This is a genomic window from Bradyrhizobium sp. IC4060 (genome assembly GCF_020193715.1).
GTDB classification, from domain to species: domain Bacteria; phylum Pseudomonadota; class Alphaproteobacteria; order Rhizobiales; family Xanthobacteraceae; genus Bradyrhizobium; species Bradyrhizobium yuanmingense.
Genome location: NZ_JADYVJ010000018.1, coordinates 1 through 57,671 on the forward strand (window position 1 = coordinate 1; position 57,671 = coordinate 57,671).

General features: G+C 57.9%; 35 protein-coding genes and 1 pseudogene. 16 read left to right on the forward strand and 20 right to left on the reverse strand.

What is annotated here, in order from left to right; all coding sequences use genetic code 11:
- A partial coding sequence (locus I6F16_RS33720; protein WP_276573569.1) for a TCP-1/cpn60 chaperonin family protein occupies positions 1-485 on the forward strand: 485 nt, incomplete at its 5' end.
- 723 nt (positions 486-1,208) lie between these two features.
- Positions 1,209-2,789, forward strand: coding sequence for an acyl-CoA dehydrogenase family protein (locus tag I6F16_RS33725; protein ID WP_225174312.1), 1,581 nt, complete (start codon positions 1,209-1,211; stop codon positions 2,787-2,789).
- A 1,416-nt stretch (positions 2,790-4,205) separates the two neighbouring features.
- Here the strand turns inward: I6F16_RS33725 and I6F16_RS33730 are convergent.
- Entirely contained in the window at positions 4,206-5,039 is an 834-nt protein-coding gene (locus I6F16_RS33730) for a YopT-type cysteine protease domain-containing protein (RefSeq protein WP_225126426.1), read from the reverse strand.
- Between the two features lie 2,987 nt (positions 5,040-8,026).
- Positions 8,027-8,242, reverse strand: coding sequence for a hypothetical protein (locus I6F16_RS33735; protein ID WP_036015415.1), 216 nt, complete (start codon positions 8,240-8,242; stop codon positions 8,027-8,029).
- A 1,925-nt stretch (positions 8,243-10,167) separates the two neighbouring features.
- On the opposite strand from I6F16_RS33735, the gene trpD reads away from it, so the two are divergent.
- The 5 genes from trpD to I6F16_RS33760 all read left to right on the forward strand — a co-directional run bounded on the left by trpD (position 10,168) and on the right by I6F16_RS33760 (position 14,457).
- Complete coding sequence (trpD, locus tag I6F16_RS33740; RefSeq protein WP_036015426.1) at positions 10,168-11,181, forward strand: anthranilate phosphoribosyltransferase; 1,014 nt, start codon at positions 10,168-10,170, stop codon at positions 11,179-11,181.
- Positions 11,182-11,678: 497 nt separating this feature from the next.
- Positions 11,679-12,029 carry a hypothetical protein gene (locus I6F16_RS33745; protein WP_036015430.1) on the forward strand — a complete coding sequence of 117 codons (351 nt, stop codon included), beginning with the start codon at positions 11,679-11,681 and terminating at the stop codon, positions 12,027-12,029.
- Between the two features lie 95 nt (positions 12,030-12,124).
- Complete coding sequence (locus tag I6F16_RS33750; RefSeq protein WP_193375108.1) at positions 12,125-12,523, forward strand: hypothetical protein; 399 nt, start codon at positions 12,125-12,127, stop codon at positions 12,521-12,523.
- Between the two features lie 137 nt (positions 12,524-12,660).
- Entirely contained in the window at positions 12,661-13,953 is a 1,293-nt protein-coding gene (locus I6F16_RS33755) for a peptide ligase PGM1-related protein (RefSeq protein WP_225174313.1), read from the forward strand.
- Positions 13,954-14,259: 306 nt separating this feature from the next.
- Positions 14,260-14,457: a hypothetical protein gene (locus I6F16_RS33760; RefSeq protein ID WP_225174314.1), complete on the forward strand. Its 198-nt coding sequence runs from the start codon at positions 14,260-14,262 to the stop codon at positions 14,455-14,457.
- Between the two features lie 634 nt (positions 14,458-15,091).
- On the opposite strand, the gene I6F16_RS33765 is transcribed toward I6F16_RS33760, so the two are convergent.
- The 14 genes from I6F16_RS33765 to I6F16_RS33830 all read right to left on the reverse strand — a co-directional run bounded on the left by I6F16_RS33765 (position 15,092) and on the right by I6F16_RS33830 (position 31,827).
- Complete coding sequence (locus tag I6F16_RS33765) at positions 15,092-15,769, reverse strand: 2OG-Fe(II) oxygenase (protein WP_036015434.1); 678 nt, start codon at positions 15,767-15,769, stop codon at positions 15,092-15,094.
- On the reverse strand, positions 15,754-16,977 hold the full coding sequence (locus I6F16_RS33770) for a GFA family protein (protein WP_036015435.1): 1,224 nt from the start codon (positions 16,975-16,977) through the stop codon (positions 15,754-15,756). The genes I6F16_RS33765 and I6F16_RS33770 overlap by 16 nt, the downstream gene beginning before the upstream one ends.
- Before the next feature lie 1,183 nt (positions 16,978-18,160).
- Positions 18,161-19,024, reverse strand: coding sequence for an electron transfer flavoprotein subunit beta/FixA family protein (locus I6F16_RS33775; RefSeq protein WP_036015436.1), 864 nt, complete (start codon positions 19,022-19,024; stop codon positions 18,161-18,163).
- Positions 19,025-19,532: 508 nt separating this feature from the next.
- Positions 19,533-21,350 (reverse strand): nif-specific transcriptional activator NifA, encoded by a 1,818-nt coding sequence (nifA, locus tag I6F16_RS33780; protein ID WP_036045247.1) that lies wholly within the window; start codon positions 21,348-21,350, stop codon positions 19,533-19,535.
- A 181-nt stretch (positions 21,351-21,531) separates the two neighbouring features.
- On the reverse strand, positions 21,532-22,368 hold the full coding sequence (locus I6F16_RS33785) for an SDR family oxidoreductase (protein ID WP_225174315.1): 837 nt from the start codon (positions 22,366-22,368) through the stop codon (positions 21,532-21,534).
- 723 nt (positions 22,369-23,091) lie between these two features.
- Positions 23,092-24,204, reverse strand: a complete 1,113-nt coding sequence (locus I6F16_RS33790; RefSeq protein WP_081493936.1) for a nodulation protein NodZ — start codon at positions 24,202-24,204, stop codon at positions 23,092-23,094.
- Between the two features lie 123 nt (positions 24,205-24,327).
- Positions 24,328-24,774, reverse strand: coding sequence for a carbamoyltransferase N-terminal domain-containing protein (locus tag I6F16_RS33795; RefSeq protein WP_276324974.1), 447 nt, complete (start codon positions 24,772-24,774; stop codon positions 24,328-24,330).
- Between the two features lie 301 nt (positions 24,775-25,075).
- The gene (locus I6F16_RS33800; RefSeq protein WP_225174316.1) at positions 25,076-25,864 is read right to left on the reverse strand and encodes an ABC transporter permease; all 789 of its coding nucleotides are present in this window, start codon (positions 25,862-25,864) and stop codon (positions 25,076-25,078) included.
- A gap of 3 nt (positions 25,865-25,867) precedes the next feature.
- A complete protein-coding gene (nodI, locus tag I6F16_RS33805) occupies positions 25,868-26,788 on the reverse strand; it encodes a nodulation factor ABC transporter ATP-binding protein NodI (protein ID WP_225126386.1) in 921 nt (306 codons plus the stop codon).
- Position 26,789: 1 nt separating this feature from the next.
- Positions 26,790-28,499: a nodulation protein NodU gene (gene nodU, locus I6F16_RS33810; RefSeq protein ID WP_225174317.1), complete on the reverse strand. Its 1,710-nt coding sequence runs from the start codon at positions 28,497-28,499 to the stop codon at positions 26,790-26,792.
- 13 nt (positions 28,500-28,512) lie between these two features.
- Complete coding sequence (gene nodS / locus I6F16_RS33815; protein WP_225174318.1) at positions 28,513-29,142, reverse strand: nodulation methyltransferase NodS; 630 nt, start codon at positions 29,140-29,142, stop codon at positions 28,513-28,515.
- Between the two features lie 11 nt (positions 29,143-29,153).
- Entirely contained in the window at positions 29,154-30,521 is a 1,368-nt protein-coding gene (nodC, locus tag I6F16_RS33820; RefSeq protein WP_225174319.1) for a chitooligosaccharide synthase NodC, read from the reverse strand.
- A 17-nt stretch (positions 30,522-30,538) separates the two neighbouring features.
- A complete protein-coding gene (gene nodB / locus I6F16_RS33825) occupies positions 30,539-31,198 on the reverse strand; it encodes a chitooligosaccharide deacetylase NodB (RefSeq protein ID WP_036015442.1) in 660 nt (219 codons plus the stop codon).
- Positions 31,195-31,827 (reverse strand): NodA family N-acyltransferase, encoded by a 633-nt coding sequence (locus tag I6F16_RS33830; RefSeq protein ID WP_036015444.1) that lies wholly within the window; start codon positions 31,825-31,827, stop codon positions 31,195-31,197. Before I6F16_RS33830 ends, nodB begins: the two co-directional genes overlap by 4 nt.
- Before the next feature lie 832 nt (positions 31,828-32,659).
- Between I6F16_RS33830 and nodD1 the strand changes: the two genes are divergently transcribed.
- From nodD1 to hemN, 8 genes are all read left to right on the forward strand, one after another.
- Positions 32,660-33,604, forward strand: a complete 945-nt coding sequence (nodD1, locus tag I6F16_RS33835; protein ID WP_036015446.1) for a transcriptional regulator NodD1 — start codon at positions 32,660-32,662, stop codon at positions 33,602-33,604.
- Positions 33,605-34,259: 655 nt separating this feature from the next.
- Entirely contained in the window at positions 34,260-35,252 is a 993-nt protein-coding gene (nodD2, locus tag I6F16_RS33840) for a transcriptional regulator NodD2 (RefSeq protein ID WP_225174320.1), read from the forward strand.
- 920 nt (positions 35,253-36,172) lie between these two features.
- Positions 36,173-36,886, forward strand: a complete 714-nt coding sequence (locus I6F16_RS33845) for a MerR family transcriptional regulator (protein WP_193375001.1) — start codon at positions 36,173-36,175, stop codon at positions 36,884-36,886.
- Between the two features lie 290 nt (positions 36,887-37,176).
- Positions 37,177-38,316, forward strand: coding sequence for a branched-chain amino acid ABC transporter substrate-binding protein (locus tag I6F16_RS33850; RefSeq protein ID WP_225156247.1), 1,140 nt, complete (start codon positions 37,177-37,179; stop codon positions 38,314-38,316).
- A gap of 1,403 nt (positions 38,317-39,719) precedes the next feature.
- The gene (locus tag I6F16_RS33855; RefSeq protein ID WP_081493935.1) at positions 39,720-40,082 is read left to right on the forward strand and encodes a NolY; all 363 of its coding nucleotides are present in this window, start codon (positions 39,720-39,722) and stop codon (positions 40,080-40,082) included.
- Between the two features lie 988 nt (positions 40,083-41,070).
- Positions 41,071-41,316: a hypothetical protein gene (locus I6F16_RS33860; RefSeq protein ID WP_036015451.1), complete on the forward strand. Its 246-nt coding sequence runs from the start codon at positions 41,071-41,073 to the stop codon at positions 41,314-41,316.
- A 484-nt stretch (positions 41,317-41,800) separates the two neighbouring features.
- Positions 41,801-42,526: an outer membrane beta-barrel protein gene (locus I6F16_RS33865; RefSeq protein ID WP_225174321.1), complete on the forward strand. Its 726-nt coding sequence runs from the start codon at positions 41,801-41,803 to the stop codon at positions 42,524-42,526.
- Between the two features lie 1,764 nt (positions 42,527-44,290).
- Positions 44,291-45,628, forward strand: coding sequence for an oxygen-independent coproporphyrinogen III oxidase (gene hemN / locus I6F16_RS33870; RefSeq protein WP_036045238.1), 1,338 nt, complete (start codon positions 44,291-44,293; stop codon positions 45,626-45,628).
- Between the two features lie 360 nt (positions 45,629-45,988).
- Here the strand turns inward: hemN and rocF are convergent, their stop codons facing one another.
- Entirely contained in the window at positions 45,989-46,966 is a 978-nt protein-coding gene (gene rocF / locus I6F16_RS33875; protein ID WP_225174322.1) for an arginase, read from the reverse strand.
- Between the two features lie 308 nt (positions 46,967-47,274).
- Positions 47,275-48,299, reverse strand: a pseudogene (locus I6F16_RS37855) (glycosyltransferase family 4 protein).
- A 999-nt stretch (positions 48,300-49,298) separates the two neighbouring features.
- On the opposite strand from I6F16_RS37855, the gene I6F16_RS33895 reads away from it, so the two are divergent.
- Positions 49,299-50,879, forward strand: coding sequence for a carbohydrate porin (locus tag I6F16_RS33895; protein WP_225174325.1), 1,581 nt, complete (start codon positions 49,299-49,301; stop codon positions 50,877-50,879).
- 966 nt (positions 50,880-51,845) lie between these two features.
- On the opposite strand, the gene I6F16_RS33900 is transcribed toward I6F16_RS33895, so the two are convergent.
- On the reverse strand, positions 51,846-54,095 hold the full coding sequence (locus I6F16_RS33900; protein ID WP_225174326.1) for a hypothetical protein: 2,250 nt from the start codon (positions 54,093-54,095) through the stop codon (positions 51,846-51,848).
- 1,289 nt (positions 54,096-55,384) lie between these two features.
- A complete protein-coding gene (locus I6F16_RS33905) occupies positions 55,385-57,103 on the reverse strand; it encodes an NEL-type E3 ubiquitin ligase domain-containing protein (RefSeq protein ID WP_225174327.1) in 1,719 nt (572 codons plus the stop codon).
- Between the last annotated feature and the right edge of the window lie 568 nt (positions 57,104-57,671).

The following is a 57,671-nucleotide window of genomic DNA, read 5'->3' on the forward strand; positions in this document are numbered from 1 at the left end:
AGGTCGAGGTGAAGGAGCGCAAGGATCGCGTTGATGACGCGATGCATGCGACCCGCGCGGCCGTGGAAGAAGGCATCGTTCCGGGCGGCGGCGTCGCCCTGCTCCGTGCCTCCGAGCAGCTCAAGGGCCTGCGCACACAGAACGACGACCAGAAGACCGGCGTCGAGATCGTGCGAAAAGCACTGTCTTGGCCGGCCCGCCAGATCGCGATCAATGCCGGCGAAGACGGTTCGATCGTAGTCGGCAAGGTGCTCGATAACGAGCAGTACTCTTTTGGCTTCGATGCGCAGACAGGCGAGTACAGCAACCTCCTCTCCAAAGGCATCATTGACCCGGCCAAGGTCGTGCGCATCGCGGTCCAGAACGCCTCCTCGGTGGCCGGGCTGCTGATCACAACGGAAGCGATGGTTGCCGAGCTGCCCAAGAAGGGCGGCCCTGGCCCCGCGATGCCTCCGGGCGGCGGCATGGGCGGCATGGACTTCTGATCCACCTTCTCAAGTTCTCGATGACATGCGAAACCCTGGCAATAATGTCAGGGTTTTTTGCATGGAGCGGCCGGTAGCCCGTTGCCAGCCCCCGAAGGTCCGGCCCATCGGCCTATCTAACGTGCGCAGCGGCAGGACCCCGATTCAAATTTCATGTGCTTCGCGACGACAGTACCGCGTCCGGTACGACGATGGAGCCGGCTATTTTGACGCACGAAGCTGCCTCTGCTCATCCAAATGTTCGAACCCTTGGCGTGCGGTAGACCCGGCGCCGCCTGCCCGCTTTCGACCTCCTTGCCCACTTTCTTTTCCTGTCGCGTAACTGGAAGCGACGAAATGCCTTTCGTGACGTTTCGCACTTACATCTTGTGGCCTAAGGGCTTGTTCGAACCCGGAGAACATTCTCAAAAATCACAAGGTATTTTGCGGAAAGTGCGCCGATTATTCTGCGCCTCATTTGGTCATCGCGGACGGCGCTCCCCTCAACTCCCCTGCTGCGGAGCTCGGGGCATGACATGCTTTAGAATGATCGCACACTAAAGTCGCAAGGCTTGCTTTGCGTCCAATCTATAGGGTATCCGATGGGAATGGTGGGGTGCTTTGCAAAAGAACTCGCCGGCGGGGCGGCCGCAAGACACTCCGGCCCTCGGCAATGTGCCTATACTGCGCCTGCATCCACACTATACCAATGTCTGGCCAAGGTAGCCTCTCGGATGAATTGGCATGAAACGCGGTCAGGATCATTGTGGTCTTATGGCCATGTACACCCAAGTTTACGCTCAATTCGGGGAGACGCAGGAACGCTTAGCTGAAGGGCATGCAACTGCACGATACTCCAGTTTCATCGCTGAGCTCAGTCAGCTGAATTTCGCAGACGCGGATGACCGCCGAGCCTTCCCTCCGACCCTACACAGCATCTTGGCAAGGCATGGACTGTTCGGGCTCACCGCACCAGGAGAGCACGGCGGATTAGCTCTCTCTTTGCAAGAGGCCATCGATCTCATCTCCGCCACGGCATCGTTCGATGTCTCCGCTGCGTCGACCCTCGTTATCCATAACTTCCTAGCTTTGCCCTGCATCGAAGCGGCATCGCACATACCTGCACAAGCCCATATCATTCGGGGTGCAACAAGCGGCGATCTCTGCGCTTTCGCTTTGACGGAGCCTGGAGCTGGTTCTGCCCCGAGACATATAGAGGCTGCGGCTTTCATGCACGAAGATAAAGTGCGTATCTCTGGCCGCAAAATCTGGATCGGCCTTGCTGACTGGGCTCGCTGGATCGTTTGCTTTGCGCGCGCGTCAGGACCCGATGCGAAAGGTCGGCTGGTTGGTGTACTCGTTGACAGACAGGCTCCAGGCCTAAAGGTCACGCACGAGCATCGTACACTCGGCCTACGTGGCATCATTCAGAATACCCTGGAGTTCCAGGACGTCGAGATGCCCCGTTCTTACGTGCTCTCTCGCGATCAAGACGGCTGGGGTGCGGCGGCATCTAGTATGAACCGCGGCCGCATCGGTGTGGCTGCTATGGGTCTTGGAGCCCTTGAGCGCGCTATCCAGGTAGCCGCCTCTTATGCAAGCCATCGTCGGCTTGGTAAACTACGCATGATCGAGAACAGTTACATCGAGCAGCTATTTGGACAGATGGTGCTGCGGCGGGAAGTAGTGAAGGCGATGCTAGCAGCATCCTGCCGACTTGTTTCAGCGCGCGGTGCGCCGAACGTCCACCTTGCGTCGGCGACGAAGGTTTTGTCCTCAGAGTGGTGCGGCCTTGTCGCCGATCAATGCGTCCAGCTGTTAGGCGGCCGCGGCTACGATGAGGGAACGCCTTTGGCCAAAATCTACCGAGACGCTCGCATCCTCCGCATCTTCGAAGGTCCGACTGAGGCGCTCCTATCGCATCTCGGCCGTTGCCTCCTCTCTAAAGCCACACGCGACGAAATAGCCGATCTGTTTCGGTCGATTGGGGCGGCATCAGTCCATGCTGCTGCAATTGACGAGCTCTCCGGGCTGAATGAGACTGACGGTGCCGTGCTGATCTATGCGGGTTGGCTCACCACATTGGGACTGGCAAAAGCTGTCATGTCTGCTGATTGCTTCTCAGCGTCAGATTGCGCCGCAGCGGCGGCTGACCTGGTCAGTTCTGAACTGACATCTCTCCGCACTCGCGTGCCGGCACGACAATCTGTCGAAACTCGCAGTCGGGCTAATAGGACACTCGCCACCTTTCTTCACGATGCGGCTTGCTCCATTCGCTCACCTGTTCTCACAGACGACTACCTTAAATTGGTGCAGTATGTCTGACATCTCCCGCATGTCCGACGTCCTTCCACGCGGTGGTTCCGCGCGCAGCGCGCAACTTCCGTAAGCGGAAGGGTCCGTGAAAACTGTCACGTCTACATGCGGCACGCGCTGCTATGAGGGCCTAACCTTCTCATTCCTGGCGGCACGCCGCGGCAGCGAAGGCTTTCGCGTTAAAGAGCACCCGATACCGCTCCCCGATCGGGGCTGGCGCTCGAGAAGGCTGAGCCGCCTCGATTCGCCACGCGCTGCAAACATCGATAGGCGTGGTGTGGTTTAAGCGTCCTGCTGCCACCTTCTCGCTGGCACATGGCATATGCGAGTTTTCACGACCTCTTAAAGGAGGAGCTTGCGTCTGTACTCAGCGATACTTTTAAGTCAAACTTCCGCTAGGCGGGTGGCGGGGTCAAGACGGGAGGGCTTCCCCCGCACAGGCCGCTTTCGCTTGATGCATGGCGTCGGGTTCGTCAGGTTTCGGAAAGCTCGCCCGTCTACATCGATGTTGAAGTTAGCAGCACGTGGTAGGGACAGCGCTTGCCCCGAGTATGCGTGGGGATTTTGGCGCCGAGTCACGTTTCTGCTAACTTCAACCAGTGGTGCGGGCGTGGCAGAGAGAACATCTGATACATCCAGTCCGACCAGCGCCGAGTCGCGCCCGCGCTGCTTCCGACGTGAGACTGGGATCAGATCCACACTACCGGGCGGCGGTCTTCCAGATCAAGCTCAATGCCCGCATGCGCTCGCTCCGTCGAGGAGAAGGATCTCACCTCGCATTATTCGGCAAGTAAGTTCTCAAACGTAGTCCAGCTCGGCGGAACAATTCGACCGTGAGGCTTGGAACGACGCAGTGCATAGTGTTGTCACTGAGTTAGATCGTGGCTCAGATTTTCACCAAAGCCGGACGCTACGGGAAGTGCAGCGACGCAACAAGGCGCGGGAGCTCGTGGCGAGTGAGGACTCCGTTTGGGCGCCGGTGCGACTGCATGCGGTTGTCGTCGGCTGCAGCTATTTGGTTGGCGAATCAGTACAGAAGAGCTGGCGAGGATTCCGAAGCAGTCGAACTACAGCTTGTGCCAGCTCTGTGGATGCCTGGTCACCGACCTTGGCCCTGAGCGCGATTGGCCGGGCATCGGAACCCACACGAGGAAGTTAGCCTAACGGGCCCTCGATCCTGCTCGAGTGCAAGGGCTTTGAGGCGGCGAAGACGCTGGCTCACGAACTTGGGTGATCGGACGACCTATATCGCCTGAACATTCTCCCCTCTCTGCACTACTTCCAGAGAGCTTCCGTCGAGAGCACCGATCCAACATCCGAAGAACCGCGTCGAGTGCACCATCTAGGCGACGTGGCTGTCCCGCACCGGCCGATGAGGTTCCGTGCGGGGGCATCGGGTAAGGTCCGTTGCAACCTAGGAAGTCCTCACGTCACCCTTTGTGTGACGACAGTCGATATGTACATTTTGTTCGGGGGGCTCCTGTAGCGCTCCGCAAGACTCTTGAATAACTCTCCGACCTCATCTGACGGAACAGAAAATTCCCCATAGTTAGGATCAAAGAGGGTCGTCGTTCCATTCGACGTCACTGTCGCAATCATGTGGGCGCCACCTGCGGCGAAACGCAAGCTTACCAAATACATGGACGCATCCTCGGTGAGCTCCTTCACGATCTGGTCAATGCACGAAGATGTATCAAACCTATATCGCGTCTCTTCAGCAGACGGCTCTAAGCCAGCGTCGCGTAACGTTGTGCTTTTTGCCTGGAGGTTGTGAGACCCTTCCGCGCCATCGTTTTTCAATTGAGCCTTCAGCTCTTCGTACTGTTCCTGCCGACTTGCCGCTGAGCGGTGCTTTTCAGTGTCCGGGAGCAGAGCCCTCATTCGAGATGACGGGCTGCTTGGGAGGTTAAGGAGCCACTCCGCTACCAATCCAACACAGATTCCGTTGACATTGGCTTCGGGCAGTTCAGCAGTCCTGTAATCGAATAGAGCGCGGACAGGGCTATCGGCAGAGGATAACTCCGAGCTGGAGGACAGAGAGGAGCTGTGGCGCGAGTTGCTTGGACTATAAACGATTGACTCTGAGGTATGTGGCTTGCTGAAGCAGAGCCCCATTCTGTCGATCAATTCGCCGGACGGCAGGCTCTCTCGTCGCGCGACTTCAGTGAGTGTTTGCGCAAATTCGCTACTGTCTTCGGGCTTGATCGATCCGTCGGCTTGATCAGCGCGTGTGTATTGGCCATCGAGTCGATTATACATGCTGGTTCACCTGCTTCTTCGGCGCACGCGTCCTCAGGGAGAGCGCGCTGCTTACATCTTGCTGCGGATGATATCGCAGCAAACTGACGAAGAGCTGACCACCAACAAGCCTGGGGAAGCTACCGCTGCGACGGCCAATTGGTTGCACGACAGTGCCACTCACGAGCGGGGCTGCAGGTGTGAGGCAGTGGCCGAACGGCTAGTTACTCTTGCACACTTACGGAGGGCGAGCTTGGAATTGCAGATGCAGTCAGGATGATGGCTACCGCTGGACAGCGCGACCGTCGGTTTGGTGGTCGATCTCACCTTTATCGTGTTGCGCCGCTCGGTCGGCACAACTTCGCCTCCAAGAGTGCGCAATTCGCGTCCCCGTGATCGGCCATCGGCCAGTGAGATGCTGTTGTTGCCGCTGACGTACCTTCAGCACAGATCCGAAAACCCGGTTTGAACACGAGTTACGGTTTTGTTCACTCTACAACAAGTGGCGCAGACATTTCTCTCCCCGGTCAGTGTGCCGTTAGCCGCTCGTGTTTGACGGCGGCATTTCAGGTTCAGCCCGCCTGAACACTGCAACAGTCGAGCGAGCCCGACATACACCCGCATGTGACACGTCATTTCGGGAAGCCGAACCGGTGCCTGTGCACCCGCTCGACCACACCTTGCTCGCATTTTGTTAGCTCAGCCCGTCATGCTGTCGCGTTCATTCGCGCGAACAACGTTGCCGCATCTGAGGGACTTAATCCAACGACGCCTACGAAGCTCGGGGACGGCATCGGAATGTCTCGATAAGTGGGTCTCCACAAGTGAAGGCAATATCGGCTGTTATTCACGTACTTTGAATGTGGCGGATGCAGTTGCATGACGCACTCTTCTTCATCCCAGAACAGGTCTTTCACAAAGCACATCTCGTCCCAGTTCGGACAACGCCGCGGGGTCGAAACAGCGACATGCTCCCAGCCAGGACGGACGAACGCACTTATCTTGAGCTCACACCCACAAGGCCCCTGCACAAGGAACAGACCGGAAGGGCCTGACCCTGGAGCAGTAGCGAACCGGCCGTGTTGCACGCGGCCGGCCTCCAGCTTGTCTATCATCTGCGCTCGCACGCCCGCCCCTTTGCTTCTCGGATAGCCCTGAAGTCTACGTAGATGACGCTGTCTCGTAACAAGTTAACCTGCTCGGTCCTCGGCCCAACGTTCCTAAACCAATCTACAGCGCGCCATCCGCGAAAGCCGTAGATGTCTATCATCACTCACTCTCCTCTGATTATTCCTCTAAGACGTATTGCGCCATCGGGCCGCCGGTTGTCTGAGCGTGAGCGGTACCACTATCTGCACGTAGGGCGAATCGAGCCGGCGATTGCACCTGCCGCTACTTATGTAAGTCCATCATTAAGTCTCTCCGAGGCGAAACAGTTTGTCATCGATGCCAGGCAGTATTCACTGCTCATCGCCGGCAGAACCGCACATCCCGCATGAGCGGACGAAATCGGCGACTCTTGACGCGTCACCTCGTCTTCAATGAATTGGTCTTCATCATGGCACGCTCCCCTGTTGGCGACGACATCTAGATCTCATGATGCTCGCAAAAACCAGTAGTGGCACCAGATAGATCGGGGTTACATTGCTGCTTCGCGAGAGAGTACTTGATCACTCGACGGCCTCCTCGCCAAGGCTGAACAGGCCTAATGCGCCATTTATGTGAAATTGGTTCAGTTTTATGGCTTCCAAATCGGCACACACATAGCCGCGGACGCCGGCATGCTCCGTTCTTCCAAATGAACCGTCCGGCGGATCGCCTGCTATCTTGGTCGTAAGCTAACGGTCAGAAACTATGATTAGTCGATCTCATCGACTGCAACTGCGAATGTCGCCCGATTTTTCCGCATCACTGAGCTGCAGCTCCTAACACGTTGTCTACGGCATGGCGCTCGCGAACCGCTCATCCTTTGCCGCTAATCCGGGTGTTGTTTCCGACATGAATGTCGCGACTCAGACGTCGCACAACGGCTCCGTGTCACCAACCCACCGCATCAAAAGCGCTGCAGACACTTCTACCTCGTGGCATGTCGCTTGCTGTGCTGACAGAACGCGACCTCGCTGTAGCGAGGATGCACGAGCAATGAATCGGCCGAATCGTCGCCGCAACGAACATCGGTTCTGATGCACCATGAAAAGAGGACTGCTAACTTATGAGTGATAGGGGGCATGCAAAGCTTGGCATTTTTCTGTTCACCGGCGCTCAGCGCAATGAAATGACACATTGGCGCGCAACAAAGCGCCCAACGATCAAGCATTTCGGCGCTGATCGTCCCTCCCGGCGAGCCCAGAAAAGGTGGAACTTGTGGCCTCTGGCCGCACTCCTCATAAACGCGCTGCTTTGGGCCGGGATCTACTTAGTCATCGCAGCGTTCTTCTGAAACACTCTCGCGCATGGCAACCGCGCGATGGACTTCTGGCGCCTCTCGCAACCGCGGGTCGCCACGGCTGCGAACAAACTGATGCCAGGGCGCTTCGCGCTGCTACCTGGACATAGAGTGCGGCTGCTCCGGCGGGTGCAAAGGAAATGTCGACGCATGACCCAGATGCCTCGAATTAGCGACACTGATGTGCCGCTGCAGCGCGACGAAGTGCCAAATTGACCTGTAGCAGCTCAACCGTCCGCGGCGAGTGGGATCCGGGCTTGCAAGTGAGGCGCGACGGATCGACTGCAAGTGAGGACTAGTGCCCGTATCACCCTTATGTGAAAGTTAGCTTTCGAGAAGCTGACGAAACAAGGTGACCTGGGGAAACGTTTGGCAGGCGGCCAGCTCGGTCCTCAAGTGCGTGTGGCATAGGACGGTCAGGCGCTTGCCTTCTGGCTTTCTCAACGCTCCGTACAGGCGGCATTGACTTGCTTGCTGAGCGATACCTAGCCAAAGGGTCGGCTAGAGATCGACGGGCTGAGGCCTTCTGGACCGTAGCGACGCTTTACAGCTCTTGCTCGGGCTACGTATCGTCCTCATTCTTGCGCATCTGCCACACGTGGGCACGCCACGCTAACTTGTCGTACTCCAAGGCGATCTTAAGGAGCCTGTCTTTGGCTTTTCCGTCGATGAGCGCTGCCGCTTTCTTTCGCGTTGCTTCCGCGCGGGCTCGCCAGTGATCGGGCTGGTACAGTTTGCTTTTCGGGTTCATGCCGAGAGCATGCAATCCGTAGATCAACGAATTGCGACACCGACGCTCCGTATTATCACGTAGGAGCGACGCTCGTGTTGCCGGCTGCCGAAGCAGTCAGTGCCCAGTCCACAGCAATCATTCAGAAACGACTGAATGCGCATTGCAGACGATGCTCGTACGATGGATGCACAGTCACCGACAGATTCAGACTATTGCTCCCACCAAAAGACTTGAATCGCACGCTGCGTTAGATTGTAGGGTTCTGGACAGGTTTGGATCACCTCTGACAATCAGTCGAGTGGTGACAGTTTACGAGCATTGGGAATGCCTCAAACATCTACAATCGCCCGGGACGACCGAATAGAGAGCCTAACATCATCCAGATGCGAGCCGGCCCGCGATTCATCGAATCTTATTCCTCTTTCTGCTGGACGTAATCGCGCGTTACGACGTCTGCGCGGCCCTGTTCCGATCAACGCAGACTCCGCTGACTCGACGCAAGACGAAACCTACCTCACAGATAACCCCGCCCAACGTCTTCCCATAAAGTGGAACAGAAGCGCGATGACACCTAACATTGTCTCAGCGCGCCATCATGGTCGCTCTTGCAAGGCCGAATGCATCATCAACAACGACATAAGCACATCTGGCCTCTCTGATCTCTATGCTTCGCCAGAGCTGGCCAGGGCCGCGTCGAGCCGGCATCGTGGCGAGCCCGCCGCCACTCATCGGCCGGAGATTAGGCTGACCATAGTACCTCAGGTCATGTCAGGCCGACCCAAGCGATCCTCGAGGCATCGAGGCATGCACTGGCTGCACAATCACAGAAACTCCAAGACGTTCATCTGGTGCGTCGGCGCAGCTGTTAGGACCTCCCCTCTTTCGTAAGGCTCTGCCGGTATGGAAGGTGTCATTCCTGTCGTCCTGGAGCAAATGAAGAGCTCCGTACAGTGAGGACGGCAAACGTAGAACAACGAGCTTGCAGACAGCTAAGCAGATCCGCCTGTTTCCCGGTTTGCAGGTGATGCGTTCCGGGCAGCAAGAACAATAATCAGCTCCTCCGAACTGAAGAAATGTCATGGTTCAAAAACAACGAATTCAGCCGGCCCCGCGCCTGAGACTCTACTACCGCGATATAGCCCTAGGCCTAGCAATGGCAACTGTAATACTTGCGCCGGTCAACGCGCGTGATCGAACGCCGACCGCAGAAGAGAAAGAGGCCTGCATGGGAGACGTGGTTCGCCTTTGTAGCAGTCACATACCAGATCGTACCGCTATTACTGCCTGCCTCAGATCCAAGCAAGATCGCCTCACTCAGCAATGTCGCTACGTGATCTCGGGGCGGGACATCGGCAATAAGAGCAGCGGATCGAAGTGAAGATGCTGCGAGCTGTCCGTCCGACTCCTCTCCAGAAGTCGTCCCAGCTTGACGTGCAGCACGTCACACGAGGGTTCGCCGAACGGCTCACCACCTCATGCGGGGCCGTCAACGGACGCGTCCATCGCGCCTTGGAGGCTGTCATGCGCAGGTTCATTATAGTGAGGCGGGGTCATTTGGTAGAACCAGGTAAGCTCAGCCTGGAATTGGCATAGATTATATTCATAGCACGCGCGGAGGCCGCTCTGCGGCTCCGCCACAGCGGCACCGGAAAGCGAGGCCCTGTGATCCGGCCGAAACATCGACGGCAAGCGGGCGCGAGACAGAGCTATTATCCTCGCATCAAGCAACTCAGTGCTCTGACTAGCCGCCGATTTCCTCTCGAGGGCACCATCGAATGGAGAACGCTTGACCCTGACGTAGCGTCAGGTTGTAGCGTCGCCACGGATGCCACGTTCATCCGACGGCCCGCCAAGGACTCGTGCGGCATAGCGAGTGCGGATAGACCGGCAGCTGCACCAGGGCACCCGGTTGCGAAGACGCGTGGCTGAACGGACGGACCCTAGATTGGATAAGGAACGTGTAAAGTTCGATGGAACCGCTTAGATCGATCATCGGCAAAGTTGCCACCGGCGCCACTCTGACCCGCGAGGAGGCTGCGTCAGCGTTTGACAGCATGATGTCCGGCGACGCAACTCCCTCGCAAATCGGTGGCTTGCTGATTGGGATGAGGGTCCGCGGGGAGACGATCGAAGAAGTCACAGGCGCCGCATCCGCAATGCGAAATATAATGCCCACGGTCGAGACGCGATGTGACCCCATCGATATCGCTGGCACGAGCGATACCGTTATGTGTTCGCTCAACGTATCGACGTGCGCTTCGTTCATCGTCGCCGGGGTCGGCGTTCCCGTCGCCAAGAATGTCAACCGCGCGGCATCTTTGCGATCAAGCACCGCAGACGTGTTGGTACGCCTCGGCGTAAAGGTCGATCTCAAGCCTGAGGCGATTGCACGTTGTGTGCACGAAGCCGACATTGGCTTCATGTTTGCGTCACCCGACTATCCGGCGATGCAGCGCATCAGGCAGATCCGGAGCGTACTTGGAACCCACACGATGTTCAATCTAATCGAGGCTCTGTCGAATCCAGCCAGGGTCAAGCGGCAGATCCTTGGAGTGTTCACTCCCGAATGGGTGCAGCCTCTGGCGCACGTCTTGAAGAACCTTGGTGCCGATTCGGTATGGGTTGTTCATGGCTCGGACGGGCTCGATGAATTATCCCTCACCGACACAAGCTTTGTTGCTGCGGTTGAGGCGGGTACAGTCCGCACGTTCGAAGTCACGCCGGAGGAAGCCGGGCTCCCCCGCTACCGCGCCGATGCGCTGGAGTGCAGTGATGTCGAGGCTCATGCCTTTGCGTTACAAAAAGTGCTTGATGGCCTGCCAGGTCGTTTTCGTGATGCCGCCCTTCTGAATGCGGCGGCCGCACTGGTGGTGGCCGGGCGGGCCTCGAACCTACAGGAAGGCGTGGCGCTTGGACAAGAATCACTTGATCGGGGCGCTGCAGCCGCTCGATTGAATCGCTTGATCGCGGTTTCAAACGCCTGACCTCCGAGCTGGTTGATGCCGCATCCTGGCGATCAATAGTGCAGCTTACGCGCGAGAAACCTGTTGCAGCCGCGAATGCGCGTTAATTGTGCCGATTTCTCATGGAGCGCCCGCTTGCGCAAGTCCTTGTCAAAACAGCTCCGCGCTGAACACTCAGCCCGACAGCCAACATTTGGTGCACTAAAGGGTGTTCGAGCCCCGGTTGCTGAGGTGAGGACCCGCGACGAAGCGTGCGCAACGCGCCAAAGGAGACGAGCGAAGATGGCCTGGCAGAGGATTGAAACACTTGGAACTATCGCAACGATAGAACACATCATTCGGAAGTTTCGGGAATTGATCGATACAGATAGCTCGATCCCGCCGGAGCTGCGGCGTGCGCTGCACGAGACGCTGGATGGGCATCTTCTGGAGGCAAAGCGGCGTGTTCTCCTGAGAGAACATTAGGTCCGGATGCCGTTTACACACGGAGAGACACTGGCAGGCCGGCGTTGCGCTCTATGCCCACGCTCAAAAAGCTTGCGGCCAAGCTTGGCTTCGAGCTGCTCGCTCGTTCAGCGGTGATTCCGATGGCGATTGCTCAGCGCCGCTCATCTCGCCGCGGACTGGCCATCGATGGTGATGGCCTGCATACGCACCCTGACCAACTCTACATTTCGTCCAAACTGGCCGACTGGGGTCATGCGTTGGACACGCCGCCGGCGCGTTCGCCGGATCGCTCCTCCAAGGCCTCAGCCACAAGCTTCCCCCTCAGGGCAGCGCTGAATGCTTGCGACACCAGCCCCTCGGGGGCCCTCTTCGGGCAGCATGAGCTTGGCCACGTTCTCATTGGCCCGCAAAAAGGGGCTTGAATCTGACGTAACGTTAAATCGTAGGCTCTTGAGGTGTTACCCACATGGGTGTGGAAGGACTTCGGATGCCTCAGCTGCGATCCGCGGACCGGTCGATGGTCATGCTCCTTATGCCCGATGGCCCATCGGTCGAGAGGGCTTTGCAGCGAGTTCCGATTGCGGCGCTAAGGGTAGCACGTAACTTTCAATGGTGGGGCATTTCGGATCTGGACGAAGTGGCGGTCGCGTACCGCCCCGCCAGAGAGCCGATAACGACAGAATTGATCGAGGTAGAATTCAATCCGAAGCACCTAGATGGCGCTGCTTTCCTGAAGCTGACGCAAGCCCCTCCTCTGGCGCAGCAGCGCACAAAATCAGTTCGCCGAACCCGCTACCTTCAAGCTGCTTTCCCGCACGTGGCGTCTCGATCGCGCAAAGGTGTGACGGATGGTGGGCCTGCGCAGGTTTTCGAAGTGACCCGGCGTCTTACTCCGCGTGACCAGCGCGGCATCTGACGTTATTGCATGGCATGCTGGAGCAGCAAGTTGAAACACCCGGACGGTGGGGTGGCAAGGCTGTCATGCTTGCCATGACCATCCCATCCTGATCAAGTCCAGATGCCCGGAGGTCGCGAATGCCGCGGATCCTAATTATGAATGCCGGTACGCCTCAGATGTCGGGCGCCCATCTAACAAAGGCTCAACGTTCGCTGGCCGCCAGCTCGGCATACCGTTCAGCGTGGTTTGCTCAGGAGGGCGACCTGATCGTCTCCCCGGTAGTGATCCCGGCGGATCTGTTATCCTTCATTGGCGCGACGCTCGATTTCGATGCATCGAGTCTTCGCCTTGTTGTACCTGCGAGCCGCCAATCGACGATTCTCGATGATTGCACGTTGCTGTCCCAGCCCGTTGTCGAGCGGCTCAAAAGACATATTCGTCAGAAATCCGCCTGGCGATTGTATCCCTGCTACTTTACTGAAGGTGTCGCACGCTTGGCGGCCAAACTTGGCATATCGAAGACCGGGGACGACTTCGCTCTGCAGCGCGGGCCTGATCTTTTGAATCGCAAGAGCCACTTCCGTCAATTGGCAACAAGCGTCGCACTTCCGCTCCCTCATGGATGTGTCGCGACGGACCCAAATGGACTATTCAAAGCGGTCACTGCCCTCAAATCCGAGACCGGCAGGGTCATTGTAAAGTTGGATAATGGAGCTGGAGGAGTCGGAAATGTCATCTTGACCGGCAGCAAAAGCGATCCGCTACCTGGAGCCAGAGATACTCGGATGATTTCGTGGCCGTCGCTTGATCCTGACGCGCTTTACTCTGAGATCACAACAGCATCGTGTAAGACGCTGGTCGTGGAATCATACCACTTGGCCCGATCTTTATTTTATCTCGAGTATGCAATCCAGGATGATGCATCAATCGGTTTTATCAACAGTGGAAACATACGCCTGCGTAAAAGCACAGATCGGTCCGAACGGGCTCTCACCTGGACGGGGCTTGAGCTTCCAAGCGACCTGGAGAACGAGCAATGGTTGACTGCCCAGGAGCATGCCTACCGATTTGTGGCACTAGCGAGAGACCTGGGCTATCGCGGAATGATCAACATCGACGCCATTTTCACAAAAGACGGACGGTTGCTGTTCAATGAAGCGAACGGCCGCTGGGGTGGCGGATCGGTGTTACACAACATTGCGATCCGGCTGCTCGGCTTCGACTATTCCAGCCGCAACGTTATTCTATCTGTAAGAAATGTGCGATCGCCATCCTTTCAAGCGGCGCATGATCGCTTCTTCAAAGAAGGATTCCTATTCGACCGCACACGTAAGGCGGGCGTGATCCCGCTTGCCGCCGACGAGGAGGCTGGTACCGTGGAGTGCGTTGTGATTGCGCCCGACAGGACCGCGGCCCACGATCAGCAACACCGACTTTTGAGTTCCTAGGGAGAACATCTCACACGCTCAATTCACTGCCCCGTTCCAAAGCAGCGCTTTCTCAGCCCCTAGATAAAAGGGAGCAAAGTCAGAGCAAATGGGTTCGGCGCTGCGGCCGGCTGCCCTCGCTTCAACGCCGGACACGGCGAGAGGCTAGGCTGTGATCGCTAATGCCAAACGTCGGATCCTGATCGTGCCCCTGCGCGGGACATATTTCTCGCCCAGCTGACCGCTCGCTGCAACGGGCTATCCTGCGCAACGGCATCGGCCAGGCGCATTGCGTCCATCAATCCCACGTTGCAGAATATTAGAGTCATGCTCAAGCGGCTGCGCTTGCAACCAGTGACTTTGCAAGTGAAACAGCGCGGAACCGATCTTCGGGTGAGGGTTATGGCGAGTGAGACCTTCGTCAACCGGCTGATCGCAAAGCTGAACAGCGATGCCTGGCCTAGAGCTCTTACGCAGATGCTCATTGAGGCTGTCAATACCAGTAGCATACTTCTGACCAGCTGAGCTGTGCCACTTATTTTCCTTGATGATAGGCGACTTGCATACTCTCAAGAGGTCGGTTTCATCGGCGGAGGGATTCGCCTGGCTTGCGACGATACGTGTCCGCCCGCGAGGCGCTCAGACGACGGAGTGCGGCAAGGATGACCCGCTCGCCGGAGTTTTGAACTCTGCTGCATCGCTGCCAGTGTCGTAGACACGCGGCTATGCCCTTCTTCTGGTTCTACGCGAGCCATCGTCCAAATCTCAGAAGAGAGTCCACATCAGGCTTGGCAGTACGCTCCTTGAACCCGGCCCTGATGCGTGCCCGGCCTTGACAGCTCGATAAGAGACGCATCTCGAAACGCGAGAGGCTCGCCACTACCGCTTGCGAAAACCCAGGCCGTCCGGGATACACCATCGCGCAGCGCCGACGCGCCTCCCTGGTCTCACCCTAGCGACGAAGATGGCCACAATCACCGAGCAATCTTTGCTCGGAGGCGCGTAGTGGCCTATACATGGATCAATGTTAAGCAAGGCTTCCGACCAGAATTGTCGCAGACCTTACGACAACAGCTGACCACAAGATGAGAAATGAAATAAGTTCCCGGAGAACTCGCCCGCCACCCGATTCTCAGAGAACCATATCAGGCGCGCTACCTCATAGCCGAGCGCCGGAACTTTCGATGATCCGGCGGTTCGCGCCGCCGCGTTTTGAACAGAAGTAGACGAGAGATCGGCGCTCCCCGCTCGACACCGGCTTTACTTCATGCCGGACCTTACAGGTTGTGACAAGCACGGCGCCAAATGGCGGTCGGAATACGTGCTGTTCGTGCCTAGTAGGATATACCACGAACTCCCCCCCGTCGAAGTCTCTCGCTAGCTGCACAATCACCGAGTACTCGAAATCCGGATCACTCTCCGCATCCAAATGGATGCCAACAAAGGACCCGGGCGGCATACGATGCATTTGGCATCGGCGAACCACGTAATCTGAGGATGCCCCGAAGATCTGTCTCAGCGCGAAGCTGCGGTCTTTACTTTCGATTAGCTCCATGATCTGCCCTGAAGCTGTACCACTCACGTTGCTAGGCCTGTGGCCGGGTGGAGCTACCCTCACGCGCTTCACAAAGACGCTGTGGAAGTCGCCGGCATCTCCCTCCCGCACTTCTTCTTCCGGAATCTCAGCCTGCAGCTGATCGATCTTGGCCAAGTCGGCTTGGGTGAACAATATCTGGGGAGCGATCACGGCCGTCCCCTTTACCAACAGCTCTACGCGGTACTTTGTCAGCACTTCTTCTGAAAGCAGGCGGGATTTATCACTCATTGTGCGCGCCATGCGAGCTCACTCCTTTGATCTTCGAAGCAGGACTCCGGGTCCTGGTGCATTGAGACGAATGCTTGCTCCCAATGCTCGCCATCGAACTCGGTTATTCTTACGCGTGCGATCGTGCTTCTATCCAGGCATCGAATATTCACGCTGAACCCGGATGGGTTCGACCTCGGCCTATAGAATGGTTTTACCCCACAGAGCCGGCAAAACGTGTGCCGAGCAATGTTCTTGTTGAACTGATACGTAGTGAGAAATTCTTCACCGCGCTCGATGCGTAGCTTATCGCCAGTTACGAGCAAGTGGATAAACCCAGACATTTGACAAATCGAGCAATTGCATCGAACTCCAGAGAGCTCTCGCGGCGCTCTGACGTAGAACTTGATAGAGCCACAATGGCAACGGCCATGATGTTGGATCTCCGAGTGATCATCTCCCGTGCGCGCCGCAATTCCGATGAGATCGCGGCACCACTGGACGCTGATCCGATAGGCTCTAAAGAATTCATCCAAAAAGCGACCACTACGGTCAGGCTGCACAAGTTCACCAATCAGCCGGCCTGTCATTTCTCCGTGGTACTTCTCCGCGGGATCTTCTCCGCCGACATGGCTGCGAAAATACTCAAGATCGTCCGGCTGCGCTTTAAAGGTTTTGGCCAGAGTGGTCCACAGCGACTGGATCATGTCCGCAGCATGTAGCTCAAAAGCTACCATGTAAGCGCAACGAACGAGGGAGTCTTTCGAGGACAATCCGGCATAGAGAGAATGCAGGTACTGCTTCGTCCTAGAGGTATAGTTGGGCAGTATTGCTCGGCCGAGTAGTTGGGAGGCATCCTTTTTCAACAGGTTGGAGTGAAAGTTTTTCGTCAACAGAATATCCGGTAGCGCGGCCTTGCCCCCCTGGAGAATTCGGCCATGGCCACCGGTCTCATCCCAACAGATAAAGTTCGCGACCACGCTGGTCAGCTCAATGTCTCGCGCAATATCCCGATTGTGATGCATTGCATCAAATATGAGGTCCCTTTGGGACCCCGCCTGCAGGTACGGGAACGCCTGTGACATCGCCAGATATTCGGGCAGCAGACTGGCTACCTGATCTTCGGACATCTGCGCGGCGAACGGATGCGGGCCGAACAAGGCTCGCGCTTGCTCGGTCAGGTACTCGCAGCATATCTTCGGAGGCTGATCCGCTGCAGCTCGAGACGCTTGAGATGTCATGTGACCCCTGCAGATGAGAAGCGAACGGTCCCTGACGGAGCAACTTCGTGTCCGGGCCAACCATTAACCGTCCTGGGTTTCATCGGCTTCGAAGGGCCAATGATCGCGTTCACCTTCCAGGCGAACTTTCGGTAGTTTCCTTCGCGATGGCAGACAGCGCCATGCTCAGTCCAACTCATGAGCATTGAAGGAATGCGTTCAGTATTGGAGCGGCGGGAATCCGATCGGATTCCCGTCCACGAGCAGTCCGACGCCGCAACGCCCGCCACGACCAGCATTCGCGCGGAGACTCATAATGGATACTGCGCCGCCCACGCCATTTTGATGCTAATGTCGCGTGCGCGAGTGGCGTGCCTGGCCGCTCGGCGCGCTTGCAGCTTTCGCGATGTTGGGCGAATGGATCAAAGCCTCGCGGTTGCTGCTCCCGCCATTTCGTCGAACCGCTGTCAGCCTGGGACAGAATTGTAGTCTCCAATTTGTACCTATGATGCTCTTAAGTCCTTTGGAGGCTGGTGTCATACCGCTGCTGGCGGCACAAAGCATCTCACAGAGACCCTCGCCCGTTCTTCGCGTTCGCGATGACCGCCTCTAAGTTCTTGGTGGCTCACAGCAATCATCATGCCAACTGTTGAATTCGCTCCGTAGGATCTGACCAAGTTGATAAAACGGTCGTGACGCCTCCTCATTGCGAGTGTATCGAACTTCAGAGCCTGCGCGCCGCTGTCAGAAAGCAAACAGCGAAGAGCCAGCGGCCGCTCAAATGCGTACAGGTCTGCTCAATCGCGGAGATTGCTTCAAAGGCGACGCATAGGTTGACTCTGCGCTCCGAAGCCAGCGACAGCGCTTTGTGCGTGCAGACGGCAGCGCTAGTACGGTGACCCGGGTCGCTGACTATTCAGTCTTGGCTCGTGCCCGTTACGTGAGAAGCAATGGCCTTCCACGACCTCCAACACGGCCGAACGGGACCCTGGAACATGCGCAGGCCCCTTTGTCTGTGCCCCGACAATCCCGCGCGACTCCGTTGTAGCATAACGTGGTCTACGGAACATGCGGCCCCGCTGCTCGCGATATCGACGGATACCATTGGCAGACGCTATTGGTAGCTGGCCGAGATGCGTCGGCACTTGTTGTGCGCTCTCCGACACGGGTGCGGCGGTGATACATTCCTCGGGCGTATCCACTATCATGGCCTGGACTCTCCGGATCGAGCGTCACGAGCAAGTGCCGCAAGATCGGGTTCGAGCTTCGGTTGAAGCGAGAAAATTGCGTCTATCAACGCCTGCGCCGGTTGCTCAGCGGCCTCAACCAGCGCCGCCCTCTCGGCCCGCGCAGAGGGAGCGAACACACGCTTAACGACCGTCGGCGAGCCCTTGAGGCCGCAGTTGGAGGTGTCTTCGACACCGGCTTGTTGCGCGCTCCATTTCACGATTTGGGCACGCGCTGCACGCAAGGCATCCGCCATCGCGCCGCGCCGGATCTGATTAGTCGCCTCAAGCATGGTGACGAGGCACGGCAATTTGGTTTGCAACACCTGCACACCTCCTTCGCAGCGTCGTTCCACTTCAATCGTTTGAGCGGCGAGGTCCAAGGATCGGATCTTCGCGACGTAAGTTAGCTGCACTACGCCCATTCGCTTTGCGATGCCGGGCCCTACCTGCGCAGTATCGCCGTCGATGGTCTGCTTTCCCGTGAAAATGAGATTCGTCGGGCGATAGTCCTTACCGATTTTCCGGATGGCGGTTGCAAGTGCATACGTTGTGGCCAGTGTGTCGGAGCCCGCAAAGCAGCGATCGGTGAGTAGGACGGCGCGATCAGCACCATAAGCCAGCGCCTTTCGCAAGGACTCTTCTGCCGATGGCGGTCCCATGGTAAGCACGGTAATTTCGCCGCCGAATCGATCGCGCACCTCCAGCGCGGCCTCGAGCGCGAAGAGGTCATATGGGTTGATGATGGTCGGCACTCCCTGGCGCATGATTGTATTGGTCACGGGGTGAACACGGATTTGCGCCGAGTCCGGAACCTGTTTGATGCAGACGACATTGTGCACGATGTTGCTCCAACAGTTGCGATAGCTACGAAGAGAACAGCAAGTGTTGTACCATCGCCGCCGTTTCGGAATCGGCTCGCTGTCACAAGGGCTTAAAACGGGCGATAAGTCGCTCCAGCCCGCTCTTCCTGACGAACGAATGCCGACACAAGTCAGGGCACCAACAACGCGGTTCCGCTCGTCACGCCAGCCGAGAGACGCAAGGAATGCTCGCAGGCTAACTGCCGCGAACCACCTGCGGGCATCGGACCGATCGACGGTTAAGCATTGCCGCTCACACGTCCGCAGAATAGGGATAATAGCTTATTACATGTTCGAGCTACCGACGGTTCGCGATTGTATGGTGCGCAGGTGAGGCTCTGTAACTCATGGCGCACAAATCCATGTTGCGCGCGCGCCACGTCGTCGCCGCAGGCCGGCCCATTCCCTTCAGAGGGCGTAGATTGCCTCTTCGGAATCATTCTTCAACTATCTGTTTGGCAGCAGAAGTTCCGGCGGATGTGGTTCTTCAGAACCGCTTTATCTCAACTCCGTATTTTCGCAGCGCATAGCCGATTTGGCGCGGGGTTAGTCCGAGTAGGCGCGCTGCCTTGGCCTGCACCCAGCCAGATTTTTCCATGGCCGCAATGACACGCTCGCGATCGGTCATGCTCGAACCACCAACGAGAACTGTGCCGGCAGGTGCCAGTGGGGCCGATTCGCAGACAGACTGCGGTGGCAACGTCGTTTGAGCTAGCGGAATGATGGACTTTGCAGGCATCGGCTGCATGGGTACCGCCACGTCGGTCTTGTCGTTCGATGTGCTTTTCCAGAGCATCATGGAAAGGCACTGGCCTTGGGAGCATGCAAAGTCACTTCTCACAATCGACGGCCCGGTACACAGCGTCGCTGTTCGCTCGATGCAGTTTTCGAGTTCGCGAATATTTCCCGGAAACCCGCAGTTCATCAGTACATCGATCGCACTCGCCTCCAGGGTGAGCGTACGGCCGTTCTCGCTGTTGAACTTTCTGAGGAACTCTCTGGCTAGCAGCGGAATATCAGTGCGTCTTTCGCGCAGCGGCGGCAACAACAAGGGAACTACGCTAATACGATAGTAGAGGTCCGCGCGGAAGTCGCTCCTTGCCACAGCCTCTTCAAGGTTCTTATTGGTCGCAGCTATGACTCGAACATCGACCTTAATCGTGTGATTGCTGCCGACGCGCTCGAACTCCTGCTCTTGCAGAACTCGCAGCAACTTCGCCTGGAACGGAGCTGAGATCTCTCCGATCTCATCCAGAAATAGCGTCCCTTTGTCAGCAAGCTCGAAGCGCCCCTTGCGCGAGCTGACCGCACCGGTAAAGGCACCTTTCTCATGGCCAAACAATTCCGATTCCAGGACCGTCTCGGGCAGCGCCGCGCAATTCAGTTTAACGAACGGTCGTTTAGCACGGGACGAGGACTCGTGAATTGCCTTGGCTACGAGCTCCTTGCCGGTGCCGGATTCGCCACGCAGCAGAACCGTGCTGTTCGATTTGGCTACAACCGCAATCTTCTCGAGCAGCCCGCTCAGCGCGGCGCTGTCGCCAATAATCCCGTGGGCGTGAAGCTTCTTGCGCTCGCGAGCGACCACCCCAAGCTCAACTACCTTCTGTGGCTGGTCTTTGTCCACTAACAATCGTTCGCGATCGCAGGCGAACAAGCGATGTAGCTTCACTGTTTGTCCCACCAAGTCGGCGACCATAGCGAGCAGCCGCGCATCGTACTCGAGCCGAAGACTGGAACTATCGTCCTGGATACGGTCTACCGTCAGCGTACCAACGACCCTCGCTTCGATACGAATAGGAGCCCCAATGAACGATACGCGCACGCTGTCGGAGGCGCCGAGAAGCTCCCGGTCGGCAGCGCTGAAGGCCGGCTCGCCGGCTACGCTCTCGACAACAAGAGGCCCGTCTGTCGCTACGATCTGGGCGATTGCATTCTGCGGCAGCCACGTGCGGTAACGTTCGTCACTGCCTTCGCTCCAGCCGGCGCGAACGGTAATTTCCGGGATGCCGTCATCGCGGAATAGTGAGACGATGCCGTGTCGCATCTGCACAAACGATTGCAGCAGGCCAAGGACCTTGGCCAACGTGACTTCGAGCCGATCAGGAGCGCTGACTACTTTCGATATTTCGAAGATGCCGGCCAGCGCGCTCTCATACGACGGCTGCCCCGAGGGATTACGCTCCGGCTCCGGTTGCGAGGTAGGTCGTTCGCCCGAGGATGGGATATGCAGCATGAGCCTGTCTCCGTTGTCTTGATTATCCTCCCTGGAGTCATGCTGGGATTGGCGAGCTTCGTTTTGCATGTCACTCTCTGATCTAGCCCCACGTGTTGACGGGATGACATAGAACCGTGACACCTTATTATGGCACGACACGAAACTTGCAATGTGCCCTCGTTTCACTTTTTGCGGATCGTGCGCGTCGTCAGCGGAGAACATACGTGCCGCTGCAGGACACGTCAGCTGCGTCGCCAGAGCGGCGGCTTTACAAATGCTGCCCGCCATTGATCGGCACCTCGGCTCCCGTGACATAACTCGCCGCATCCGAGCACAGGAAGAAGATGACCTTGGCCACTTCATCCGGGGTCCCCACTCTGCGCAGCGGGATACTTGGCACGAGACGGGCTTCCGTGTCCGGCGATAGCATGTCGGTCTTGATTTCGCCGGGTGCGATCGCATTCACGCGAATGCCATGCGGCGCATAATCATAGGCCAGCTCGCGTGTGAGGCTCGCAAGCGCCGCTTTCGACGTCGCATAGGCGCTACCGGCGAATGGGTGCACCCGTGAGCCTGCTATTGAAGTCACATTTACGATTGATCCTGACGCGGCTCTTAGCTCGTCAAACAGACCCTGCGCCAGCAGGATCGGAGCTACCAGATTAAGATGAAACACCCCCATCCAGGTCTCGGTTGACGTGGTCAACGACGTCATCCGATCGCCAGTGGGCGTTTTCGGCGAGACCCCGGCATTATTCACCAGCGCGTGCAAGGGCGCACCAGCCAAGCGCTTCTTGACCTCGGTGATCGCACGCGGCAGCATTCGATGATTGCTGAGGTCGATCTGGAAATGATCGTCATTCCCTGCCTCCCAGGAGCATCGCTCGCTGTCGAAAGGTTGGCGCGCGCAAGAAATGACACGCCAGCCCGCCTCCGAGAACAGCTTGGCAGTGGCATGACCAATTCCGCGCGATGCCCCGGTGAGCAACATCGTCTTTTGTTCTCTACGATTATCACGCGCTTTATCGGCGTAAACGAGGCAACCCAAATGTGTTTCGGCCAGCGGCTCTCTAATCAGATTGTCATTCGGCAGATCGAGATCCAAGGCCGCCTCCTCTACTGCTAGGCCAGCGGACGATTAGCAGGATTTGCGCCACTGCGGTGCAGATAAATCACCTCCATTTTGCGTCCTAACGTCGCGCACGCCGAACACTTGGCCGATTTCAGACAGCCGTGGGTGTGCTTTGTGACAACAATGGCAAATCAGCTACGTAAGCTCTCTAGCACACTCGCCTGCTTCATCACAGGGGACGGACCGCGCTCGCTTTCTTGATCGCGCAACCGAATGAGCTGCGGCTTGTCGCCGCCTCACCGAAGTCAACGACCGCTCGGGAGCGACCACGGACATTTTGCCGTGCTAACTCCAAAACTGACGTACCCGCCTCGCACGTCAGATTTGTCATTCGTCGATTCTGTTTGTCGCACCCCTGGGCAGAACTCGGGATATCGCTGGACGGGTTGGCTCCAGGCACGAGCTGGCGAACTGATATGTTCATCCACGCTCGAGCACTGATCAGCTCCGATTTGTCGCTTACCGAAGCATGACGACGACGTGTTCCGTCTGATTAACGCTGCGCAGCACTTTAGGGCGGTTGTTATCGACGTCATGGCTCAAGCCAGGGCACCCGGCCGTCGCTTCGTTCCGCTCTTCGCTGCAAGTTCTCGCCAACAGCATCACGTTGGGCAGACGATTGTTGCCTGTACAAGAACTGGCAGTACTCTTGGATGCAAAGAGCGACAATCAGGTCAATCAAGCGCGCTACAACTTTCATGAAGTTACGAGCTCTTGCGAGTTGTCTTCGACCAAGATCAACCTGCTCGGATCGTTCAACTCGAACTCTATAACGCGTGGAGCAAAGAGACGCGCATAGCGCGTGAAGGCGCTCGTTGGGGGAAAACGGATCACCGTGTCGCAGCGCGCAAGGAGATACATCTCAGTGAGGGCAGAAAAGCCACCCTCGGCTCCGAGGGCGGCGTTGTGCAACGGGCCGGCGTGAGGCGCCTGGAACTGTTTTGGAATCGTAAAAACATCGGGAAGTATTGCCGACATCTGCTCAAGGATGAGCGCGCTGTCCGTGCATAGGAACGCCCTCACAGGCTTCGCATGTGGTAACGCCCTCGCCTTGTCAATGGCATTACAGACCTGTCGAAAGGCGCGCTCCGCGTCCGCCCAGTAGGGAGCATGCCCCATAATGTCCTCACCGTTGCCATGCCGGACATGAATGCCGATCACGCTGTACGGCTCAAAGTGCTCGCGGTAGATAGCATCAATCCGAGCCTGAATTGCAGCTCGCGGCTTGATGCTCCGAAAGATCTCTCGCTCCGCCTCCTGATCGCAGCGCCACATCAGGCAGGCATCACACACAACCGTGTTAGCGTCACTATCGCTCTGACTTTGGAACAGTTGATCGAGTTGGTCGCGTTCACGGAAGATCTGCTCGTCCGGGCGGTAGACGCAATCGATAGATGGCTTGTTCCACCATACCGGAAAGAATGGTCCCGGAAACGAACGTTTGTTGATGTCGTCGTCGCAAATCACCGGCACGCCGGCAATGTCTTCAACCGGTTCGAAGAAGACCGGAAAGGCATTGGTGAATGGTTCATCAAGATAGCAAGACCCCCGCCAATCGATGGCTAGCGTCCGCCCTGTCTGCTTTGCAAAACGCCAAGCTGCCGCCAGGGACCACAGACAGTCGCCAAAACCCGTACGCCGCCGGGACACTACGAACCGATCATTCATCGCACCGCTAACCATCTCGATTGCCTTTTCGCGCGCTCCTGGTTGGACAAAAGACATCGATACAGACATCTCGGGTCTCTTCTCGCCCGGCGTCACAGTCTGAAATTGCGGTTCCGGCGATCTGCGTCGGTAGAACTTCATAGCAGGGCTATCCGTGATGGCCGCGTCCTCTCAACACTTTCTGTCCTTTCTTTAGCGGTGTTGCATCTACCTGCCCGAAGTCCGATGCCCAATACTCCCTGTGCGTCGGATGGAATGGTCCCCTCACATGCAGGCATAGGAGGCGTGGCCACATGCGCTTCGTGGTGCTTCACCAAGGACTCGGGACGGATCGATCTCTGCCCCGAACTCCCCTGCCAGCAGCTGCCGCAGCAACAGTTTGGCGTCCAACGTAACCGGCTGAAACACAACAGGACGCTCGAGCGTGGTTTTGCAATAAGCTTCAGTCGCGTAGAACGCGATGCGGTCGATCTCCCCGAGCTCGACTCCTGCGGTAGACAGGCAGTATCGGATCGAGTTGCTAGGGAGCTTGTTGGATGGCTTGACACAGTTGAGGCGCTCGTCTTCGACAGCAGCAATTACGCGGTGATCCTGCACAAGAACCGCAGCGCCATCGTGAACAGATCTATTCGGCAGCTCCGGAGAGCTTTCATGGATTTTATCAAGGTCACAACTCAGTCCCGGGCACAACATCCCGTTCTCCATCGTCATGAGGGGAAGGCCAACTGCCGTCCCACCGAACTAACCTATACAGTCACGCTCCGCCGCTGCGGGGCCAGACAGCACAACACGACTTTGCAAGGTCTGTCTCGGCGCGTAGCGACAGGCGCTCAGAAATAGGGTGCTGGCGTCCGATGCAGACGGACCGAACAGGCGGCCATAGAGCTGGCTTGATCACGGCCTCTTAAGGCCGTTGCAGAAGCCGCTGTAACAGACCAGGCCGCTCGCGAGCTACCGCGGAAGGACTCATGACACTGCATCGATTGACTTTCTCCCTTTCGCTCAACTCACGTCAACGCAGCAGGCGCCGCCGAAATAGTGCTGTCGACGCGAGAAATGGCAAGACCGCGTAAACACAGAGCGCACCTACGTGCAGGGCGGCACTGTCGGCGCCGCGCTCAAGCATCGTTGGACGAATAAGGTCGACCGAATGTGCGAGCGGCAACAAGCTGGCAAAATGCTGAAATGAGTCGGGCAGTTGGCTCGTCGGAAAGACTGCGCCACAGAGAAACACCATGGGCGTAAGGACGAGCGACTGGTAAAACACGAAGTAATCGTAAGTTGGCGCAAGAGATATGACGACCATTGCCAGGCTGGCGAAGACAAGGCCGGTAAGGGCGACTGTTGGTATCGCACAAAGAATGGACGACCAGGATGCATAACCCAGCGCGGCAGCGACAATCCCGATTGCTGTCCCGGCTAGAACGGACTTACTGGCCGCCCACACCAACTCACCTAGAACGATATCTCCGAGCGTGAGCTGTGTGAACAGAATTCCCTCCCAGGTGCGCTTGACACCCATCCTAGCAAAGGCCGCATACAGCGTTTCAAAGGTCGCTGATGTCATCGCGCTGATTGCGACCATACCAGCCGCCAGAAAGGCAATGTACGAAGTCCCCTCAACCCGTCCCACGACGAGTCCGAGGCCAAAGCCAAGGCCCAACAGATTGGTGATGGGGTCTGCGAGATTGCCGAGAATCGATGCAAGCGCGACTTTCCTCCATGCCAGGAAGTTTCGTCGCCATACCGCGATCCAGTTGTACGCGTTAGCCGGCATCAACGATGCATAACCTTCATCCATCGCTCATTTCTCCATCTCGCGCCCGGTCAACCGCAAGAACACGTCTTCGAGATTCGCGGGGCGCTGCAGTACGCGAAGGTCCGCTTGCCCGCGCAGGTGCACGCGGACTTGCTCCGGATATGGCGCGTAACAAAAGAGCGTCTCTCCACTCACTTCGATATGGCGCGCATAAGGCCTGATCAGCTCTCGTAGTTGATTGACATCACCGCCATAGATCTCGATCACGTTGCAGCCGATATGCTCGTCGATCAAGGCGTCTGGCTTGCCTTCGGCGATTTTGCATCCACTCTCAAGCACGCATAGCCGATCGCACAGGCGCTCGGCCTCTTCCATGAAGTGAGTGGTCAAGAGGATCGTCTTGCCACGCGCTAGCAGGGCCCGCAGGCGTTCCCACATCAGGTGGCGTGCATGCGGATCTAGCCCAGTGGTCGGCTCGTCCATCACGAGCAGATCTGGATCATTAATCAGGGCACGCGCCAGCGTCAGCCGCCGCTTCATGCCACCGGACAACTCGGAGACACGCACGTCCGCTTTGCTTTCAAGGCGCGCAAACTCAAGCAGCGAGGGTGCAACCGCCTCGATCCTGCGAGTGCTCATGCCGAAATAGCGGCCAAACACAAGCAGGTTCTCTCGCACAGTGAACTCGAGCTCAAGGTTGTCGAACTGCGGCACCACCCCGACGCGCACACGCGCCGCACGCGCGCGGGAAGGCACAGGCTCATCGAGGACTGTAATCTTGCCTCCGTCGGGCGAAATCATGCCGAGGAGCATGCGCGCAATCGTACTCTTGCCAGCTCCATTCGGCCCAAGCAGTCCAAAGCACTCTCCGCGCGCAACCGAGAACGACAGGTCGTTGACGATAAGCTTGTCGCCAAATGACTTCTTTACACCGGCAAGGTCGATCGCCACAGTGGACATGTTCATCTTAGGCTGACAGAAGTCGTTCCGTGGACGATGGCTTCTTGGCGACCGTTTTGCTCCAGAGCATGCCCTCGCACCAAACATGGTCGACACGCCCCCATTGGCAAGCTGCCGCAGCGTCCGGAAAGAATCCTCTTCCGTGGAGGTTGGCGCTCGTGTTGCAGAGCAGCGGAATGCCCGTGAGTTGCTCAAATTCGACGAGAAGCGCAGCAATTTCGTGAGGAGAGTTGCGGGAAATTGTCTGCAGCCGCGCCGAGCCGTCAAGGTGGACCACCGCCGGGACCTTGTCGCGCCAATTCGCCCGGGTCTGGTGATCGAACAGCATGTAAGGATCTGGCGTGCCCGGGCTGAAGATCTCCGGCGCCCGATCCTCAAGACAGATCGGCGCCACTGGTCGGAAGTGCTCGCGACGTTTGATCTCATTGAGATGATCCTTCATTGAAGGGCATGCTGGGGCTGCAAGAATGCTTCTACCCCCCAACGCCCGCGGCCCAAGTTCGGCGCACCCGGAAAGAAAGATGACGGGCTTATTGTCGGCAAGAATCGACGCAAGTTCACTCAGACTGCAAGGTACGGCCTCCCACTCCGGCGGAACCTCGCTCTCCTGGAGGGCAGGACCACTGTAAACTGACCATTGCAATGGCCCGAAGCCATCCTGCGCTGCCATGGCTCCGCACGCCGCGCCGATTGCCGAGCCGCTGTCATTCGGAAACGGGGGCACCCAGACATCATCGAATAATCCCGTCGCGCGAAGCGCGCTGTTCCATTTGATATTGAGACCGCAACCTCCGGCGACACATAGATTTCGCGCTCCCGGAAGCGACGAATATCTCAGCAGAAGCAGCGCGATTTCCCTAACAAGAAGACGTTCCAGAAACACATGGAACGAGGCGAGGACGTCCTCCGCTCGCTTGGTGGCCAGGCGCAATGCGCTTGCCTCGAAGAACGCGTGCATAGCTGCAAGAGACGATTCCGCATTGTTGATGTCTTCGCGGTAGCGGCGAGACTGCTCCGTGTCGGCCGCCAAGCGTGTTTCATAAAGCTCCTGAAACACTTCCACGATGCTTTCATCAACGGAGCCAAGAGCGATGTAAGCCATCAGCTTGCCGGCGATGCCCAGATCCCAATTGGAGCGGTTCGGCTGCCGGTATGGCCCGAAGTGAAGGCCCGCGGCAGCATAGGCGTGGCCAATCATCGGAAACAGCGATCCGATGAACCGAGCTCCGCGCGGTTCGACATAGTAAAGACGTGGAAAGATACAGCCATCCCATACCAGACAGAACGAGGGCTGTCCCTCGGCTGCAAAGGGACTGGTGCTATATGCCGACGCGACATGGCCTGTGACATGCGGGTAGCTCTTATATGGAAACTCCTTGCCTCCGAGGAGGAGGCCAACGCCGTCGACCGGATCAAGGAGGCCCTCAGCATGACGCTCGACATATGGCGCGCCTTTTAGCGCGACCTGCACCGCTCCGCTTAGGAGCTGGAACTGCGATTCACTCTCTCCGTCCCAGCCGTCAATGACGAACTGATCGATATCCCGCGGCTCCAGGCCATGCTCCGCCAAGGCGCGCACGACTGCATCGAGATTGTCGACGGACTGATAGCGTAGACTGTTGCCGCGCTTCTCTTGCTCAACACAAAAAAGAAGCCGACCGTCTTCGACGACAGCAATTGCTCCGTCATGTGTCAGCTTTATTCCGCAGATGCGCATACGTGCTCCTGGCCTAATGACCGACGTTTGATTGTTCCGACGAGGCGCCTGGCTTCCGAAACCGGACGATCAAGCAGTCTTCGTTTGCCGATCCGGTGCAGCAGTGCCGACGCTCGACCTCCGATAGGCTCTCCTTAAAGAGAGCGATCACAGTTTCTGCACCAGCAGCATGCCCCCAGCGTTGACATAGTTCATCACGCGCAGACCCGAAAATCAGAGTGCCACCTGGCGCAAGCATACTCACCAGGTTGCAGATAGCCGCATGCATCTCCCTCACGTCTTTGAGGTAGTAAAGAACCTCGGCCACGACAATCAAATCGAACTGCTCAGTGGTCGAGAACCGCTGAATGTCGCAGGTCACCCAAGTAATATGTGACCACTTACTGGTCCGCAGTCGCGCTCGCTCGATTGCCTGCGGCATGACATCCACAACGGTAAGTCGCTCGCATAGCGGCGCCAGCATCTCCGTGAATGCACCGGCTGCACATCCTACTTCGAGGGCAGACGCAGCATCTCCGTTGCCACACGACATCCGGAGCATTTGCGCGTATCGCTCCTGCTCGAACGAACTGCTGTCAAGGCGCCATGGGTCGTCGACAGCCAACTCTCGCTCTAATAGCTGATGGTTCGCGTCCAGATTCATGAGACGACCACTTATTTGTAGGCAGTCGAGCGTTCGCGACCGGAAACACTCTCCGTGGCCGCGAGGCCCCCTTTTTGAATGGCAGTATGAATGGCAGTAGGCCCCATCCCCACACTAGCCGCGCCTCGTCCGTCATTGGGGCGCAGGATGACACGCTGCTTCTCCTCTTCCGCCGGCACATTGGTAACTTTTCGGGATAGCCAATCGCTATTGCTCAATGTACAAAGCGCATAAGCCTTCAATGGTAGTAAAAGAAAGATATTGATCGGTGTGTGGAGCGAGAAGCCGATAAACCGCAAATCGCGGGCACGAAGCGCTGCCACACTGCACCGGACCATAGTCATTGCAGCAATCGTCAATCCCGTCCACCAGGGTATAGAGCCACCGATCACGAGCTGTGCAAGCGCAGTAAGTGTTGAAATGGCGAGGAGAAGTGGGCCGAGATTTTGCCCGATAACATCTAGGGTCAAATATCCATCGAGCTCTGGCAGCAGGCGCAATGCAAGAAACGTATCTCGAAAGGTACTGCGGGCCCAACGGAGCTGCTGACGCAGATATGGCCCAAGACTGTGCGGGACGACTGTGGCTGCTATCGCGTCTGGGACGTATTCGGTTCGAAACCCCGCCTTGAGCATGAGTATCGTTAGATGGCGGTCCTCGCCGAAATCACTCGGCTTCCCACGAAAGAATTGCGCTTCGTACTGATCAAGAAGCAAGGTGAGTGCGGAACGCCGATACATTGCACATGGGCCGCAGCAACACATGACGGCACCGAAGCGCGCCTGTGCCGCGCGCTCTTCGTTGCACGCGAGCCAATATTCCATATCGATCAGCCTGGTCAGCCAGGTCTGGTTGCGATTACTTGCTATGAGTTGACCCATCGCCGCACCAATTTCCGGGTCATGCATCTTCAATACAAGCTTCGTGACGACGTCGGGAGCAAGAACCGTGTCGGAATCGACGTTGACAACCAGATCCCCGGATGAGCTGCGTATTGCAGCGATCTGCGCTTTGCGCTTTCCGACGTTGTTGGCCAACAAGATGATATTGAATCTCGGATCAATGGCATATATCTGGTGTACAGGCGCGACCACGTCCCGGTTTGCAGACCCGTCATCGACCACATAGACCCGCATCTTTCCGGCGTAGTTTTGACTGGCAATCGACTCCAGACATTCAGCAAGCGTGTTTGGATTCTCATTGAAGCACGGCACGATGACGTCCACAGAGGGAAGGACCACCTCGGCTTGTCCGAGGCTGTCCTGTAGCGATGAGCTGATCGTCGGCTGGGCATAAAGCGCTTGCACGCTCTTATAGACAGTCGAGAGTAGCGCATAACTTGAAACAGCGGCAGCACTGGTTGTCGCGAGCAGGTCCATAGGGTGCCAGTTCTTGTTCAGTGGAGTTGAGGGAGTGGACGGATTACAAACCCGCGCCGTTGTAGTGCCGGAATCAGAGATGCCAGCGCCTTCGTGGTCTGATCACGCAGCGTTGTATCGGTGCACAGTCTCTCCTCATCGGGAGGATACCCGTCGTGCAGGAGCACAATTGCACCCGGGCGAACGTTCGCCAGCACCGAATTCACAATTGTATCAACACCAGGGCGGGACCAATCTCTCGGGTCGACCGACCAGTGCAGAGCCGTGAGACCAGCGCTCGCCGTCATTGCGAGCACCTGCTGCGTCCATATGCCGTAAGGCGCTCGCATATGCCTGGGCGAGGCCTTCGGGCACGCCAGACGGATCGCCTCGCTCGCGGTCAGCACTTCATCCTGTAGCTCCGCAGGTCCGCATCTGGATAGATCAGGATGGGTCATCGTATGGTTCGCAACCTCATGCCCTTCCGCAATCACTCGTCGGATGAGGTCAGGATGCTCGATCGCGTACGTGCCGATGACGAAGAATGTCGCCGGAACCCGATGTTGCGCCAGCACATCGAGCACCTCTGGCGTACAAAATGGGTTCGGCCCGTCATCAAAGGTCAAATAGACGGCTCGACTTCCGCTCACGTCAGCGTAGTCGCAGCGGACAGTGGATGGGGTGGAATGCTCTGTCACAACTCAGGCCCGTTCCGATCGATGAAAGTCCCGGCCGGCCATTCGCTTATCGAGCGTCCCAGCGGAAACACCACGACGACCACGTCCTCGAGGCGGGTCGGCGATAAATTGGGATAGACATCCGGCTGCGTGGAGCGGACGCGAATGCCATGCATCAGGGTGGCGAGCCCCTGCCTTTCGACCAGTCGCGTCATATGTCTCTCAAGCGCCGGCCGAACCGTGCCAAAGCCGAATGGAACGCCAAGCTCCTGCAGCACTGGATACATCACGCGCATTGCGTGGCTTATTCCGAGCCCTTCGAGATCCGGACGCACCGCATACAACCCCAGTTCTGCTACGAGGAGATCGACTTCACTAACTTTGATGAAGCGACGTAGTAGCCCGAGATGGGCCGCTACCCCGCGCGCGTCGTAACCAATTGCACGGAGCTCCGGTCTTGCGCCGGCCCAACTTCGGCTTCCCTCAAAGGGCTGCGCATTGAACGCGCCCGTCGGCCCATAACTCTTGCGGAAGAACTCCGCGAGCTCGGCATGATCGGCGAGCCGCAGCTCGTTCTCCCAACGAAGGCTCCACTGCACTTGAGCGCGCGCAGAAGAGCGTTCCGCAGCCGGGGACACGGCAATGTTCATGGCAAGCTTCCTTGCGCCAGTGGAATTAAGAGCGAGACGGTCAGGTGAACTCGTTAGTCGCCGAACGGCCAATCAAAACCGAGATGCGCGGACTTGCTGTGTCGGACCTCGGCACTGCTCGCCTGCACAGCGCCGCCGGCCCCATGCTCGCGAGGCAGCCAGCGCTCGGTTCGCGCTCCTCATCCGGCCAATGCCCTGCGTGCCATATATCGGAAGATGCCCACGATGCGATTCGACTAGCCAGAACCTGCCTGCACCAAAGAGCTTTTGCGCCTCCTGTCGCATCGATGTCCCTCGCTTTGATCTCTGAGGGCAGACCATCGACGCGCGGCCCTCATCGACGGCGCTTGGGATCGGCATCAAGTCAAACTGGCTTTCATACATCTTCGACACGCCCCGAATGCACTGGACAGGCGAGCCATTTGGAAAGGCGCCTGGATTTCTTGGCATCCGCAATCTGCGCCTGCCGCTATTCCCTGACACTAGAATGATGCTGAAAGCGCTCTCAAGTGTACGCGGGTAAACCTCGAATATGGAAACGGATGGCATCCCCATACCAAGGTTTATCGGACGCCGCTTGCCGACCAAACGAGCGCACTTCGCACGGAGGCGCAACACGGCTCGCATGCCGCGCCTGTAGACGGCCATGAAACGGACTCGGCGGCGCGCTCGCACGTCCAGGAGCTTTCCTCTGAGCTCACCTGAACGACCAAAATCCGTTGTGGTGTGCCTGGTTACTTTTTCAAACTTCAGTTTGCTATCCAACATCCCGCAATTTGGTAAAATCGATTGTTTCGATAGAACACATCCACACGATGGATAGACTGACAACATGCGGTTCAAAGGACTCGATCTAAATCTTCTCGTTGCGCTCGACGCCGTGATGACGGAACGCAACCTCACAGCGGCGGCTCGCAAAATTAACCTGAGCCAGCCAGCTATGAGCGCTGCGATCGCACGGCTGCGCACCTATTTCCGCGATGAACTATTTACTATGAGAGGTCGCGAGCTCGTCCCGACACCTGGCGCGGAGGCGCTTGCAGGTCCGGTTCGCGAGGCCCTGCTGCACATCCAACTCTCAATCATATCACGCGACGCGTTCGACCCGACTCAGTCGAGTCGACGCTTCAGGGTCATTCTTTCAGATTTCATGACGATCGTTTTCTTCCGCAGAATTGTGGACCGCATGGCACAAGAAGCTCCCGCCGTGCGGTTCGAATTGCTGCCATTTTCCGATGAACCCGATGAGCTGCTCCGTCGGGGCGAAGTCGACTTTCTCATTCTGCCGGAACTGTTCATGTCGAGTGCGCACCCTAAGGCGACGCTATTCGACGAGACCCTTGTGTGCGTGGGATGCCGCGCGAACAAGCAGCTATCCCGACAGCTTACGTTCGAGAAATACATCTCGATGGGGCACGTTACTGCCAAGTTCGGACGAGCACTGAGACCGAACCTCGAAGAATGGTTTTTGCTTGAGCACGGTCTGAGGAGACGAATTGAGGTCGTCGTGCAGGGCTTTAGCCTGATTCCGCCCATATTGTTAGACACGAACCGTATCGGCACGATGCCCTTACGACTGGCCAGACACTTCGAAAAACGAATGCCACTGCGCATCATCGAACCGCCTCTGCCCCTACCCATATTCACAGAGGCCGTGCAGTGGCCCTCGTTCCACAATACCGATCCCGCGAGCATCTGGATGCGGCGGATATTGCTGGAGGAGGCATCCAACATGGCATCTGGTGAGCAAACGCCTCCAACTCGCAGGCGCTGTTAGGCTTACCGCAAGCTGCGACTCCGAATATCCTAAGCACGCTATAGTCCCTTCGACGTGCTCGGTCCCTTCCTCGCTTCCGCGTCTCCTGGTCGTCTCCTGGGGAGACACTGCCACGACCTCACAATGCAGCGATCCGTTGCGAAGACTTTTCCAGTTGTAAGCGAGGTGACTTCCCAGGTGTGGTTTGATGGTCTTGCGCTGCATTCAGGGCTACCCCTGGCACTATCGCGGATAGAACACGCCTCCATCACAAATGTTTAGCTTGGCCAATAAAATGGCTTGAATCGCACATTGCGTCAGGTTGTAGGTTGACGGTCGCGACTAGCGCTGCACGACGCAGCCGTCGACGGAGCGCTTTGGGGAGCTCACGGCGCTCACGGACGCTGGGATGATCTGCCATCAGCGAGCTGAACGGACCAGCTACGTGGTCGGCCGAAACCGGCGAGACGGATCAGCTTGGAGGGTCCTGAAGCTTTCCCGCCGCGGCCGATCGGCTTACCGCTTGCTCTCCATTCTTGTGGTCATTTCGCGACTTCCTTATCGTGATCGCAGGGTTGAGCCGATGTCCATTCGGGCGAGCCAGGACGATTGCTCCAGGTGGAGCCGCCACCGCACGTTTTTTCGCAGCAAGGACGTTTGCGCCGGATAAGAAGAGATGCGTTTCAAAGGCCTGGATCTAAATCTTCTCGTCGCGCTGGATGCTCTGATAACTGAGCGCAATCTCACCTCAGCGGCACGCAGGATCAATCTCAGTCAGCCGGCCATGAGCGCAGCCGTTGCCCGGTTGCGTTCATATTTTGGCGATGAACTGTTTGGGATGAGGGGGCGCGAACTTGTCTTGACCTCGCGCGCGGAAGGGCTCGCAGCCCCTGTACGCCAGGCTCTGGTGCACATCGAACTCTCAGTTATGGCGCGAGACGTGTTCAATCCAGCTCGATCGAGCCGGCGATTCAGGATCGCCGTTCCTGATTTCATGACAGTTGTATTCTTAAGAAATGTCGTGGAGCGCGTCACGCGAGAAGCCCCCACCGTCAGCTTCGAACTGGCAGCGCCGACCGTTGAGCACGAGGAGCTCCTCCGCCGGGGCGAAGTCGATTTTGTTATCCTGCCAGATTCTCTCATGTCCAGCGCGCACCCCAGGGCGGCCCTGTTCGAGGAGAGACTCGTCTGCGTAGGTTGCTGCACGAACAGGGAATTACAACGCGGGCTTACATTCGATCGATATATGTCGATGGGTCACGTTGCAGTTAAGCACGGAGGTGCGCCCCACACGCCAATTGAGCGATCATTTTTAAGCGATCTCAGCCCTACTCGGCGCATCGACATTCTCGTGCAAAGCTTCAGCATGATCCCGCCCCTCCTTGTTGGGACGAACCGCATAGGCACGATGCCATTAGGGCTCGTGAGGCATTTCCAAAAGACCATGCCTCTTCAGATTGTCGAGCTTCCGGATCCATTCCCCGTCTTCACTGAAGCGGTCCAATGGCCCGCAATTCACAACAATGACCCGGAAAGCCTGTGGATACGGGAAATATTGTTCCAGGAGGCCACGCGCATGGCAACTGCACAAGAGCACCCCGTGACCAGCACTCCGGAAAGGGCCGGCAGTGCCGGGAAGTTCGCACAATCCGTCTCGCCGTTGCCGTAAGGATGTTCGTGAAGTCTACGAACTTCACACTCCAACACTTGTCTCGACACACACAATTGCACCTGCCAGGCTTGCTCTCCTTGTCGCGGATAAAGACCCTCCGGGCGCGCGGTTCATGAGACGTTCTTGATTTCTTTCGCGCGTTGGCGTTAGGCGCGATGTCACAACCGCAGAGTGTTGGTCTGACTTTAGAGACGGGGACGGAGCAGCACGTTCGCGCTTAGGCCAGGCGTTAAAGTTACAACCGCGACCGCCAAGCGCGTCTCTCGAGAAGGCAGGACCGGCACGGGGCTCCTGTCGTCAACGCTCCGAGTTAGTAGTTGCTCCCGATGGATGGAGGCGATCGGCTATTTGGAGTCGCAACAAAATGCGTCGTGAGCATAGAGGGCGTCGAGCATACATATCGCGCGGCTCTGCCGCGCTGCCAAAGCAAGCATCGCGCTCGCGTGTGGCCCTATGGCATCACTCTACAGTACACCGCTTCTCCCTCGCTCTGCGCCGCAGGTATGACTTCTTTTGGCCCTACCGCAGCCAAACGTCTTGACGACGTGCGCTGCCCTGGACGCAATTCAAACAAGGAGCTGAAGGTTGAAGCTATGCAGCAGCGTGTTCGATCCAGAAGAGCTTTCTGCCCTCGGACGACTTTATGATAGCGCCGTCGACGCGCTACCCCCTTCGATGCGGAGTCAAGAAAATCGTACGGCAATCGCCAAGCTCATCCTGGAGCGTACAGCGGCTGGCGAGGCTCAACTGGCATGCCTGTCGAAGTTGTTGATCACCCTTTCCCCCCAGGGTTGATCCGCCGCCATTCTAAGGATAGTCACCACTCTCGCGCTGGAATGGAAGACGATTCAGCTGGAGCTTAGAAGGCCGCTTGAATCATACGTGACGTCAGGTTGTAGGCTTCAGAATTGAACAACATGAACAAACCTACACCAAGAAGGCGCCGATTGCGCATTGGCGAACTTGCAGAGGCGACCGGAGTAACGGTACGCACGCTGCACCATTATGAGCACACAGGACTCCTAGCAGCCACAGAGCGTACTGACGGCGGCCACCGGATGTATGACCGGGATAGCGTGCAGCGGGTTCACCAGATTCGCGCGCTGCGTGAGCTTGGCTTCTCACTCGTCGAGATCCGTAAAGCCATGGAGGGCACGACCTCTCTCACGGACCTGCTGCGCAAACATCTAGAGCGCATAGAACTTCAAGTCGCTCGAGCAACTCTGTTGCGCGACCGTTTGCGCAACATGACAATCGACGGCGAGGCGCAAGTAAGTGTGGATGAGCTGCCTGCCACTCTGAATGCCATGTCGCGAGTCGAGACGCGTAGTCAAACGTCCCCATGCATCTGCAATTTGGCGTCAGAGCGCGAGGACCGGTGGCGGCGAATCCGTGACGACCTTCGCGATTGCATGGATCGGAGCGAGCACCCTTGCGGTGAGCGCGCAAAGGCTGTCGCGGTTGCGGCACGCTCGCTGATCAGCGAAATCGCCGGTGCCGATTCACGCGTTTCGATGATCCTGAAGGTACTTGCACGACTGAGCGCCCCCCGCGCTCTGGCTGGTTGGGATCCCTGCCTAATGCAATATCTCGATCTTGCCCTTGGTGGGTTGGAGGATCAGCCGTACTGACCCGTTCATGGCCGTTTCCACACGTCGGTTGACGGCAACCTGACAACGCTAGGTTGATTGGCCGCTCTCTGATGCGGGCTGAAAACTTTATGGGCTTAAGCGGACAGATGGTCATAGCCCGCCGATGCGCGCTCCTGATGCACCCATGCCCCTCAAACCCGCTTGATCCGCACGTAACGTCAAATTGTAGACTCTAGGGAAATTGGAAGCTGGTCGAGCCAACGCACGTTTGGCTTGGAGCAGCCTTGACCTGCATGGGTGTCTGATCACAACCACTTGGGATCACTTCAGTGAGCATTGAAGGCTATACAATTGCAAATACGCAGCGCGCTTCTGTTGCAAGTGCGGCGATTCTCTTCTGCGCTCTCGCCGCCCCGCTTGCGCGCGGTTCTGAAGTAAAGATCGCCGTGGCTGGCCCAATGACTGGAAGCAGCGCCGCGTTCGGCGCGCAAATGCGCGATGGTGCAGCTGCGGCGGTTGAGGACTTGAACGCTTCGGGCCTACTTCCGGATAATGCCAAAGTTATATTGAGGGTCGCTGACGACGCCTGCGACCCAAGGCAAGCTGTCGCAGTTGCGAATAAGCTCGCGACAGAGCGCGTCCTGTTGGTGGTTGGCCATTTTTGTTCCTCTTCGTCGATCCCGGCCTCCGACATCTACGCTGAAGCAGGCATCGTTCAGGTGTCACCAGGCTCGTCAACTCCTCAGCTAACAGAGCGCGGCCTTGAGACTGTCTTTCGGATCTGCGGTCGCGACGATCAACAGGGGACCGTTGCCGCCGAGTACATTCACGTGAACCATCCCAACGAGAACATCGCGGTGATCGACGACAAGAGCACTGCTGGAAAGGGCATTGCCGACGTGGTTGAAGCTCAGCTTCATCGACTCGGACGACAAGTCAGTCGGCAAAGCTATGTTGCAGGTGAACGGGATTTCAGAGCGCTGGTCTCAAGAATGAAAAAGGATCGAGTGCGCGTCGCCTATATCGGCGGCTATCATACCGAAATCGGATTGTTTGTGCGCCAGGCATCAGATGCAAAAGCAGACTTCATAGTCATGGCAAACGATCCGCTGATGACCTCTGAATTCTGGGCGATTACCGGCAGCGCTGGGAATGGCACATTGTTTACCTTCATGCCCAATCCCGCCGGGAGTGCCAAGGCGGCCGGCGTTGTCGCCGGACTCAAAGCTTCCGGCCTGTCCGGTGAAGGCTACACGCTATACGCCTATGCAGCTGTGCAAGCCTGGGCAGAGGCGGTGAACCGGAGCGGCTCCTTCCATGCTACGCGGGTCGCCAGCGCACTTCGTTCATGGCCGGTCGACACCGTGATTGGCCCGGTCCGGTTCGACAAAAAGGGAGACAACTCGGCTTCTGGATTTTTGGTTTACCGCTGGCGCGACGGCCATGTTGAACGTGTCAAGCAGTACTGATTGGCACGCACCGCCGGCTCCAAACGCAAAGTATCACGAATGACGAGACGCCCTCAGAACGTTATCGCAGCGATACTCGCTAGCTCTTTTATACTTGCTGCTTTCGGAGCGTTTTTCGCGTTCGCTGCGGCGCTCGCAGAACTAGCTAGGGTCGAGCTGACGGAGGTGCTACGTCCGATGATAGACAAATAGCAGCCCCGTTGTCCTGATCCGTCCGGCAGCACAGGACCGCTGGGCGGTCGACTACAGTTCTGGCGGGTCTGAAGGCATGACCAGCCGGATCGCCATTGACACATTCTCCTGGACCGATCATATCGCGCAAGCTCGGATCCACGCAGGGAAGAGAGAGCGGGACGGCATGAAGCAATCAGGACCCATTACATAGGCTATAGCCGGGTATTGCGGGTAACCACAGCTGGTGGATCGTCGGCGCCGAGATTGCATGTCTGTCTCTTCGGCTCGGGACTACTGCAGAGCTTCTTCGGCTCCATTTCAAAGCTATTCGCAAACGTGCAGCCCTGCGACTTCTTCTTTGTCAACCATGATCGGTGATCAACGGATCAGCAACCCTGCCCGACATCGCTTATGCTCTGAGCCCAGACCGCGGGAAGAACCAGTTAACCGGCTCCCATGAAGGCGGTGAGGCTGCTCGCGGGCGCTATCAACGAACTGGATGCATCCCATCAACACTTTCGATTTTACTCATTCAGCCCAAACACCGCATAAGTCGACGCCGGATTACGGAAAGAACAGTCCACGAATGTCTCGTGACAATGGCTCTTTGCAGGTTGGTCGCAGCTCAATTCGCGTCTGTCGTGGCTGCATCACGCAATGTTTGACAGCGAAACACGCGGGGCACCAATGCAGTGCGATGAGCAACCGCAGGCGGGCGCGCAATCTATCACGTTGTTGTCTCTCGCCTTTGCCATGATACTCGGCGGCTCCAAGAAAGCAGCTTTCACGCGCACTGTTCGGCGAAGGTAAATGCGTCCGCAGCATAGAACTTGGGCAGGTGAACTGTCCTTTGCACCGGTGCGGGCCGGACTATTCGCTCTGACCAGGCCGATAGCATCAACAATCCAGCCGTGTCGCCGCGGCTCCAAGCAAGGCAGTACAATCACCTGTGTGACCCCGACTGGGGTCACTGCAGCTATCCGACGCGCTGGACGGCTCGATCACGCTCCAATAGACTTCCGGGCCACTTACAACGCTTGTCGGCTTTTCCATATTCGCTCACTTCGCCTTTGCAATCCTGTCGCGGGAGATGTGTGCCGCCCTGTTTGGGGACCGTGCGCACCTCCCGTGCAGCAGCGATTCGTCGGCCGACGCATCCGGCATCTGGCGAACGGGAAAAGATACCCTTATTCCGCCTGTCTTGCATTTCACCATTTTGGAGAAATTCCGTGAAACTTGACCCTTCCAATTCACGCATACAGGATCTCGAGGATCGCATCGACCTGCAACTCGACATCGTGGCCGCGCTCATGCGCGAAGAAGGCAACGAGCTCGAAGCGATCCGACTGCTCAATGCACTCATAGGCCAAATGATTACGGCGGAGCTGGAGCTCGGCCAGCGTGGTGATACGAGCACCGATGACGGGCGAATGCGACTGTCGCGAGACCGTGGCGTTTACCACCCCGAGGACCTTCATTTTTTGGGACGCCTCTTCGATCAGACTGTGGCGGCATTACCGGCAGCGCTACGAACTTCCGTCAATCGAATGACGATCGCCAAGCTGATTTTTTCACGTGCGGCGGCGGACTGAACTTTCATTTGGCTTTTTCTGGGTTGACGGCGCTGACCGAACGTTTATCGCTGGACTGACAATCGTGCCAATGTCGTCCGCACCAGATCGAGGGTATGCGGCTTATGGGCTCCCCGTCCATAAGCGGGTCGCTTCCGCTGGCTTTCTATATCACAACTGCTCGCGACGACGTTCGAGAGCAGGCTCGCTTTATCTCGCGCCGCGGACGACACAGTTACGTTCGATCTAGCAAGACCTTGCTGTTCCTCGACGCCTGTGGCCACCAAGAGCTGATAGCGCGGAAGCGCAACCCAACACATACGTTCGAGACACCGGACGGCTATCGCCGCTTCCGACCGCTCCCTGCGCCGACCTTCGAACTCGCTACATGTATCAGATACGATTCCCCAAGCAGCCCTAGGGGATGTGGTGCTTCTTCTTCCGATCAAGGTCTACCAGATGAGGTAGCTACGACATGTTGGATGTGTGGTACCCTTCAAAGCTAATGCTCGGAACAGGGCGATCAGTCACTCCGCACGTTAGCAATCTTTCCGCGAGGCACCCCGAGATTGTCCGCCGCGCACTGGTGGCGCTGAGACGCGGCGCGCACCACCTGTCAGTATCCGAGAACCTCACATAGCTTTCCGAGATCACAATATTGCGGTTGGGCCGCTCACGTCCGGTTAGTCGTGACTGGCCTAGCGCGGATCTTCCGTTTGCAGGAAGAATATCCACAATTTATTGTCGACACCAATCAACAGCGCACTACGGTAAAGAAGCGCGCTAGAATCCCTGCTCGTTTCACTCCTTTCAGAATTATTCGACTGCGCCTGGCAATACGACATTCGGTCATCCGACTTTCAACAACGATCTATAAACTTCCCTGAAGCACCGAGAGCAGCTCGATCGGGGGTCTGCACGCTGATGTCTTGCTTGCTACACGTCACGAAATCTCGGTTAGCTTTTGGGAGGTTACTCCCTTGTGTCAGGATGTCGAGGAGTGTTTTAGATGGATCAGTTTTCTTCCGACCAAGTGCAGGTGCCAGATGCTGTCGTGAGCGTCGCATTTGACAAGGCTTGGGGCTTCGTCGAGAAGGATCCCTTGCTGGCACATAATCTGAAGGCCGTCCTTCATAGACAATTGCGCACTTACCTTGAGTGTTCGATAAGAAAAGGCGAACGGAATACTCTGAATCTGGCAAACGAGGCGATACGCAACTTGCGTGCTGAACTCGCGCCGTCGACGGAGCAATGAGCGCTTGCAGCCGTACCGCTGGGAGCGTCTGGCTTGGTAAACGCATCTAACGGGTCTATGCGATAGACAAATCGGGTCAGAGCGTGGTCGAGCAGACTTTCCTCTACTGAGGCTCTGCCCGGCGCGCCCGTAATCAAGGCCTTCATTACCGATCTGTCTGAGCCGTCAGCATGCACGAAGTGTGTAAGCGCGGCCTCGGTTTGCCGGTTTGCAACAGAAGGAGCCAAGCACCTCCCAACTTTGCAGTCGCATCGACGTCATCATGAACGGCTCGTGTCCAAAGAAGGGCCCCGCGAGGCACCACTGCCGGGCCGCAGCGTCTCGATGGATGTGGAGCAGCGGCATTTTGCGCGCTCCGCAATCTAACGCCGCGTACGATTGGACACATTTCTTTCCAAGACATGTTGTGCGGCAGTTACAGCAATTCGCGTTCATATTGTTAAACGCACGGCGCCGGGGGGCACCGAAAGGAAACGACACTCGAATGAAAAACATTCTGATTCTGACTGCAACCATCGGCGCACTCGTTGCCGCCGCTCCCTCCTTCGGCACGGACCTGGCCGGGCAGCCTGTCAAGGTCAAAGCGGCACCGCTGCCTGCCGCGGCCCCGATTACCGATTGGTCCGGCTACTATATCGGTGCAAATGGCGGCTGGGGAACGAGCCACAATTGCTGGGATTTCAATGGCGCCACTCCCGAGGGCTGCCATAATTCGACTGGCGGGACCATTGGTGGCCAGATTGGCTATCGTTGGCACATCTTCAACATGGTCTACGGCATCGAAGGTCAGGGCAACTGGGCCGACTTCAACGGCTCCAATATCAGCACCGCCTTTCCGGCAAACACCGTTGGCACCACAACAGATGCATTCGGTCTACTCACGGGCCATATCGGCTACGCGTTCAATGCCGTGCTCCTGTACGGCAAGGGTGGTGCTGCGGTGACCAGCAACACCTATCAGATCAACTCAGTGGCTACTGGCACCGAGATTGGCAAAAGCAGCGATGTGCGTTGGGGTGGCGTGCTGGGCGCCGGTGCCGAAGTCAGCCTCACGCCGAACTGGTCAGCTGGCGTCGAGTATAACCACTTCTTCATGCAGCGCAGCAACATCAGCTTCCCAGCGGCTCTTGGTACGGATCGCGTCCACCAGGATGTTGATCTCATCACGGCACGGCTCAATTACAAGTTTGGCTCGTCCTTTGCTAGATAGAGACCTCTACGCGGTTGCGTGAATCGGAACCCCGGCCTGCGGTCGGGGTTCTTTCGCGAGTTGATCCCACAAAAACGGCAATCATGACATTGGTAGGGAAGGCGACAGCACCATTTGCGAAGCCGGGACACGAGGTGACTTACAGCAAGAAATGCAGCTTACCTCGGCGGCCCCTCGAGTCCGGCCCTCTCAGGGCCAAAAGCGCAGCCCTATTCCAGCCCAGTCAAGTACAAAGTTCGGCAGTTGATGGGACGGTCTACACACGACACTCATTAAGGACCTTGACCTGACTGCAGCTCCGGCCGCGCCATCCCCACTTAAGCCCCCTTGCGGAAACACAACAAGGCCGCACCTGATGCACAACTTATGAAAGGCTCGGTGGAAACGGCGAAGATCTTCGCCAAGATCGTTGAGGCATGATTTCTCTGCTCTTCGCGATCATCTCGCTGCTCTGTACGAGCGTTGGCGAGGCGCGTGGTACTGCACTAATAATTTTCATTGGTATGCCACCGCATTGTACAACAGAGGTCGGGTGGGGCACCCACTTTCGGCTGATCAAGCGGTTGCGGCAATCTCCTCGACACCTGGGTAGGCTCAGCTCGCATTCGCGCAAGAGCATCTGCAGGCTCGATTGGTCTACCGAACCACAAACTTCCTCGATCCATTGTGAATGGACTGGAATACCAGGATGCGAACGCATTCATGCAATGAAAAGGCGCAAGATCTCCCCTCCCCGGTCCTGCATAGACGGCTCGAGCTCGCAGCATCGAGAACATAGTGACTGGATGGTCGACGCCTGACCAGGCGGCCTATGTGACACTGAGAGCTGCAGGTGCATCACATCGACGCGAATGAAGGCTAACGGAGTAGATATGCGCGATCTGGCGCCGATCGATAGCTGCAAAGGCTATGTTCGAAAGAAAACAACCTAGCTGGTCACGCAGAATAGACCATTGCAGATAGTGTTACGTCTGATGCATCTGGCCAGAATTCGCTTTGCCATCAGCAGAACGTCCACAGTCGTTGTGAGTTGGTGAGCTGCATTAGACAGCAACGAGACGCCGCCAAACCAAGGCGCCCCGACGCACTCGGCCGGGGGGCTGAAAGTGCGCCGGGTTCGCCCCAACATCATCAGTACATCCGTGATGATGCTTGTGGCAATGAGACAAGCAGCGTGGCGGAATTGAGGCTTATGCGTTCGATACTAGAGATCAAAGCGAGTTTTCGTCGGCAGCGCCGACGGACTCGAATCGCACGTCGCGTCACGTTGTACTATTGCGCTCCTCTCGCTGTCATCCATCAAGCAACTTGTCTCCGTGGCACGCCGGCCTTTGACGGGAGGCATCCGTTGAACCCTGTGAGCAATCAAATCGGCCTTTGCTTGGGAAAACCGGTTTGAAAATCTGCGGCAAGCTCAGCTGCTTCTGGTGAGAGCTGCAGTCCCTGTTTTCGTCGCAAAAATAACTAGCCCTCAGCGAATGCGGAAACGACGTGCCCTTGTATGAGCGATTGAACGCCGCGCAGGCTCGTCGGGCACGACTAGCCGCTTCGAGCGTGCTCGCACGAGAAATTCATATCCTAAACGTTCAGATAGCCGCCAACGAGCGAGTCTCACTCCCTCACCCTGCCCCTAAGCCGCGTTTGCAGTCGCGTCGAAAACGGGACCAGATCTCAGAAACCACTAGGCGGGTTTGACATATCGCAAAGACATTAGAGAGGGTATTCGTCAGCTTTATGCTGGCCTGAGCACTGGAAAGTTAGGACTTGCAGACCTCCCTTCTGAACAAGTATTGCGATGCTCGCCTGCCTTGGTACACCATCTATCCAACCGTACGGGATTTCTCCGCGATGGTCGGTGTCGAGACTTGTGAGACATGGCTGAGGCGACTGCCGCCCGACGAGCCCGTATCGCTCTACATCCACGTTCCGTTCTGTCGCTCTATCTGTTGGTATTGCGGCTTCCCTACAAGCCTTACTCGCAGCGAGCGACCGGTCCGCAATTACTTGGCAGCATTGCGAGAGGAAATAGGCTTGGTCGCGGAGCAAGTGCCGCGCGCTCTGCCGGTGAGCGACGTGCATTTCGGCGGCGGGACGCCGACCACCATTGCACCGAGCGACTTTCTCGCCTTGATGGAACTCCTGCGCCACTGCTTTGCGTTCAGAAGATCACCTACCATCGCCATAGAAATCGATCCGCGTGGGGTCACGCCCGAGATGGTCGAAACGTTACAATCGGCCGGGATCAACCGCGCAAGCATCGGCGTGCAAAGCTTCGATCCTATAGTTCAAAGGTCGGTCAACCGCCTGCAGAGCGAGGTGCTAACGGCTTCTGTCGTCGAAAGTCTACGCCAGCATGGGATAAGCCGCATCAATTTCGACCTTCTCTTCGGACTACCGCATCAAACGGTGCGGTCCTGCGTGGACTCAGCGCGGACAGCTCTGGCCATGCGGCCAGACCGGCTTGCGGTTTTCGGCTATGCTCACGTCCCCTCCTATATGAAACGTCAGCGCCATCTCGATGAGACGGCGCTGCCGGACAATATTGCCCGCGCTGAGCAAGCCGCGGCCATTGCAGATACCCTGGTCTCGGCCGGCTACCACCAGATCGGGCTCGACCATTTCGCCCTGCCCAACGACGAGCTCGCCCTGGCGCAGAAAGCTGGTCGACTGCGCCGCAACTCCCTCGGTTATTCGGCTGATACCTGCAAAACCGTAATCGGCCTAGGTCCGTCCGCCATCGGCCGTTTGCGTGAGGGTTACGTCCAGAACGAGATCGCGACCACTTCCTATTCCGAACACGTTCGGGCCGGCCGCTTGGCAATCTCAAAAGGCTATTGGCTGTCGGCCGAAGATCGCCTCCGCGCCGCAATCATCGAGCGTCTAATGTGCGATTTGCAGGCCGACATACCAGCGATCTGTGCTGCTCACGGATTTGATCCGATTCCTCTTCTCAATTCCGCAGGCCGGCTGGGAATGCTTGCCGAAGACGGGATAGTGGACATTGAAGGGGGTTTAATTCGGGTCAAGCAGGAGCATCGGTTTGTCGTTCGTGCAGTCGCTGCCGCATTCGACACTTATCTCGACCGTACGCCTATTAGCTAAGCCACGCATGTGAGCAGACTCCAAACATCTAAGCTCTTCGCGAGGGAATGATCCCAAGAGGCGCCTCCGACAGACAGGCCAGATTTCGAGGATGGAGCGGCGGTGTTCGATACAGGCTCAAATCGGCGAGCGCTGATCAGAAGAGAGCTGATTGGAGAGAAGCGCAGCGGATTCCGCCGCTCCGGCCCCCTCGATCGGTTGCGCGGGAGGGCCCGGCCTTTAGCCGCGCCGGAGTGGCAAGTCCGGGCGCTCGTCTCAAATAGCCTTGCCGAACGCTTGGCCTGCGGACGGCTCTGCAAGGATGGACGGGCGGGCGGCTCTTGCTTGGTCTTGGCAGGAAGTGCTGCAGGCCAGCGGCCATCACTCGCCTGGTGCGATGGCATTGCTCGGCGTCGGCCGGTCGGTGATCTGCTGACCGAACAGGCTGCCGATCAGCTCGACCGCCGTGCGCGCGGTCCGACCGCGTTCGTCCAGGAACGGATTGAGCTCGACGATGTCGACCGATCCCACGACGCCGGAATCGTGCAGCAACTCCATGATCAGGTGCGCCTCGCGATAGGTGGCGCCACCCGGCACGGTGGTGCCGACGCCCGGCGCCACGGAAGGATCGAGGAAATCGACGTCGAAGCTGACATGCAGCACGCCATTGCTGGCCTTGACCCGTTCGATGACGCGGCGGATCAGGACGGCGACACCGAACTCGTCGATCTGGCGCATGTCGACGATCCGGATCCGGCGCGAGCGCATCAGCTCTTTCTCGAGCTTGTCGATCGAACGCGCGCCGAACAGATCGAGCTTGTCCGGGAGAATCGAAGCGCGTGGATCGTCGCCGAGCAGGCCGTCGAGCCCGGGCTCGCCGCACAGGAACGCGGCTGACATGCCGTGCATGTTCGCGGTGATCGTCGTCTCCGGCGTGTTGTAGTCGGCATGGGCGTCGAGCCAGAGCACGAACAGTTCGCGGCCGCGCTCCTGCCAATGCCGCGCCATGGCATTGACCGACCCCATCGACAGCGTGTGATCGCCGCCGAGAAAGATCGGCAGCGCACCGGTCGTCGCGATCTCATAGCCTCTGCGGCTCAGAACGCGGGTCCAGCGCTGGATTTCGCGGTAATGATTGGCTTGTTCGGGCGGCCTGTCGGTGAGATCCCGGACGTCGGCGACGGACAGATCGCCATAATCGACGACCTCGAAATCAAGGCTTTCCAGCAATGTCGCAAGGCCGGCAGTGCGCAGCGCCGCAGGCCCCATCAAGGTGCCGCGCTGCGAAGCCCCCATGTCGATGGGAGCACCAAGCAAGGCGATACGCCGGGCTCGATCCGTCATGGTCCGATCGGTCACGGCTGCCTCCTGACATCAGCAAGGTTGACCCAGCGCGGATAGCCAAAGGTGCCGGCTTCCATCAACACGCCTGGAGGTCGCACCCTTGAGCACGGAGATACCGCAATCCACGTCCCAACCCGGCATGGCCGAGCGTCGCCGCTAAATTCGGTGGCCGATGAGTATATGGTCAAGGTATCCTACCAACGAAGAAAGATCCCTGCTTCATCTAACCACTTTGTGATGCAGTGTTCAGGAGCGCCGACCCGACCGATTTTGGTGTAGATCACAGAGCCGTTGACCCAAAGCGATACATAGGATGTCCAGCTTTACCGGACCAAGAGGGCGCGATAGTGGCGCAAGTAATCCCGTGCCATTCGCTCTGCCGTGAAGCGCTCTTCGAAGCGCGCGCGGACGCGCCCTCGATCGATTTGCCCAAGCCGCGACACAGCCTCAATTGCTTCGTCCTCGTTTTGACGATGAAGCCTGTCACCTCTTCCTCGATAATCTCGGGCACCGAACCGGACCGGTAAGCAATGACTGGCGTTCCGCAGGCCATCGCCTCAATCATCACCAATCCAAACGGCTCGGGTCACCTGATTGGGAAGAGCAAAGCAGCGGCTCCTGCAAGGAACGGCTGTTTCGAATCGTCATCTACCTCGCCGACGAGCTGGATCTGTTTGCCGTCAATCTGAGGCTCTATCTTCTCTCTGAAATACCCACTTTCGGCGCGACGGACCTTGGCGGCAATCCGAAGCGGCATCCTGGCGGCGAGCGCGATGCGGATCGCATCTTCGGGGCCTTTTTCGGCGGTCAAGCGCCCGAGAAACGCCAGGTACGATCCGGCAGCAAATGAGGCGCCGAACTGGTGCATGGGCAGACCGTGATACACCGTTCCGCACCAGTTTGCGCTGGCGAGCGCAATGCGCTGATTATCCGAGATGGATGCGAAGCAAGCTTCTGGAAACTTGCTGGTCACGGCCGGCAATCCCGGCAGATCCAGCTGGCCGTGCATCGTCGTGATAAATGGCACTCCTGCGCGATAGAGGATGGGCAGATGTAGCCAGTCGATGTGAGCGTGAATCACGTCGAACTGGTCTGCGCAATCCTAAACTGCTTCCAGTTGGGCAGCCAAAGCCGCGTTCGGGTCTGAGCGTGGTCGCCCAAGGCGAAGTGCTTTTGGCCAGACCGGAAAAAGTGTGGCGGGGGTCCCGGAATCGCCGCTCGCAAAGAGGGTGACATCCTGCCCGAGTTCGACGAGTGCATCGACGAGCCAGGCGACCACTCTTTCCGTTCCACCATAGAGCTTTGGTGGGACGCTTTCGGCGAGCGAAGCAATCTGAGCTATCTTCATCAGTAACTCCCCCATGGCGCTTGCTGCCCGCGGCAGACCGACGAGATTCAGTCAAGGGCCCGGCGAAGGTCGCGTATATCCGTCGGAGTGCGCTCATTCGTCGACTCGAAACCAGCGATATCCGTAGCCGTCGAGTTCGATCGTCGAGTCCTCGCAGGGCTTGAGTACACGCGATTGCCGAACAGATCGATCAAGTTGCGCGCTGAAACGACGAGGACAAGCGGCGTCACCAAAATTGCGAGACTCCGTCTTGCGACATCACAAACTTCATCCGGCACACGCCACATAGGCACAACGGCTGAGCGGCCGAGCCGGAATGGCCGATTGGACCAGCTATCATTGCAAACTGTTCAACTCCCAATTCCGGCGGGTTGTTTGAGATGACGGATACATGGCAAGCGTGATCAACGAACGCCGCGCACGTCAAGGGACTCGGATGCAACACAGATTTTGCCGTGAGAGCCGCGGTAACAGAGCCAGCAACCTGCTCGCGGGTAGGCGGCAAAGTTGCTCGATCGCTGATTCCTCCGGCCTCCTGGGCCATCAGGTTAGACCTTGTGGTGTGATTGCCGGACGCGCAACTTCAAAGGCGCCTCGGCGAGCTTGGCGACTGTCTCGTGTTTCCGTGACAACGATACCAATGAAGCGCTTCGTGAAGCCTGGCCTCAGCGCCAAATCGGCTGACTCACGGTGAGCAAGCGGGACATTCGCAACGCTTTTGCATCCATGACAGCGAGTCGCTGCGCGCTCTTCCTTAGCACCTCGATGAACCAACGCGCGGGGCTGGCCTCGGCGCACCGGCCTCGTTCATAAGCATGGTTGCGAAGCAGATCATCGTGTCGCGATCTAACAGCTTTACAAAGCGTGGATGGTTCTTGTCGGAACGATCGAAATCCAGCTCGCCTCCCTCGCTCTCGAACGCGAAAACGCTGAGCTCTTGGCCAATCAGGCCGCTGCGCAATCTGTTCATGGCCGGCAGAGATGGAAGCAAGGTGCGCCGTGCGTGATTACTTTCTTGAGACGAGTTTGCCGTGGGGATACCCGGCGGCCAGAGCACTTTCCATCCATTTAAAGCCGAGGGGAAAGCAACGTTGGCTTGTCATCGCAGTTTCGCTCGCAGCTTATCTGGTCGACAATTCCGTACTGGCACAAACCGCCAGCGGGTTTGATCCTAGTAGCCACCCTGTGGATCAGGCCAGCAAAAGACGAAAGGCTTCTGATCCGGCCGAAAAGCTCCGGATGGACCCGGCAATCAGCCCTCCTGCCCCGGCGCCAGCGCCAAGTCCCGGTGCGCCTTTCGAAAAGCACGCTGGTGCGGACAGAGCTGCTCAGACAAGAACGCAAAAGACGGTCGATCCCTTCGCACGGTACGATAATCTGCGTGAAAAAGGGGTGTGGTTCAACATACCTGGCGCTGCGGACACGATCGATCAGGACAAGGGCGGCGTTAGATCGGCGCTTGCAGATGTCGGCATCGGCTACATCGGCTGGACACACAACAGCTTTGCAAACAACCTGCTGCCGAATGCCGCCAGAAGCACGATCGAAAACCAGCTCTATATGGGCCAGAATCCGACATTCGCGTCGGCAAACTTCATGATCGTCACCTACGATCTCAGCCGGTTTGGCATTTCCGACGGACAAATTGTACTAGGGGCCGAGCAGCAACACTGGACGTGGGATCGCGCGGGACCAGATCGAGTGGGGCTCAATACGCTCGCCTACTACCAGACTTTCTTCGACAGGACGCTAGAACTCAAACTTGGCTATCTCAGAAACCAAAATGAATTCACCGGCACATTGTTCGGAGGGATTACAGGATCGAACATGTCTGCCTTGTTCCAGGGGGGCATGAGCACCAATGCCGCACCGACGCCTGCGGTCAACCTGAAGTACAATTTTGCCCGTGCCTTGTACAACAAGGCCTCGGTCCAGCGCTCAATTAGTCCAGATGGTCCCTATGTCCAGATAACGGAGAATCCCACGGGTTTGAACTGGAGCACGCCCCACGCAGGCATTCTTCTCATTGATGAAGCCGGCTACAAGAGCAAGGCAGCTCCCGGCGTACCCGATACCTGGCTGCGGGCGGGCGTTGGTTTCAACAGCAGCCGGTACACGAGTTTGACGGATCCCAAGCGAGGGAGGGAAAGCGGGAATAACTTTCACTACATCGCTGCGGACAGGCAGTTCTGGCAGAACGACCCCGATGGGATCCCATCTCGCGGCATCTATGGCGGCTTCTCCATTATGGAAGCTCCGCCGGACCTGAACAGGATCAGCCGGTATTGCGAGCTTCGTCTTTACGCGAGGGGATCATTTGACAGTCGGCCCAGTGATCTGATTGCACTCGTTGCTAGCAACACGAGCTGGAGCAACTTTGCGGTGGATGCTGCCCTCGCCAAAGGGCAGCTTGCGCATCGCGAAACAACAGCAATCACCGCAACATATACCGCCCATCTCGCTCCGGGAATATATGCAGGGGTGGGGCTGTCATACATTCATAACCCGACAAGCATCACGCACACTCCCCAGACTAAAGACGCGCTCAATCTGTTGCTATCTACGTTGGTATTCTTCTGATCATCGCAACCGCCATTCTGCTACCAACTCCTCGTGACCCGAGGGACTTGAGCTTGGCGATCTCTTTGAAAGGATCCGCCGCATCTGCGCTAGCCAAGCATTGTTGCTCGGCTTGACGGAAAGTCGCTGACCCGGCGGTGACGTGCGCCAGTTCAGCGGGGACGCGAATAGCAACAGACTCGTTGAAGCATTAAAGTATCTACGGACCTTTCGCTCGACGGGGGGCGTCGTGCCCATCGTGCGTCCAAGGCGCACTCGCGCTAATCTCAATTCTTCCCCCACAGAACCGGACTCTCATCAATTCTCCAAGACGCCATACCCACGGACACGCATCGATGGCGCCCCTGTGCAGAACCGCGTGCCGCACGAGGCTAACCGGCAAGAGGAGCATCAGGGTGGGCAGGATAATACGCCCGTACCGTCGGCTCTCCACGAAGGACAGGTCCTTGTCGGTCCAGAGCAGCTTCTTAAGAGCAGCTTCGCTGCCTACTGGATCATCTGGGCGACCAATCCATAGCATTGCCATGTTCCGTTCCTTCAAAGGAGCTTCAGCAGCTCGAAAGGACTTACGTGACGAGGTTCAGCGGCAATGGGAGGATCCCCTGGGCCTCTCGTTTTTCGTTGATCCTGAAGGGTTTACTGTTGACGAGGAGCAGTTCTCGAGGGGAGCTCGACGCAGAGCAGAGCTCTCGGGAGGAACCCTCGGGTAAGCGTCGCAGGAGGGCCCTATCGATCGGGGTGCACACGGCGTTGGCGAGAGACAGTCGTCTTCGAGACCAACCTCGTGTCTGAGTACGAGCATTGGAGTTGTAGCACGATAAACCGACCGCCAGCACCATCGCCAACGTCCCGCCTCAGCTCTGCAATCTACATCGACTGGATGCATGGCCCATCAAGCGCGACGTGAGCGAAGGCCGCGCGCGAACTGCCCGCCGAGCATTTGGAAATGCAGCCAAGTTTGATTCTTCAGCCACGTTCGGGATAGGCGCGAACGCGCCGACGTCCCGCGCTTTCCACCAACTCGCCCCTATAAGGCACTCCACGGATAGCGAAATAGGTCGGGCGCCCAACTTCCGGCATGATGCGCTGGCCTTCAAGGACGCGGACAAGGTAATCGGGCAGGAATCGCTCCCGGTGCTCCCATCCGCCCCGAATCAAATAGCCAAGATCGACTGTACCTTCGTCGGGTCGCGCGGCCCTGACGATCTGCGGGGGACGATAGAGGGGCTGCGATGGGCCAGCTTCGTTTATCCCGCCAGCGCGCGGGTGATGGATCAGGCGAACATCCATGGGGCCTTCCGGCCCGACAGTCGCGGAATAGCGCTCCCCATTGATCGCAAACTGACTTGGCCCGAACTGGTTTGGCAGCAGATTGATATTGCTCAATACGTCGATCAACACGTCTGAAGCCGCCCTGGAGCCGTGGCGCCAGTCGGCGCCAACGATCGCTCCGATATCCCGCAGCTCCGCAGCCGGCCCCGGCGGTCCTGCGAACCACGAGGTGGCTGCAAATTCAGGTGCTGGCGCAGAGCGCGCATCGTCACGCAAATCGTGCGGTGTGGGTGGATCCAGATCAACGAAGGAGTCGAGACCGCCGTAGATGTTTGAGGATCGGGGCCTTACCGATGACGGCGATGCGGGTTCTTGCATCTGTTGCCCAAGCCAGGCCCAGGCTCCCTGGCTCGGGGTGGCCGGAGTAGCAGGAAGCTCGAGCGGCGGATGAGCTTGCGCGGCCCAGTGCGGCGCTGGCACTGGTGAGGCGGGTTCGTGGATTTGCTCGCCAATCCAATCCCGGGCTGCCGCGCTCGGCGTTGCCGGGGCTGCGGGAAGCTCTTGCGACGAACCGGCCTGCCAATCGCTGGGCGCTCGCATCGATGTGGTGGGCCCATGGATCTGCTCGCCAAGCCAATCCCAGGCTCCCGCGCTCGGGGTGGCTGGCGTTGCAGGAGGCTCCTGCAGTGAGTGCGGCTGTCGAGCAGCTTCCCAAGAAGGCTGGCCCGGATCCTCAGGAGGCGGCAATCCAAGCGCCCTGTTCGCCTCCAGGATTTGCTCGTATTGGCCAAGCTTGACTAGATCAGGCTTGATCTTGCCGTCCTTGGTTTCGCGCCTGTATTCCTCGACATCCCGGTCAAGGGCTGGGGTGGAAAGTCTGCCAGCCATTGCCGGCCGATCATGCATCTGCAGCCACTCACTTAGCCTATACATGCGGCGAGCTTGCCTGTCGATCGTCTCCGGCTCGATCCTGTGCGCCGCCTTTTCCGCCGCCGACCACATGTCGATGAGGATTGCGTCCGCGCGGTGAGGGGCCAGTCGGCGGAGATCAGGCGCCAGCGCGTTTCCGGCACCGACCTCACGGAGCTTCTTCAAGGCCGCTTTGATGCGTCTGCTTCTGTCCTTTGCGTAGGTATCGACATCCTCATCCAGCTCAGCTTCCAGCTGATGGTTTTCCACCTCCGGGTTGTCCTGCTGCGCGTTTTCTGATTCCCGTTGAATTCGATCCGCAATTGAGGGCCTGCCGGCGGTGCTCAGGCGCGCGCTCAAATGGCGCAAATCGGCTGCGGCATTCTTGATCGTGCCGTCGGTGAGGTTACCCGCGGCCTTGTTTCTGAAATCTCTTATCAGCACCTCGTCCTCCTCTGGGACAGCGCGCGTCCGGCCTGGCTGGCGAGCATAGTCAATGCGAAAAGTCGTGGAAAAGGCATCCCCCTGTCTCGCATTGCGCGAGTACTTTTCGCTGCTGCTCCCGCCAAAAGCCTTGCCGATTCCCGACTTGAAGCGTGACCATAATCCGCCGCTTCTTCCGCTCTTGGCCGACGCGGCAGACTCTGCGTCTGGAAAGCTGTAGCGCGCGCTGCTGAACGGATCATCTCGCAAGCCGGACTGCGGCACTTGCGCCGAAGCGGGAAGCTGGAAGCTGGGAATGTCTACGCTCCGCCGCGTGCCGCCCAGCGCACTCTCCCTAAAAGCGGAGTCCGGCGGCATCCGCATCGAACCGCCGAAATTCTCCCGCCGGACTGCTCGACCCCCTCCTGCGGGAGCCCGATCAGGCGAACTTGAGTTGCTTTCATCTGACGGATCGAGATTCAAATCCTCCAGCCGCCGTTCAAAACCACCGTGCTCCCTTTGGTTGTCTCCTCGCTGCGCGGTCCGCTCTTGCAGGGCGGCGTACTCCCGCATCCAGGCTCCTGAATCGAAGAATGGGTCAACCGGATCCACCCTGCTCTCCTCATGTTTGTACAGGCCCGACAGCAATCGGTACGGCCTCGTAGCAGATCGTCTAGCAAGAAACAGATTGTGGATTGTTGTAGCCGCAACCTTTCGAAAAGCTGACGAGATCAGGACATTGCTGCGCGATTGACGGCCTCGCATCGGCCGCCGCCTGGCGATAGGCGCTCCAATCTTTTTGCACCTCTTCGCCCGGCCTGTTCAGTCGACGAATTTCGTAAGCCGATGATACCAATGGATCGTCCTGTCGATCGTGTGAGGAATTCAAGCATCAGGCCCGGAACTCACTCAGCCGCTAACAATGTCTAAGGTCATGGCGTGACGAGCATCTTCTCCTCCTTCGCATCAACTTTGGCGCTGAGCTTATCCTGCGGGTGCTCTTCAATGACGGACAGCGACCTCTCCTTGACGCAGACCGGGGGCGTTCTGGTAACCTGGACTTCCATTTGTTGCTTTCGGCTGCGCTTGTGAGGGACCGAATTGGCCTACTGCGGTTTACCAGGTCCGGCGCTTTCGTTCGAATGCAGAACGTCCCTTTCGAAGGCTTACGGCGTATCCCCCGCTTCCCGGAAGACGTGGATCACATAGGGCTGCCCTTGAGGGAGCGTAGTCGCCTAGACGAGACGAACAGCGAGTTCAGATATCAAATCGCCCAGACAGCTTTTTCAAGAAGATGTGCAGATTGTCCTGAGTTCTCAGTAGTCATCCCGAGCGCCTCTCGGCGCTCGGGATCGGACAGGCAGCGCGCAGTTCGAGGATGAGCTTGGCAAGCCAGCTCGGCAAATGAAGATCCAGCAGACTTCATTCGTTCGCTTCAATCCGCCTCAGCCCTTGACTGCGGAACCGCAAGGCTTGTCGTGCAGTCTCGGAAGCGCCTCGATCAGGCGCGTGAACGACTTCGCCCGGATGACGGATGGGCCGTCGTAAGCTACGAATACGGTCCTCCAACACTTGCTTGGCGAGATGGAGTCTCGCTGGAAGGGCTCGAATTTCACTAGATCTGACGAACAGTTAACTCCCACGTCAAACGATCTGGTTGGCCGGCGCAGCGCCCTGTCTGGTCTGCTCAACAACTTCCGACGGACGGAGCTCTGGTCCCGAGGAGCTGTTGAGCTGACGCAGATATGCCTCGCATTGCGCGCGCGTTTTCATCGCTCGGCAAGACCGAAAGGCCCGCATTTTCCAAAGTGCGACAGCACCTTCGCGGCAATTGGCGAGGCTTTGACCGATTTTTGGCTCCGCCACAGAGCATTGATAGATATATCTCGCGTGATGAGACCTCAGAGTTCGAGGCCGCCACGCTCGGCCAGCACACGGTGCATGACATCGCGTTTGATCTCGCTGGCGAGCTCGTTTCGGACTTGGGCTCCGAGCACCCGCTCCGCATCCGGATCGCCTAGAAGACCGTGCTCGGCCAGTCGCTGATCCAAGCGGGTTTGAAACTCCTCGCCCATGGCTTCGACGAGCCGGTCTTGCATCGCTTCATATTCATCAGGAGCGATTCGCCTCAGCACCGTCTCCCAGGGTTGCCAGCGGGTTGCCATGTAGTCAGTAAACTGGTTCGCTTCTTGCTCGCGAACCGAGTCCAGTGCGCGCGCCGCATCATCGGATGACACGTGAGAAACCGTCAGAAAGCGCATGTCAGGGGCGACGTGAATCAGCTCCAGCGGCTCGCGAAGAAGATTTTGATAGGCCAAGTAGACTTCAACGTCGTCTAAGTCCGGGTGGAGAGTGAGGAGCGCGTTGACCCTGTCGCGCGCGATGCCTTCCAGCGCGTCCAGGCGGAACGCAACGCGGCCGCGCTGGATGAGTTGGCCGAGCCTATCATCATACACCCCCTCCTCGACGTCAGCATTAAGGCGCGCGGTCCGCATACCGTTCCAGTGCAGAGTAACACGATCCTCGCAACTCGCGTTGGCTTCAGAAGCCTGTGTGAAAAACTGCTCGCGCAATCTCGGATTGGTCGCCGCCTGCCGCAGATCGTCCGCCACGGCCTGCCGAAACTCGTGATTGCCATAATTGACGGTCCCACGTAGCCTTTCTAGGAACCGGGCGTAGTCTTGGGCGCCAGGCTCATCCGCAAAGTGCTGCCACTCGGCTAGCGCCGTCGGATCGTCCCCGAGCCAGTGCGCGGCAGCCTCGTCCAGAGGCAGCTGCTCAAGATGGGGGGCCGCGAGGTGAGCGCGGACCTCGTCCGGGAATGGGTTATTACCGAACTCGACGTTCTGCAGCGGATGGCTCAAACTCCCCGGTAGGAGATCCTCGGGCAGGCTGGTCAGCCGGTTACCGCTGACATCGATCGATTCAAGCCAGCTCGGAAGGGTTTCGGGGAGATTGGCCAATTGATTGCTGCTGACATCGAGCTCAACGAGCCGCCATGGGAGGGACTCGGGGAGTTCGGTCAGCTGATTGCCACTAACCTCGAGCGAGGTGAGGCTGCTCGGGAGAGCGTCGGGCAACCTAGTCAGTCGGTTGTTGTTTGCGTTCAGGATCCCCAGCTCCGCCGGGAGGCTATCTGGGAGACTCGTCAACCTGTTATCGCTCACCTCTAAGCGATAGAGGCTCGCCGGAAGAGCGTCCGGCAAACTGGTCAACCGGTTGTGGCTAATTAAAAGTTCGTGGAGACCAGGTGGGAGGCTAGCGGGCAGGCTGCCTAGCTCGTTGTGCATGGCGCGGAGGTTCAGCAGTCTCGGCGGCAGGGCGTCGGGCAAAGCGGTTAAGGACAGGGATGACAAATCGACCAAGTGCGAGCGCATGTTGTCCGCAGCCCTGATTCGCGAGCGCCCCTGTCCGCGGTTCTCCGCTGAGCCCTGCCCCTCTTCGCCAACCCACTCGTCCAGGATCCGCGCGCGCGCGGAGCTGGGGGTCCGATACCCTGTCAAGCTTTCGACCAAATTTGCCAAGGCGCGGTTGAAGCCGCCGAGGTAGCTTTCCCGCTCCCCTTCTTCAAAATTATCCGGGGCAGAACCTGCGCTCCGCTGTGCCTGTCCTGTGTCCATCACCTTATCTGCCTCGTCAGAAACTAAGAAATCCGCGTGCCGCTGCGCAAGGCCGCGGAGCAGGAGTTTGCGCGCTGGCGCAATAATCATTCGAGCGGGCGCACGTGCGCCCGCGGCGGCCCGCCCTGGTCGAAGGCGGTTCAGCTTCACACGATTTGGAGGCGGCGAATGGATCGCTGCTGCTGCAACGTTTGCTGCCATTCCGTTGGCCGATAGATCCAGAGGACCGCTAACGTGAAAGCGTTCTGCCGCTAGCACGGCCACCTGTCGATCAGCTGACGAGTCTCGCTGCAAAAACGCCCAAGTCACTCGGTTTGCCACCCGTAGCAAAGACCAGCGTTGCACCGATTGCCTTGGCATGTGAAAGGACGGGCCGCGGACGTGAGCGTTCGAGCGCCTGCCGCTCTTCGTTCTTCACGGACTCGGCCGAAAAGGGATCCCTGCCTGCCATTGAGGTAACGCACCGTTGCCGCGCCCCGGGCTCGATGTTTAAGCCGCTGCCGCGTCGGTGCGGAAACGTGTAGGCGGAGCTAACGGGCCACCATGGATTCACAGTTCCAAATCGTTG

Excerpts from the sequence above, each read along its gene's own strand:
- I6F16_RS33725 (WP_225174312.1), top strand. The coding sequence starts at position 1,209 with ATGAAACGCGGTCAGGATCATTGTGGTCTTATGGCCATGTACACCCAA.
- I6F16_RS33730 (WP_225126426.1), bottom strand. The coding sequence starts at position 5,039 with ATGTATAATCGACTCGATGGCCAATACACACGCGCTGATCAAGCCGAC.
- trpD (WP_036015426.1), top strand. The coding sequence starts at position 10,168 with ATGGAACCGCTTAGATCGATCATCGGCAAAGTTGCCACCGGCGCCACT.
- I6F16_RS33745 (WP_036015430.1), top strand. The coding sequence starts at position 11,679 with ATGCCCACGCTCAAAAAGCTTGCGGCCAAGCTTGGCTTCGAGCTGCTC.
- I6F16_RS33750 (WP_193375108.1), top strand. The coding sequence starts at position 12,125 with ATGGTCATGCTCCTTATGCCCGATGGCCCATCGGTCGAGAGGGCTTTG.
- I6F16_RS33755 (WP_225174313.1), top strand. The coding sequence starts at position 12,661 with ATGAATGCCGGTACGCCTCAGATGTCGGGCGCCCATCTAACAAAGGCT.
- I6F16_RS33760 (WP_225174314.1), top strand. The coding sequence starts at position 14,260 with ATGCTCAAGCGGCTGCGCTTGCAACCAGTGACTTTGCAAGTGAAACAG.
- I6F16_RS33765 (WP_036015434.1), bottom strand. The coding sequence starts at position 15,769 with ATGGCGCGCACAATGAGTGATAAATCCCGCCTGCTTTCAGAAGAAGTG.
- I6F16_RS33770 (WP_036015435.1), bottom strand. The coding sequence starts at position 16,977 with ATGACATCTCAAGCGTCTCGAGCTGCAGCGGATCAGCCTCCGAAGATA.
- nifA (WP_036045247.1), bottom strand. The coding sequence starts at position 21,350 with ATGCAAAACGAAGCTCGCCAATCCCAGCATGACTCCAGGGAGGATAAT.
- I6F16_RS33790 (WP_081493936.1), bottom strand. The coding sequence starts at position 24,204 with ATGAAGTTCTACCGACGCAGATCGCCGGAACCGCAATTTCAGACTGTG.
- I6F16_RS33795 (WP_276324974.1), bottom strand. The coding sequence starts at position 24,774 with ATGACGATGGAGAACGGGATGTTGTGCCCGGGACTGAGTTGTGACCTT.
- I6F16_RS33800 (WP_225174316.1), bottom strand. The coding sequence starts at position 25,864 with ATGGATGAAGGTTATGCATCGTTGATGCCGGCTAACGCGTACAACTGG.
- nodI (WP_225126386.1), bottom strand. The coding sequence starts at position 26,788 with ATGAACATGTCCACTGTGGCGATCGACCTTGCCGGTGTAAAGAAGTCA.
- nodU (WP_225174317.1), bottom strand. The coding sequence starts at position 28,499 with ATGCGCATCTGCGGAATAAAGCTGACACATGACGGAGCAATTGCTGTC.
- nodS (WP_225174318.1), bottom strand. The coding sequence starts at position 29,142 with ATGAATCTGGACGCGAACCATCAGCTATTAGAGCGAGAGTTGGCTGTC.
- nodC (WP_225174319.1), bottom strand. The coding sequence starts at position 30,521 with ATGGACCTGCTCGCGACAACCAGTGCTGCCGCTGTTTCAAGTTATGCG.
- I6F16_RS33830 (WP_036015444.1), bottom strand. The coding sequence starts at position 31,827 with ATGAACATTGCCGTGTCCCCGGCTGCGGAACGCTCTTCTGCGCGCGCT.
- nodD1 (WP_036015446.1), top strand. The coding sequence starts at position 32,660 with ATGCGGTTCAAAGGACTCGATCTAAATCTTCTCGTTGCGCTCGACGCC.
- nodD2 (WP_225174320.1), top strand. The coding sequence starts at position 34,260 with ATGCGTTTCAAAGGCCTGGATCTAAATCTTCTCGTCGCGCTGGATGCT.
- I6F16_RS33845 (WP_193375001.1), top strand. The coding sequence starts at position 36,173 with ATGAACAAACCTACACCAAGAAGGCGCCGATTGCGCATTGGCGAACTT.
- I6F16_RS33860 (WP_036015451.1), top strand. The coding sequence starts at position 41,071 with ATGGATCAGTTTTCTTCCGACCAAGTGCAGGTGCCAGATGCTGTCGTG.
- I6F16_RS33865 (WP_225174321.1), top strand. The coding sequence starts at position 41,801 with ATGAAAAACATTCTGATTCTGACTGCAACCATCGGCGCACTCGTTGCC.
- I6F16_RS33905 (WP_225174327.1), bottom strand. The coding sequence starts at position 57,103 with ATGGACACAGGACAGGCACAGCGGAGCGCAGGTTCTGCCCCGGATAAT.